The sequence below is a fragment of the Burkholderia sp. Ax-1719 genome (assembly GCF_011753055.1).
Classification (GTDB): Bacteria; Pseudomonadota; Gammaproteobacteria; order Burkholderiales; family Burkholderiaceae; genus Paraburkholderia.
Window position 1 is genome coordinate 1 of the sequence record NZ_VWWJ01000025.1, and the last position, 56,680, is coordinate 56,680.

Here is a 56,680-nt window from a genome sequence, read left to right on the forward strand (position 1 = left end):
TTCGCTGGCATGGCCGGTGCGTGGTCCGCTGCTCAATGGCTTCGACGACACCCGCAACAAGGGTGTCAATATTGGCGGTGCGCCGGGCGACCCCGTGAAGGCCGCGGGCGATGGTCGTGTGGTTTATGCCGGAAATGGGCTGCGCGGTTACGGCAATCTCATTATCATCAAGCATGACGCGACGTTTTTGACTGCGTACGCTCACAATCGAGCTTTGATGGTAAAAGAAGGAGATGCGGTTACCAAGGGCCAGAAAATCGCCGAAATGGGCAATACCGACTCAGACCGCGTGATGCTGCATTTCGAAGTACGCCGTCAGGGCAAGCCCGTCGACCCACTGAAGTACTTGCCGCCGCAATAAAGCGAGCCGACCATGCCGAAATCGAAGCGCCGCCTGCAGCAATCCGAGTCTGACAGTCAAGCCGCCCAGGTTTCGGTGGAGGAGGGCGTCGCGCCCGTCGAAGAAGACGATCTCGACGGTGCGCGCGAGCAGGACGAACGCGAGGAGCGCGACGCCGGCTCGGAAGAGAGCGGCGAGAGCGGCGAACGCGAAGGTGCCGAAGCCGCTCCGTCCGACGCGGACGACTTCCGCTCCATGCTGCAGGCCGAACTCACGGCCGACACCATCCAGCATTATCTGAACCGGATCAGTGTGAAGCCGCTGCTCACCGTCGAGGAAGAGCAGCGCTACTCGCGTCTGGCCAAGGCGGGCGAATTCGAGGCGCGTCAGGTGATGATCGAGCGCAATTTGCGCCTGGTCGTTTCCATCGCCAAGGGTTATCTGAATCGCGGCGTGCCGTTGCTCGACCTGATCGAGGAAGGCAATCTCGGTCTGATGCATGCGATCGAAAAGTTCGATCCTACGCGCGGCTTCCGTTTTTCGACGTATGCCACCTGGTGGATCCGTCAGAGCATCGAGCGCGCGATCATGAACCAGGCGCGCACGGTGCGCCTGCCGGTGCACGTGATCCGCGAGCTCAATCAGGTGCTGCGCGCCAAGCGCCATCTGGAGAAAAATTCGCTGAACGCCAATGCGGCGTCCGAGCGGCGCGACGCCAGCATCGACGACATCGCCTATCTCACGGGCAAGACCACCGAAGAAGTCACCGATATCCTCGCGCTCAACGAGCACACGGCCTCGCTCGACGCGCCGCTCGATCTCGATCCGGCGAGCAGCCTGCTCGACCTGCTGTCCGACGATCAGAGCCAGTCGCCCGATGCCGAAGTGCAGCACCGCGAGCTGGAAACGCTCACGCGCGCCTGGCTTGGCCGTCTGTCGGACAAGCATCGCCATGTCATCGAACGGCGTTTTGGCCTGAACCATATCGAACCCGCCACGCTCGAAGAACTGGCCGACGAAATGGGCCTCACCCGCGAGCGCGTGCGGCAGATCCAGCAGGAAGCGCTGGTGCGCCTCAAACGCTTTTTCGCCTCGAACGGCGTGCGCAAGGACGCCGTTCTCTAACATTGCGCCGTTCAACACGGCGCCCATCTGAATGACAGTACCCGTACTCGTATTCGACATCGAGACCATTCCCGATGTCGACGGCATTCGCCGTCTCGAAGATCTGCCCGCCTCGCTAAGCGACGCCGAAGTGGCCGAACACGCCTTCGCCGCGCGCCGCGAGAAGACCGGCAGCGATTTCCTGCCGCATCACCTGCAACGCGTCGCCGCGATTTCCTGCGTGTTCCGCGACGGTCAGGGCTTTCGCGTGCGCTCGCTCGGCACGCCGGAAGATGGCGAAGCAAAGCTGATCGATTCCTTTTATCGCACCATCGAAAAGTATACGCCGCAGCTCGTGTCCTGGAACGGCGGCGGCTTCGATCTGCCGGTGCTGCACTATCGCGCGCTGGTGCATGGCATCCGCGCGGTGCGCTACTGGGATCTGGGCGAGGAAGATCGCGAATTCAAGTGGAACAACTACATCAGCCGCTACCACTCGCGTCATACCGACCTGATGGATCTGCTGGCGATGTATCAGCCGCGCGCCAGTGCGCCGCTCGACGCGCTCGCCAAGCTGTGCGGCTTTCCGGGGAAACTCGGCATGGACGGCGGCCAGGTCTGGACGCAGTTCCAGCAGGGCCAAATCGAGGAAATCCGCAACTACTGCGAAACCGACGTGGTCAACACGTATCTGCTCTATTGCCGCTTCCAGAAGATGCGCGGCGGTTTCACCGAACGCGAATACGACGACGAAATCACTTTCGTGAAGCAGACGCTTGCGGGCGAGTCGGCGCCGCACTGGGCCGAATATCTGAAGGCGTTCGGCGACGCCGAATAGTGTCGAAGAGGCGTTGATTTCAGCCGAGTTCCAGCACGATCGGCTGATGATCCGACGCCTGGGTTGCGCCGTCGATGTCGCAGCGCTTGAGCCGGCTGCGCAGGTCCTCAGTGACGAAGACGAAATCGCAGGTCAGCGGTCCGTCAGACCATTGTGCGGTGTCATAGACGCCCGCTGTGGGCGGCGGTGTCGCGCCGGGATGCAGCGTGCTCCACGCATCGATGAAGGCGGGGCTACCCGTCAGCGGTTCGAGCATGCGCGTATAGACGGTGCTGCCCCAGGCGCTGTTGAAATCGCCGCAGACGATCGCACTGGCCGGTCGCGCTGTGCAGGCAAACGGGCCTTCGCTATTTTCGCCAGGTGCGGGTTGCGCTGCGTGCGCCGCGGCTTCCTGCTGGCAACGCCGTAGCGCATCCACCTGCGCGAGCCGCTGGCGCTCCGAATAAAATTCCAGATGGGTCACCAGCACGCGCAGCGCGCCGCCCGGCGCTTCGAGGACTGCCTCCAGCGCCACGCGCTGCATCGACGGTGCGGCGGGATCGGCGGGCCAGGGCAGCAGGTGGCGAAAGACCTGCGCCACCGGCAGGCGCGTAGCGAGCGCGTTGCCGAACTGCCGTCGTCTGGCGGTTTTTGCGCCTTTCTCGCGCCTCAGTGCAGGAGAATCGGCCGCCAGATCGGCGCCAATGGCTTCGACCACCGTAAAGCCGGGTAGCAGCGCGGCGAGTTCCGCAAACTGATCGTCGCCGGGGCCGCCGGGCAGTGCATGGAAGCCGCGTGTGATTTCCTGCAGACACAGCACATCGAAATCGGCCAGGCGCTGCGCTTCGCGCACGGTGCGTGCGAGATCGACCGTCCCGGCCGCGTCGCGGCCCCATTGAACGTTCCAGCTGACGAGTTTCAGGGGTTTCATGGCGATCGGCCTCGCGTGTCGTTGAGCCTCACACGTCGCACGGCTGACGCTGGATTTGCGTCGGCCTTCAGCGGCGTGTGGCCGCGTATTCGGAAGCCTGATAGGCGATGGCCGGGCCCGCCGTCGCGCGCGTTATCGAGAGGTTACATGACGCACGCTCGCTGGCCACGACGGCCTGACGCTGGAAGTACACCGCGAACGGCACATCGCCGTATTTACCGAGCGCATACTGGTAGCACTCGTTGCCGTTTTCGCCGCGCACGCGGTCGGGCGGCCCGACGCGGGCGATGACGTCATTTTGCGACATGCCGCGCGTAACCTTCGACATGGTCACTTCGGGAGCCGGAATGGACGAAGACACGCAGGCGCTCAGGCCGAGTGCGGCGGCGAGCGCCGCCAGGCAAACCACTTTGTTCATGCTGTTTCTCGGAATCGGAGGGAGAGGCTTACCTGTACGCGCGCGGGGGCACGATGCCAATCGGACTGTTCCCAAAAGCGGGCTGCCAGGGATTCCGAAACGTTGTAAAACATCGCGAAGCCGGGGTTGGCCGCGCTGCGCCGCTCAATCGAAAATCAGGCGCACGACGAGGTAAAGAAGTCCGATCATCAATATCGGGCTGCCGATCAGTGCGGCGGCGACGATATACGACTGCCGCCGGGCGGCGCGGTCGCGTGGCAACGCTTCGAGCAGGGGCGCCAGAAAGACGACAGCGACGCACAATGCGCCGAGCGCAATCACAAAACCGGTAGCGGAAAAAAGCGTGTCCATGATGTCGGGTCCTTGGCGACAGCCTCACGGGGCACGTCGCGAGAAACATCGTACTGACGGACGTCGGCGGAGTAGATCGGATTTATCCGAAAGCGGGACGCCGCGTACGAAGACAACCTGTGTAACGGCTTCTCCCGTGTCCGACTGAAGCGCGCATAAGGAGGCGCTCGCCGAATCGACTACAATCTCGCCTTCGTCTAAAAAATCCACCCCCACTGTCTGTCAGGAATCCGCTGGTGTCCCAAGCCGCCCCCGACCCTCAAACCGAAACCGTCCACGCCGAGGCCGCCATGCCGTTGCCTACGCCCTCGAAGAAGCGCAGCAAGCGCGAGCGTCGCGCCGAGAAGCGCGCCGCCGTCGAGGCGTCGGTTGCTCATGCCCCGATTCTTGAAATCGAATCCCTCGACATGGAGGCGCGCGGTGTAGGCCGTACTGTCACCGAAACGGGCGAACCGGGCAAGGTGATCTTTGTCGAGGGTGCGCTGCCTGGCGAGCGTGTCACTTACTTGAGCTATCGCAAGAAGCCGACTTTCGAGCAAGCCGAAGTCGTCGATGTGCTGCGCGAAAGTGCGATCCGCACGAAGCCGCAATGCGCGTTCTTCGGCAAATGCGGCGGCTGCTCGATGCAGCATCTGGACGTGCGCGCCCAGATCGCCGTCAAGCAGCGCGTGCTGGAAGACAACCTCAAGCACCTTTCGAAGATTCGCTCGGAAACGATGTTCCGGCCGATTCACGGCCCGTCCTGGGGCTACCGCTATCGCGCGCGCCTGACCGTGCGCAACGTGCCGAAGAAGGGCGGCGTGCTGGTGGGTTTCCACGAACGCAAGAGCAGCTATGTGGCCGACATGACGAGCTGCGAAGTGCTGCCGCCCAATGTTTCGGCGATGCTGGTGCCGCTGCGCCATCTGGTGGGCGCGCTGTCGATCAGCGATCGCATGCCGCAGATCGAACTGGCCGTGGGCGCGAGCGTCACGGCGCTGGTGCTGCGCATTCTCGAACCGCTGACCGCCGCCGACGAAGACTTGCTGCGCGCGTTCGCGGACGAGCACAACGTGCAGTTCTGGCTGCAGCCCAAGGGTCCGGAAACGGTGTTCCCGTTCTATCCGCTCGACAAGCCGCTCGACTACACGCTGCCGGAATTCAACATCCGCATGCCGTTCAAGCCGACCGACTTCACCCAGGTCAACCACCAGATCAACCGCGTGCTCGTGGGCCGCGCGCTGCGTCTGCTCGCGCCGGAAGCGGGCGATCGCGTACTCGATCTGTTCTGTGGCATCGGCAACTTCACGCTGCCGCTTGCGCGTCTGTCGCGCGAAGTGGTCGGGATCGAAGGCAGCGAGCAACTGACCACGCGTGCGCTCGAAAACGCGCGCGCCAACGGCGTGGACGGTCATACGTCTTTCGCCTGCCGCAATCTGTTCGAAGTGACGGCGGACGATATCCGCGCGCTCGGCCATTTCGACAAGTACCTGATCGATCCGCCGCGCGAAGGCGCGCTGGCCGTGTCGCAGGCGCTGGCTGAAATCGCGCAGAGCGGCAACGGCCCGCTGCCCAAACGCATCGTGTATGTGTCGTGCAGCCCGGGCACGCTCGCGCGCGACGCCGGCGTGCTGGTGAACGAAGCCGGTTATCGGCTCAAGGGCGCGGGCGTGGTCAATATGTTCCCGCACACCTCGCACGTCGAATCGATCGCGCTGTTCGAGCGCGATTAAGTGCACACCTGAGACCGCCTGAGTCCCGCCGCGAAGATTGTCGCGGCGGCGGGACGAAAAAAAACGCCACGGGGATACCGTGGCGTTTTGTTTTGCGGTGCTCAGGCGGCGATTACCAGATCTGCCACCAGGACTTCTGTTCCTTGCCCGGACGTGCGTGACCCGTGATGTACGGGCTGTCCGGGAAGGTTGCGGCCAACACGCGACGGGTGTCGTCGGCGAGTTGCGGCTGATCCAGCTTCTGGTACGACAGGATCATGATGTGCAGCGCGTCTTCAATGGCCGGTGCGCTCTTGTATTCCGTGATCGCCAGCTGCGCGCGGTTGATGGCCGCCACGTAGGCGCCACGACGATAGTAGTAGTCGGCGGCGTGCACTTCGTGCGAAGCCAGCGCATTGACGATGTAGCGCATGCGCTGCGCGGCGTCAGGCGCGTACTTGCTCTGCGGCGACTTGTCGACCACGACCTTGAAGGCGTCATACGACTCGCGCAGCGACTTCGGATCGCGCTCGCTCATGTCCTGGCCCGAGAAGCGGCCGAACAGACCCAGATCGTCGTTGAAGTGGATCATGCCCTTGAGGTAGTACGCGTAGGCGATGTCCGGGTGATCCGGGTGCAGCTGGATGAAGCGGTTGATCGCCTGATCGGCGGCGTCGTTCTCGTTATCCTTCCAGTCGCAGTAGGCCACGTTGATCTGTGCCTGTTGCGCGAAGTGACCAAACGGATCGCGTCCTTCGAGCTGTTCGAAGTACTTCGCGCACTTGCCCCAGTCGCCACCGGAGAGCGCGTCCTGGGCCTCCGTATATAATTTGTTGTTGTTCCACGTTGCCGTTTCGTCGGTTTTTTCCGGCAGGCCGTGGCAGGCAGCCACTACGGTGAGCGCGGCGCCGCAGGCGGCAATGCGAAAGACGTTGCCCATCTTGCCGAGCGTTTGCATGTGCTTTGCGCGCAGTGCGTTTCGGGCCGCTGCATTTTTGGCCAGTTTCGTGTTCGTGTTCAAGGCTCGCATTTATCCCAGTCCAGCTTCAGGTCCACAGGTGACCCAGACTCAATGACCCGTTCAGTTATTCCGGGGGCCGGCGCTCCCGGCGCCCAAAACAGCATCAGCGATTATAGCCTGGGCGATGTGCCCGATGCCGCAGGAGCCGATGAGGCGCTTGACGACGATATGGTCGAAGGCATTTCCGCTCCTATCCAGGGCGGTCCTTCGCGCACGCGCGTCGCCCGCGAAGATCAGGAGGCGCGCCGCGCCGAAGTGCCCGACGAGCTTGCCGGCGAGCGTCTCGACAAGGTCCTCGCCAGAGTGTTTCCGGAGTTTTCGCGCAACCGCCTTCAGGGCTGGATCGAGGCGCAGCGCGTGCACGTCGACGGCAAGCCCGCCAAGGTGCGTCAGCCGGTGCCGCTAGGCGCGGTGATCGAACTCGTGCCGGATCTGCTGCCCGAGCAGCTGGCGTTCACGCCCGAGCCGGTGCCGCTCGACGTCATCTACGAAGACGAAGCCATTCTCGTCATCAACAAGCCAGCCGGGATGGTGGTGCATCCCGCCGCAGGCAACTGGAGCGGCACGATCCTCAACGGTCTGCTGCACCGTTACGGCGAAGCCGCTGCCGGCCTGCCGCGCGCGGGCATCGTGCACCGGCTCGACAAGGAAACGTCCGGGCTGATGGTGGTGGCGCGCACGCTCGAAGCGCAAACCGACCTCGTGCGCCAGCTTCAGGCGCGTACGGTCAAGCGTCGCTATCTCGCGCTGGTGTGGGGCACTATGCCCGACGAAGGCACCATCGACGCGCCGATCGGCCGCGATCCGCGCGATCGCGTGCGCATGGCCGTGGTGAGCGGCGCATCGGGCAAACCGGCGCGCACGCACTACCGCCGCATCGACAAAACCATCTGGCACCAGCAGCCGATCAGCGCGATCCACTGCGATCTCGAAACCGGCCGAACGCACCAGATTCGCGTGCATTGCGCGCATATCCGCCATCCGCTGCTGGGCGACCCGGTTTATGGGCACGCGCGCGGCAGGCGTTCGGTGCAGGCGTTGCCGGGCGATTTCGCGCGTCAGGCGCTGCATGCGTATCGTCTGGGCCTGATCCATCCGGTCACCGGCCGCGCGATGCAATGGCGCGCCGAAGTCCCCGACGACATGGACGCGCTGATCGAAGCGCTCGGTTTCGGCGGCGAGGAGCGCGAGGAAGATAACGCCTTCGACGAGATGTTCGACAGCGCCTATACGGACGAGGGCTATGTAATCGGCAGTAACGAAGAGGATTACGCGGACGACGACGAGGACGACGACGAGGACGACGATCAGGACGAAGATCACGACCACGACGATCACGAAGGCGACGACGAGGACAAGCCCGCATGACGACCTGCCCGGAACTGACTGCCGACGATCTGCTGCACCCGTCCTGGGACGTCGCGCCGCGCGTGCGCGCGATCGTGACGACGCGCAACGGCGGCGTGAGCGTCGGGCCGTTCGGCCGCTGGCAGGCCGGCGCGCAGCCGGGCGAGGGCGTCGAATTGCCGTGCGGTCTGAATCTGGGCCGGATGTCGGGCGACGATCTTGAGCACGTCGAAGCCAATCGCGCGCGTCTGCTGGGCTACGCGGGCGTGCCCGCGGCATGGCTCAAGCAGATTCACGGCCCGATCGTGGTCGACGCTGCCGAGGCGCTTGAAGCGGCGCGCTCCGGCACGCCGCTCGAAGCCGACGCAAGCGTGACCGACCAGCCCGGCATCGCCTGCACGGTGATGGTCGCCGACTGCATGCCGGTGCTGCTGTGCGACGGCGCAGGCCGGGCGGTTGGCGCGGCTCATGCGGGCTGGCGTGGTCTCGCCGCAGGTGTCATCGAAAAGACGGCGCAGCGCGTGGCGACGCTCGCGGGCTGCGCCACCGGCGACCTGCACGCGTACCTCGGACCGGCCATCGGGCCGACGGCCTTCGAAGTAGGGGCAGACGTGCGTGACGCGTTCATGACTCACGCGGCTGCTGTCGACGGCGCACAACGCGCGCAGACCGGCGCGAGCGAGGCTACAGCCGCCGCGTTCGCGCCGCGCGCCGAAGCGCCCGGCAAGTATTTCGCCGATCTGGGCGCACTCGCGCGCCTGCGTTTGGGCGAGCTTGGCATCACGCGCGTCAGCGGTGGAGGCATGTGCACCTACACAGACCGTGAACGCTTCTATTCGTACCGACGCGAGCCCGTCACGGGCCGTATGGCGGCGCTTATCTGGCTCGAAGCTTGAGCCACGTTTGAGCCGCTTCTAACACGTGCCCCGCAGGCTTTTCGCTGCGGGGCACACTCCCTCGCACAGGCCGTTCGGCCGATTTTTGCTGCGCCGCACACTCGACCGGAAAGCACCGTCTTTCATGCGTCACGAATCGGAATGGCGCGCGTCTCATTGCACTGCAAGCACTTGCCTGCATGGCGGTTTTTCTGCCCTCTGCCGACCCCGCACGTCCGGCGCATGGGGGCGCGTTCATGCGCATCGGGAAAACGATAATTAAAAAAATATCGCAGTGCGGCAAAATCGGGCACAAGCATTGACACGCTTTGCAGTGGGGAGCAAGAATGTCCCTCACCTACGGGACAGGACGCACCGGGCGCAAGACAGTGGCGCGCCTTGCGCGTTCCACCTGCCTCTCAACCAGTCCTTTGGGACACATCGGTCAAAAGCAGGCATGACGGCATCTCAACGTTCCACGACTCACCCCGGTACGGGCGCTTCAAACGACGGTGCGCAGTCTTTCATTCCGAATTTCACGCCGGACGCCGCCGGCATGCAGCAAATGCTGGACGCCTGGACCCAGGCCTGGCGCAATGCGATGAACGCCGCGCAGCAAGCGGGCGCGCAGCAGTGGGGCGCGCCAGGGCAGCCCGGCACGTTGTGGCCCGGCGTCGCTGGCGCCATGAACGGTGCAACGAATCCCGCTCAGGCTGCTCAAGCTGCTCAAGCCGCGTTCGGTGCAGCGATGAATCCAGCCGCGATGCAATCGGCGCTGGGTCAATTCGGCAATCTTGGCAATCTGGGCGGCGCCTTCGAGGCGTTCAAACTGCCTTCGGCCTCTATCGAACCGACGCGCCTTCAACACCTTCAAGCCGACTACTCGCGCGATGCGATGGAACTGCTGCGCGAAGCCTCGGCCGCGCAACCCAAATCGCCTGAACTCAAGGATCGCCGCTTCAGCTCCGACGCGTGGAAAGCCACGCCGGCCTACGCCTTCACGGCGGCCTGGTATCTGCTGAACGCGCGCTATCTGCACGAGATGGTCGACGCCATCGACACCGATGCGAAAACGCGCGAACGCATCCGCTTTGCCGTGCAGCAGTGGACGGCCGCCGCGTCGCCCAGCAACTTCCTCGCCCTGAATCCCGACGCGCAGAGCGCCTTGCTCGAAAGCCACGGCGAAAGCCTGCGCCAGGGCGTGATGAACCTGCTCGGCGACATGTCGCGCGGCAAGATCTCGCAAACCGACGAATCGCGCTTTGTCGTGGGCCGCAATCTGGCGACCACGGAAGGCTCGGTGGTGTACGAGAACGAGCTGTTCCAGCTGATCCAGTACAAGCCGCGCACGCCCACTGTGCGCGAGCGCCCGCTGCTGGTCGTGCCGCCGTGCATCAACAAGTACTACATCCTCGACCTGCAGCCCGAAAACTCGCTCGTCGCGTACGCGCTGGAGCAGGGCCAGCAGGTGTTCCTGGTCTCCTGGCATAACGGCGATGCGTCGATTGCCGACAAGTCCTGGGACGACTACATCGAAGACGGCGTGCTGCGCGCCATCGACACCACCCGCAGCATCAGCGGACGCGAGCAGATCAACACGCTCGGCTTCTGCGTGGGCGGCACGCTGCTGGCCACGGCGCTGTCCGTGGCGGCGGCGCGCGGCGAGCATCCGGTTTCGTCGATGACGCTGCTCACGGCGATGCTCGACTTTTCCGATACGGGCGTGCTCGACGTGTTCGTCGACGAGGCGCACGTGCAGATGCGCGAGCAGAGCATCGGCGGCAAGAACGGCGGTACGCCGGGCCTGATGCGCGGCATGGAGTTCGCCAATACGTTCTCGTTCCTGCGCCCGAACGACCTGGTCTGGAACTACGTCGTCGATAACTACCTCAAGGGCCGTACGCCCGCGGCGTTCGACCTGCTCTACTGGAACAGCGATTCGACCAGCCTGCCCGGCCCGATGTACGCGTGGTATCTGCGCAATACGTATCTGGAAAACAAGCTGCGCGAACCGGGCGCGCTGACCGTGTGCGGCGAAGAAGTGGATCTTTCGCGCATCGACGTGCCGACGTTCATCTACGGCTCGCGCGAAGACCATATCGTGCCGTGGCGCACGGCGTACGCGTCGGTGCCGCTGCTTTCCGGGCCGCTCAAGTTCGTGCTGGGGGCGTCAGGTCACATCGCCGGCGTGATCAATCCGGCTTCGAAGAACAAGCGCAGTCACTGGGTGTTCGATACCGAGGCAAAGCATCTGCCCGACGAAGCCGACGACTGGTTCGACGCCGCCGAGGAAAAGCCGGGCAGCTGGTGGCCGGAGTGGGCCGGTTGGCTCGATCAGTTCGGCGGCAAGAAAGTCAAGCCGCGCGCCCAGGCCGGATCGGCGGAATTCCCCGAGATCGAGCCCGCGCCGGGGCGCTACGTCCAGCAGCGCGAGTGACGCGGCTCATATAAAAACAGCAGCAACGGTTTGACTGGGTTTGGGTTTTTAACATTGACGGGCAAGCATCTCTCGCGATTTCGCGCAGCCCTGAGGAATGGAAAATGACTGACATTGTGATCGTTTCGGCCGCACGCACGGCGGTGGGTAAATTCGGCGGCTCGCTGGCGAAAGTGGCCGCGCCCGACCTCGGCGCGCTGGTGATCAAGGCGGCGCTCGAGCGCGCGGGCGTGAAGCCCGATCAGGTGAGCGACGTGATCATGGGTCAGGTGCTCACGGCAGGTTCCGGCCAGAACGTGGCGCGTCAGGCGTCGCTGAAGGCTGGTCTGCCCACAGCCGTGCCGGCGATGACGATCAACAAGGTCTGCGGCTCGGGCCTGAAGGCCGTGATGCTGGCCGCCAACGCGATCATCGCAGGCGACTCGGACATCGTGGTGGCAGGTGGTCAGGAAAACATGAGCGCCGCGCCGCACGTGCTGCCGGGCTCGCGCGACGGCTTCCGTATGGGCGACGCCAAGCTGATCGACAGCATGATCGTCGACGGCCTGTGGGACGTGTACAACCAGTACCACATGGGCGTGACGGCGGAAAACGTCGCGAAGGAATACGGCATCACGCGTGAAGAGCAGGACGCGTTTGCGGCTGCTTCGCAGAACAAGGCTGAAGCCGCGCAAAAAGAAGGTCGTTTCGACGCGGAAATCGTGCCGGTCGAAATCCCGCAGCGCAAGGGCGAGCCGCTCAAGTTCGCCACCGACGAATTCGTGCGTCACGGCGTCACGGCCGAATCGCTCGCGGGCCTGAAGCCGGCGTTCTCGAAGGAAGGCACGGTGACGGCGGCTAACGCTTCGGGTCTCAACGACGGCGCGGCAGCAGTGGTGGTGATGTCGGCGAAGAAGGCCGAGGCGCTGGGCCTCACGCCGCTCGCGCGCATCAAGTCGTACGCCGCCGGCGGCGTCGATCCGAAGATCATGGGCATGGGCCCGGTGCCGGCTTCGAAGCGTGCGCTGGAGCGCGCGGGCTGGTCGGTGGGCGACCTCGACCTGATGGAAATCAACGAGGCGTTCGCGGCGCAGGCGCTGGCCGTAAACAAGCAGATGGGCTGGGACACGTCGAAGATCAACGTGAACGGCGGCGCGATTGCGATCGGCCATCCGATCGGCGCATCGGGCTGCCGCATTCTGGTGACGCTGCTGCACGAAATGCAGCGCCGCGACGCGAAGCGCGGCCTGGCGTCGCTGTGTATCGGCGGCGGCATGGGCGTGGCGCTGGCGCTGGAACGCATTTAAGCGGGGACCTACCCGTCCGGCATGGTTGTGATCTGGCGTTTATTTGATAGCATGCGCGCTCAGGCTGCGGATGTGCCAGGTGAGCGCCAGATGAGCACCAGGCGAGATCAGGAGCAGCAGGCGAAAGGCGAGGCCGGGGCCGTCGATTGGCGCTCCGGAAAACGATAATGGAGTGTGGTTTATGTCACAGCGTATTGCGTATGTAACGGGCGGTATGGGCGGCATCGGAACGGCTATCTGCCAGCGCCTCGAAAAGCAGGGCTTCAAGGTCGTCGCGGGCTGCGGCCCGAACTCGCCGCGCCGTGTGAAGTGGCTCGAAGAGCAGAAAGTGCTGGGCTTCGACTTCGTCGCCTCGGAAGGCAACGTGGGCGACTGGGACTCGACGTGCCAGGCGTTCGCCAAGGTTAAGGCGGAAGTAGGCGAAGTCGACGTGCTAGTCAACAACGCCGGCATCACGCGTGACGGCGTGTTCCGCAAGATGACGCACGAAGACTGGACGGCGGTGATCGACACCAACCTGACCAGCCTCTTCAACGTCACGAAGCAGGTGATTGACGGCATGGTCGAGCGTGGATTTGGTCGCGTCATCAATATTTCGTCGGTGAACGGCCAGAAAGGCCAGTTCGGCCAGACCAACTACTCGACCGCCAAAGCCGGCATCCACGGCTTCACGATGGCGCTCGCGCAGGAAGTGGCCACCAAGGGCGTGACGGTCAACACGGTGTCGCCGGGCTATATCGGCACGGACATGGTGAAGTCGATCCGCCCCGACGTACTCGAAAAGATCGTCGCGACGATTCCCGTGCGCCGCCTTGGCGCGCCGGAAGAAATCGCCTCGATCGTCGCGTGGCTCGCCTCGGAAGAGTCGGGCTTCGCAACCGGTGCTGACTTCTCGCTGAACGGCGGGTTGCACATGGGCTGATTCCGCCCGCTGCGCGCGTTGAAGGGCGCGCGGCGAAAGCGGGATCGACGGCGGTAGCGGACCTGTTTGCACGCCGGGGCAGGCCGCTTCCGGGCTAGACGACGCGCGATGGCATTGGCCTTCGCGCGTTGGCGCATACAAGGGCGACATATGACGACTACAAAGAAAACCGCCGAACGACTGATCAAGAAATATCCGAACCGTCGGCTGTACGACACGGAGACGAGCACCTACATCACGCTGACCGATGTGAAGCAACTCGTGCTCGATCAGGAAGAGTTCAAGGTCATCGACGCGAAGACCAACGAGGATCTGACGCGCAGCATCCTGCTGCAGATCATCCTTGAGGAAGAGGGCGGCGGTCTGCCGATGTTCTCGTCGTCGATGCTGTCGCAGATCATCCGTTTCTACGGCCATGCGATGCAGGGCATGATGGGCACCTACCTGGAAAAGAACATCCAGGCGTTCATCGACATCCAGAACAAGCTCGCGGACCAGTCGAAGGGGCTTTACGAAGGCAATGCGATGAACCCTGAAGTCTGGTCGCAGTTCATGAACATGCAGGCGCCGATGATGCAGGGCATGATGACCAGCTACATCGAGCAGTCGAAGAACATGTTTGTGCAGATGCAGGAGCAGATGCAGAACCAGGCGAAGAACATGTTCAGCAGCTTCCCGTTCAAGCCGGTTTCGCCGGTATCCCCGGCCGCGCCCGCAGCTTCGGCGCAGGGTGCGGACGAAAACACGAGCGGCGAAGAAGAGAAGAAGTAAGCGTCGAGCGGGTCAGGTAGTGAAAAGAAGCGGCAAAGGCGCGGCAGCCCACGCGCCGATGGCCGCTTTTTTGTTTTTTGCTTTTGTGGTGTGAGGCTGGACGACGCCTGGTGGGGTCAAGTAGCTTGCAGGTCGCGCAGCGCCTGCGGATGCATTTCCGCGACGCGCAGCAGCGTTTGCGCTGCACCCGTTGGCTGGCGACGCCCCTGTTCCCAATCCTGCAGCGTTCGCGTGGACACGCCGAGCAGTGCCGCAAAGGCGCTTTGCGAAAGCCCGACCTTGGCGCGCGCCAGGGCGGCCGGAGTGGGTTCCACGCGCGTGATGCGGCCCGCGCGCCCGCGCTTCATTTCGCCGACTGACTTCAGAAGATCGGCTTGAAACTGTTCCAGTTCTTTATCCACGTTCCACCTCGTTTTCCACGGCCGCGCGCAACTGATTGAGAAACGCTGCGGGCAGATTGTCGAATTTCGCTTTTGCGTAGACGATCAGCAACCAGATGCAGCCGTCTTCCAGCACGTTGTAGTAAATCACGCGCGCGCCGCCGCGTTTGCCGAATCCGAAGCGCCGCCAGCGCACCTTTCGCAGACCGGCTGTGCCGGGAATAACATCGCCTGCCAGCGGATTGTCTGCAAGCCAGGTGATGAATGCTTCGCGGTCGCAATCACGCCAGACTTCTGCGGCGTAGCGCTGGAATGTTTCCGTTTCGATAATTGTGAGCATGGGCGCAACGAGAATGATTATACGGCAATGCCGTATTTCGATAGAGAGAAAGTGGTCGGAAAGTTGATCTATGTCGACTTGGCTTCCGACCCCGACTTCTCTTCATGCTATCCACCCACGCCACCCCCTTCCATACGCCAAATGGGTAAAATGGCGGATTGGCTTGAATCTGCGCGGCGCAACGAACGCCTTGCGCCCCACATCCGGACGTACACGTGAAAAACCCAGTTGAATCAACGACCTCCCGCAATCCCGCCCCGCGCGTCGGGATGGTTTCCCTCGGCTGCCCCAAGGCGCTAGTCGACTCCGAGCAGATCATTACCCAGCTGCGTGCGGAAGGTTATGAAATCTCGGGTTCGTACGACGGCGCCGATCTGGTCGTGGTCAACACCTGCGGCTTTATCGACGAAGCGGTGCAGGAAAGCCTCGACGCCATCGGCGAGGCGCTCTCCGAAAACGGCAAGGTGATCGTCACCGGCTGTCTCGGCAAGAAGGCCAGCGCAAGCGGCTCGAATCTGATCGAGGAAGTGCATCCGAAGGTGCTGGCCGTGACCGGCCCGCACGCCGTGGGCGAAGTGATGCAGGCGGTGCACAGCCATCTGCCCAAGCCGCACGATCCGTTCGTCGATCTCGTGCCGCCCGCGGGCATCAAGCTCACGCCGCGCCACTACGCGTATCTGAAGATTTCGGAAGGCTGTAACCACCGCTGCACGTTCTGCATCATCCCGTCGATGCGTGGCGACCTGGTGTCGCGTCCGGTCGCGGAAGTCATGCTCGAAGCGGAAAACCTCTTCAAGTCGGGCGTGAAGGAACTGCTGGTGATCTCGCAGGACACGAGCGCCTACGGCGTGGACGTCAAATACCGCACCGGTTTCTGGAACGGCAAGCCGATCAAGACGCGCATGACGGATCTGGTCGAGGCGCTGGGCGAACTGGCCGCGCAGTACGGCGCGTGGGTGCGCCTGCATTACGTCTACCCGTACCCGAGCGTCGACGAAGTTATTCCGCTGATGGCCGAAGGTCCGTACAAGGGCCACATCCTGCCGTATCTGGACGTGCCGTTCCAGCATGCTCACCCCGAAGTGCTCAAGCGCATGAAGCGCCCCGCGAACGCGGAAAAGGTCATGGAGCGCGTGAAGGCGTGGCGCGAAATGTGCCCCGATCTGACGATCCGCAGCACGTTTATCGCCGGTTTCCCGGGCGAGACGGAAGAGCAGTTCGAAACGCTGCTCGACTTCATCCGCGAAGCCGATCTGGATCGCGTGGGCTGCTTCGCCTACTCGCCGGTCGAAGGCGCGACGGCTAACGAACTCGACGGCGCGCTGCCGGACGAAGTGCGTGAAGAGCGTCGCGCGCGCTTCATGGAAGTGGCCGAAGAAGTTTCGGCCAAGCGTATGCAGCGCAAGGTCGGCAAGACGCTCAAGGTGCTGATCGACGAGATCAATCCCGATGGCGGCATCGGCCGTACGGCGGCTGACGCGCCCGAAATCGACGGCGTGGTCTACGTCGCGCCGGCGACCAAGGCGTCGAAGCGCTACAAGGTGGGCGATTTCGTTTCCGTGAAGATCACCGGCGCCGACGGCCACGATCTCTGGGGCGAGGTCTGAGCGGCATGACGGACGCTGTGCCGGAAATCCTCGCTTACGGCGAGGCCATGGTCGAATTCAATCAGGCCGCGCCGGGCAAGCGGGAGTACCTGCAAGGCTTCGGCGGCGATACCTCCAACTTTGCGATCGCGGCGGCGCGTCAAGGCGCGCGCGCCGGCTTCGTTTCGGCGGTTGGCGACGATCAGTTCGGGCGCTTGCTGCTCGATCTGTGGACGCGCGAAGGCGTCGATACCGCGCACGTGCGCGTGAACGCCGACGCGCCGACCGGCGTGTACTTCGTCTCGCACGGCCCGCAAGGTCATGCGTTCGACTATCTGCGCAAGGGCTCGGCAGCAAGCCGCTACGCATCCGGCGATCTGCCGCGCGACGCGCTGGCTGCCGCACGTGTGCTGCATCTGTCGGGCGTCAGTGTGGCGATTGGCGACGCAGCCTGCGATGCGGCCTTCGCGGCAATCGAGCACGCGCGCGCCAACGGTGTGCAAATCAGTTTCGATACCAATCTGCGGCTGAAGCTCTGGCCGCTCGCGCGCGCGCGCGCCGTGATGACCGAAGTGCTTCGCCTGACCGACATCTGTCTGCCCAGTTGGGACGATGTGGCCGTGCTGACCGGCCTCGACGACCGCGATGCGATCGTTGACCGTCTGCTCACGCTGGGCGCGCGGGTGGTTGCGCTCAAGCTCGGCAAGGAAGGCGCGTACGTGGCGACGCCAAACGAGCGCCGGGTGGTGCCGGGGCGCGTCGTGCAGGCCGTCGATGCGACTGGCGCGGGCGATTGTTTTGGCGGCGCGTTTGTCGCGCGCCTCGTGGCCGGTGACGATCCATTCGCGGCGGCGCGCTATGCCAACGCGGCAGCGGCACTATCGACGCAAGGCTATGGTGCCGTCGCACCGATCCCGCATCGCAACGATGTCGAGCGTGTGCTGGCCGCGGGCTGATCACCGCATCGCCGCGCAGCACCCTGATCAGAGGAATCCGATGGAAGTTTCAAGCTCGAAAGCCGCGCGTCGCTTTGGCTGGCTCGCGACGGTGGCGATGGTGCTGCCGCTCGCGGCCTGCGCTGTCGACGGCAATCATTCGACCGACGCTGCGGCGGGCGCACCCGTGGTGCATTCGTCGCTGAAGCCGAATCCCGAATTCGCCAGGCTCCCGCAATACGCGGGGACGCTCGGCAAGCGCAAGATCGTGATGCGGCTGGGCGCGAAGACCGACCCTGACGATCCGGGCGGCGTGCACGGAGAGTACCAGTTCAGCGATACGGGCGAAGTGATCCTGATTGCGGGCGACCGCTCGGGCGCGACGCTGGAAGCCGAAGAATCCAACGACGGCACACGTATCACCGGAAACTGGGTGGGCACGTTCGCAGCCGACGGTTCGATCTCCGGCGACCGTATGGAAGTGGACGATTCGGATCCGGTGCCGTTCGAGCTGAAGCCGATTGCGGCTGGGGCGACTGGCATGTCCGGCGCTGCTCAGGCGCCTGCGCCTGCTGCGAAGAGCGGCAACGCCGTGGGCGGCGTCGGTAACGTTGTGACCGGCGAGTAAGCGTCCAGGCTTCAGGCGTGCAATGCGCCTGAAGCCTTCATTCTTTTTGCGCTGGCAGACCGCGCGCGCGGCTAGGCGCGGCCACTGCGACACGCTTCAATTTCGCGCGCGAGCGATTGCGTATCGCAATCAGTCTGCTCTCCAGCGATTCGCGCTCGCGCTGCCATTCGGCGCGCTCCTTTGCCACAACTTCGTTCTCCCGCTGTGCCGCGCGCAACGCGTCATCCTGACTTGTCTGTGTGACGCGCGCTGCGCCGAGTTCGCCCAGCAGCGTTTCATTGCGCTGTTGCAGCGCGGCCGCGAGCGCATCCGCGCGCCGACGCTCTTCGCGGGCCTCGCTGATCTGCTGCATCATGTGCTTCTGCACGCCTTCCATGCGCTGTGTCGCCTTGTCCAGTTCGGACTGGAAGGCCGCATCCCGTGCTTCCAGCGACGCTCGCAGCGCCGCGATGGTCTTTTCGTGTTCCGCTCTCAGCTCGCGCAGCCGTGTATCGGCGATGTCGCGCTCTGAGTCGCGCTGGGCTTCGAGCGTTTCGGCACGTGTGCGCGCATCGTCGGCGCGCGCATGGGCGGCGTCCAGTTGCTGTTTCAGCACCGCAATCTGCTCGCTCATCGCGCCCAGTTCCACCTCCCGCAAGCGCAACGTTTCTTCCGTCGCCGCACGTGCTTCCACGGCTTCAGACGCACGTGATTCGGCGTGCGCCGTGGCTTGTTCCAGTTCGACGACGCGCGCGTCATAGACTTTTTCCCCATGCTCCACGGCCACGGTCCAGATGCCGAGCATTGCGTCCGCGACGGCGGGTGGCAGTTGCGAGGCAAGGGCGTCGCTGCGCGTTTTCTCGTCTTTCCACTGTTTGAGTTCGTCGTTGATCGTCGTGCGGCTGCCCTGACGGATTTCCGCGTAAATCAGATCGACGGTCAGTTCGTGCGGCCGTTTTCCGGCGGCAACCAGCCGAGACGCGGTTTCGCGCGTTCGCAAACGGGTATCGCTGATACGAGACATGGTTTTTCGAGGCGTGGAGGAGCTAGAAGGCTTAAATCATACTGTATATCATCGTATAACGTTATAAAAGTACGTATTGAAGTCAGAAATTTACGATAACACCTATAATCGCAAGTAAAGTCAGGATACGATTCGCTCAACGCCCAAAATCGCTCCTGAATCGATGTCGGAAGACACCATTGCCTTGCTACCCGCTCTGCCGCCCGCGCTCGACGGCCGAAACGGCACCAATCGCGCGCGAAGCGGGGTAGCCCAGACCGCCGCGCGCGACGATATCGAGGCCGTGCGGCTCTGGCTCGCCGAATACGTCGATTCCCCACATACGCTGCGCAGCTACCGCAAAGAAGCGGTGCGCCTGATGCTGTGGGCGACGCGCACGCTCAATAAGCCGCTGTCGAGCCTCACGCGCGAAGATTTCGTGCTCTACGAGCAGTTCCTGGCCGCGCCCCACGGCGATTGGATCGATCCGGCGCGACCGCGCAAGGGCCGCGAGCGCAGGCTGTTCGAAGGCCCGCTTGCGCCGCGCAGCCGCCGTCAGGCGATGGGCATTCTCGGAGGGCTGTTCAGCTATCTGGTGGCGGCGGGCTATCTCGCGGGCAACCCGCTCGCGTTAAGGCGGGCTCGCGCGCCGCAGGCGCCGCGCAGCCGCCGCGTCGAGCGCTATCTCGATCAGCCGCTCTGGCAGCAGGTTCTCGATGGCGTCGATGCATTCCCGCAGGACACGCCGCGCGAGCGCCAGCATTACGAGCGCTGCCGCTGGCTGATGCGCTTCCTGTATCGCACGGCATTGCGCGCCAGCGAAGCCGCGCAGGCCCGCGCGGGCGACTTCGAGCGCCGCCGCGGCCGCTGGTGGCTGCATGTGGTGGGTAAGGGCGGCGTGGAAGGCGACGTGCCAGTGAGCGACGAATTGATGGCCGATTTCGCCCGCTATCGCGCATTTCATGGCTTGCCGGAAACGCCCGCGCCCGGCGAGGCGCGCCCGGCTGTGCTGGGCGTGGCCGGCGGCGATGCCGGACCGCTCACGTCCACTGCCGTCTATATGATCGTGAAGACGGTATTCCGCCGTATCGCCGATACGCTCGACGCGCACGATCCCGCGGGCGCGGCCACACTGCGCCGCGCCTCGACGCACTGGCTGCGCCACACCGCCGCGACCCATCAGGCCGACGCGGGCACGGACCTGCGCTATATCCAGAAGAATCTGCGCCATGCGTCGATCGAAACCACCGGCCTCTATCTGCACGCCGACGATGACGCGCGCCACGCCCAGACCGTGCGCGACACGCCGCCGGCGTGATCTACCTGAGTGATATGGCGCAGCGCCGGTGTTAATCTTCGGCATGCGGCGCGCACGGGCAGGCTGAAACCGCCCAAACCCGCGCCATGTCTCCCATCCGCGCTTTAACCGCCTGCTCCGACATGAACCAATCCGACTCCAGCCGCGCCTTGCAGACGCGCATCGTCAATCCGCAGGACGACATCACGCCCGGCTTCGAATCATTCGCCGCGCCCGTCACGCGCGCCTCGACCGTCGTGTTCCCCGACCTCGCGACCGTGCGCGGCCTCGACTGGAAAAACGACGCGCAATGGCGCTACGGCCTGCATGCCACGCCCACGTCCACGATGCTGATGCAGCGTCTGGCCGATATCGAAGGCGGCGAGCACGCGCTCCTGCAACCCTCGGGTCTGTCGTCGATCTCCAACGTCTACTTCGGTCTCCTGAAGGCTGGCGACGATGTGCTGATTCCCGACAATGTCTATTCGCCCAATCGCGATCATGGCGACTGGCTCGCGCGCGACTTCGGCATCACCGCGCGCTATTACGATCCGATGATCGGCGCGGGTATCGAGGCGCTGATCCGTCCGGAAACGAAGCTGATCTGGCTCGAAGCGCCCGGCTCGGTGACGATGGAAGTGCCCGACGTGCCCGCGATCACGGCCGTTGCGCGCAAGCACAACGTTCTGACGGCGATCGACAATACGTGGTCGGCGGGGCTCGCATTCAAGCCCTTCGATCATGGCGTCGATATCTCGGTGCAGGCGCTCACGAAGTATCAGTCGGGCGGCAGCGACGTGCTGATGGGCGCGACCATCACGCGCGACCGCGATCTCTATCTGAAGATCAAGCTTGCGCGCATGCGCATGGGTATCGGCGTCTCGTCGGACGACTGCTCGCTCGTGCTGCGTGGCCTGCCGAGCATGAAGGTGCGTTTCGATGCGCACGACCGCGCCGCGCTCTCGCTGGCGCACTGGCTCAAAACGCGCAGCGAAATCGCGGCGATGCTGCATCCGGCCTTTGAAGATTGCCCGGGCCACGCGTTCTACAAGCGCGACTTCACGGGCGCGGGCGGACTCTTTTCGGTGGTGTTCGACGAACGCTACAGCGCCGCGCAGATCGACACGTTCTGCGAATCGCTCGAACTCTTCGCGCTCGGCTGGAGCTGGGGTGGGGCGCGCAGCCTCGTGATGCCCTACGACATTGCGTCGATGCGCACGGCGGCTGGCTGGCCGCACCGCGGTACGCTGGTGCGTTTCTATATTGGCCTGGAAGACGAAGCCGATCTGCGCGCCGATATCGAACGTGCACTCGCCACGCTTGCGTAAAGCGTCGCGCTGAAAGCAAAACGGCCGCGCCCGTCGATCACGACGGCGCGGCCGTTGTCATTTCCGCTGGCGCTTTAGAACAGGCGAAGCAAACCGTCGAGGCCGACGAAGTTGAACGCGACGCTCGCCGCTTCGCGCACCACCGGCTTGGCGCGGAACGCCACCGACAAACCCGCCACGGCCATCATCTTCAGATCGTTCGAACCGTCGCCCATGGCGATCGCGCGGCGCGGATCGATGCCGATCTGCGCGCAGACTTCCTGAACCGTACGCGCCTTGACTTCGGCGTTGACGATTTCGCCGGTGACGCGGCCCGTGAGCTTGCCATCGACGATTTCAAGCGAATTTGCGCGCGTGAAGTCGAGGCCCAGACGCGCCTTGAGGCGCTCCGTGAAGAACGTGAAGCCGCCCGACACCAGCAGCGTCTTCAGGCCCGCGGCCTTGGCGCCCGCGAGCATTTTTTCCGCGCCGGGCGAAAGCTGCAGACGCTCTTCGAAAACGCGTTCCAGCGCGCTTGCGTCGAGACCCTTGAGCAGCGCGACGCGGCGCGTGAGGCTTTCGTTGAAGTCCTTGATCTCGCCGCGCATCGACGCTTCCGTGATGGCCGCGACTTCGGCTTTCAGGCCGTAGAAGTCGGCGATCTCGTCGATACATTCGATCGTGATGAGCGTCGAGTCCATGTCCATCGCGACCAGACCGAAGCTGCCAAGCGTGCGGCCCGCTTCGACGAACGCGTAATCGAGCTGATGCGTGCCGCAATACACGTCGAGGTCCGGGCGCTGCGCGGGCGCGGCATCTTCGATACGGATCGCATGCTCGTCGATCGGCACGAGGCGGCTGCCACGCGCGAGCGCGAGGAGCGGCTTGTGATGGACGGCTTGCAGCGGAGCGGGACTCTGGATGACGAGATTCATGAGGTGGGCGACGCGGGGCGAATCGAAACGGGGCGCGAACCGGACAGGGATCGGCCGCCAAAAAACGGCATCAGGGCGGCGATTCTGTCAGTACGCGCGGCGAAAACGCGAATTGTACCGTTTCGAGGCCCGTGCGAGGTCCACCAGACAGAGGCCGGACAGCTTACGGAGACGAAAGCTCGCTTTCGAGGCACAATGAATGCTCGTGCGGCGTCCGACGGGGGGCGGCCGCCGCGTGCCGACAACCATACGTGTCGCGACTCGCGTCGCGCGACGCGTCGCATGCGCCAAGCGGCGCCAGGGGAACCGGTATGCAGGACGCTCATTCCGCCCAGACAAGTCCCGGTCGAACGCCGACCGGCGCGCGCAAGCCGGTTCCGGAAACCGCGGCAAAGCCAGCGCCTGAAGCCCATCAGTCGCTTACGCTCGACGCCGCAGTCAGTCCGGTTCCGAAACCGCCGCGCGCCGCCAGAAGTGTCCAGCCAGCCGTTTCGCCCGCAGTGCCGACTGCAGTTCCGTCTGCAGTTCCGCCAGCGCCACCCGCACCATCTGCATCTCCGGCACCGCCTGCGCAATCGCGCAACGGCCGTGCCAGCACCACCGGCGAAGTCGCCGGCGTGCGCATCACCAGCGCGCGTCGCATCATCGACGTCGAGAGCGGCACCCGCAAGCTCGATGTCGTGCGCTATTACGCGCGCGTCGCGCCGTGGCTGCTGCCGCATTTGCGCGATCGTCCCGTTTCGCTATTGCGCGCGCCGCAAGGCCTCGGCGGCGAACTGCTGTTCCAGCGCCACCTCACCCGCATGCCGATTCCCGGTGTCACCCTGCACGACGAACTCGAAAGCGGCCACCCGCTTATCGGCATCGATTCGCTCGACGCGCTGATCAACGTGGCGCAGATGGATGGTGTCGAACTGCACACCTGGAACGCGCGTGCCGCCGATGTCGACGCCCCGGATCGCGTGGTGCTGGACCTCGACCCCGATCCGGCGCTCGGCTGGGACCGCGTGATCGAGGCCGCGGAACTCACGCGCGCGCTGCTCGGCGATCTGGGGCTGGAGGCGTTCTGTCAGACCAGCGGCGGCAAGGGCTTGCATATCGTCGTGCCGCTCGTGCCGTCGGCGAGCTGGGACGACGCCAAAGCCTTTGCACGCGCCGTTGCGCAGCGGCTGGCTTCCGGCTGGCCGACGCAGTTCACTGCGACGCAAAGCGCCGAGCATCACAAAAAGAAGGTCTATGTGGATTACCACCGCAATGTGCGCGGAGCGGGCACCGCAGCGGCCTATAGCGTGCGTGCGCGGCCAGGCATGGGCGTGTGCGTGCCGATCGCGTGGGATGAGCTGGCGCAGACGACGGGTGGGGCGCACTGGACGCTCGCGAATATCGATGTCCGGCTCAAGCAGCTCAACCGGCCAAAGCGACCGGCCCCGTGGGCGCGCTATGCGCAGGTGCGTCAGACCGTGAGCAGCGAATTGACGTTGCGGCTGGAGGAGGGCGGCGCGTAGAAGGCCTCAGGTGTGATGCGACGCGCGTCTGGCTTGCTTCGCTCTACAAAACGCCCGGCCTGGCAAGCGGTATAAAACCTGGGCCGGGCGATGCCATCGCGCGGCGCAAGCCTTCGCGCGGCGCGCTAGACTGACAGAAGAAAAATCCGCCCCATGTTGTCACGAGTTGCCCTGGCCGCGACTATCGCGGTTGCGGCAGCTCCCGCCAGGAGATGACGCATGCCTTGCAGCCGCACCCGCTCCCGCCGCACTCGCGCGGCGCTCGCTCATGTCGCCGTTGCCGCCGTGGCACTGAATTGCGCGTTCGCGCTGCCGGCATTCGCCTCGACGCCCATCACGGTCACCTCCCAGGCGCCCACCGACGGCCCGATCCGCTATACGGTGAAAGTCACGTCGAAGCTCTATGGCACGGCCCAGGAAACGCGCACGCTGCGCTCGGGCGACACCGACGATTTCAACTGGCGCTCCACGCCGCCAGGCGGCGCGGTGCCAGCGGCGCAGAGCTGTCCGGATTACAGTTCGCTGCCGCTGGACGCCAACGGCGCGATGGTGCGCCAGATCCAGGTGCGTCTTGCGCCTATCGTCGCGCACAACGGCACGGCGAACATCCAGGTGAGCTTCCGCGCCCAGGCGCCGCGTGGCGGCAAGGCGGCGGGCGGCACGCAATGTCCGGAAGTCGTGGCGCATAGCGAAGTGCTGCACTTCTCGATGCCGACCAACGGCACGGCTAAGACGCTCACGCTCAGCGACGGCACCCAACTGAGCGTATCGGCGCAACGCTAGGCGATCACGCCGCAATCGAGGCGCGCGCCGCTCAGGCCCGTGCCTTCGCACGCTCCTTGAGACGCGTCGCCATAAAGCAATGATCGGCGGAAAAGAGCCGCCGATACGCCAGCACCACCGCGCCCACCGTGCCAAGCGCCGACGATGCCGCGATCAGAAACATGATCACGATCTGGTAGCGCACCGCCTGCAAGGGCGATTGTCCCGCCAGCACCTGGCCCGTCATCATGCCGGGCAGGCTCACCACACCCACCACGGCCATCTGGTTGAGCGTCGGGATCATGCCCGCGCGCACCGCTTCGCGCGCGCTCGGCTGGGCGGCTTCCCAGCGCGTCGCGCCGAGCGCCAGTGCACTTTCCACGCGGTCGCGCCGTGCGGTGAGTTCCTGCATCATGCGCTCGACGCCAAGCGACACGCCCGTCAGCGTGTTGCCGAGAATCATGCCGAGGATCGGTATCGCGTATTGCGGTTCGTACCAGGGCCGGATGCGGATCACGGCGAACAGGCCGACTGCCGCCACCAGCCACGCGCTCACCCAGATCGACACGATGCTGTCGACGCGTTGGCCCGTATAAGTGCGCGCGCCGCGCTGGGCGCCCGCGATACCGGCGATCAAGGTCATCAACGCCATCAGCGGCAGCACCACGTACCAGCGATCGAAGGCGAACACCCAACCGAGCACATAGCCGATGGCAAGCAGTTGCACGACGGTGCGCACAGCGGCCCATGCGAGCTTGCGTTCGAGATCGAGCTTGAGCAGCACGGAGACCGCGCCGTTGACGAACACCAGCAGGGCCGCGATGGCGACGTCGCCGATGCTGAGGTTTTGCAGCACGCCTGGACTCATTGCGGCGCTCCGTTCGCGGGGAGGGGGGCGCTGGAGGTATCGGCGGCTTCGCTCAATACGCCGGCGCGCATCGTCAGGTGGCGCGTGCCCACGCGCTGCGCCTGCGCGGGATCGTGCGACACCCACACCGTTGCGCGCGCTGTGCGTTCGCGCTCGAACCAGTGGGCGATCAGCGTTTCGACCGTGCGCGCCGATTCGGGGTCGAGCGAGGCGGTGGGTTCGTCGAGCAGCAGCGCTTCGGGATCGAGTTGCAGCACGCGCACGAGCGCGACGATCTGCGCTTCACCGCCCGAAAGCTCGGCGGAATCGCGTGCCAGAAAATCGCTGCCGCGCCCCGCCGCTTCAAGCAGGCTCGTGACCCGCGCGGCGTCAAAGCCCGAGCCACGGTAGATGGCCAGCGACCACGGAAAGCGCAGATTGTCTTCGACCGTGCCGTCGATCAGCGCGGGCCGCTGGCGCAGGTACGCAATATGCCGCCGATAGGACGGAATCTGCGCGCGCGCGATCGGCTGACCGTGCCAGAGCAGCGTGCCGCCGTCGGCCGGGTCGAGCAGCGCCAGGGCGCGCAGGAACACGCTCTTGCCCGAGCCGGAAGGGCCGGTGAGCACCACGCGTTGTCCGGCTTCCAGCGCGAAATCGGTCGGATGTAGCAAAATCTGGCCGCGCTGGGCGTCGCGCCGCGTGAGGCCACGGGCTTCGACAAGCGGTGCAGCGTCGCCGGACCGAATGGATATGTTCTGGGGGTTTTTCATTAAATGACTGTGAACGACGCGCATGCTTCAGGGCCGGTGATCGCCTCTGCCAGTCCCAGCGGGCACGCCGACTGCTGCAAATTCGTTGGCGAAACAACAATGCAAAACCCGGAGCGCGCATGACGTCACCGCAACCCAAGCCCCGCGGCCCCGGCCGCACACTCGCCAGGATCATCGCATGGCTCGTGGCCGTTGTCGCCGTGATCGTCGCCGCGCTGATCGTTTTCATCCTCACCTTCGACTGGAATCGCGCCAAACCTTACGTGAACGAAAAGGTTTCGGAAGCGATTGGCCGGCCGTTTGCGATCGTCGGCGATCTGAAGGTGGGCTGGCGCAAGCCGCCGGGCGAGGTGGGCTGGCGCGCGTGGGTGCCCTGGCCGCGCTTTTCAGCGACGCAGATCGAAGTGGCCAACCCCGACTGGACCAAAACGCCCAAATTCGCAACGCTCGACGAGATTGACTTCGAAGTGGCGGTGCTGCCGCTGCTCGCGCACGACATCGTGATTCCGGCCATCAATCTCGTGAATCCGTCCGTTGACGTCGAAAGACTGGCCGACGGGCGCAACAACTGGACCTTCAAGCTGCCGGCGTCGAGCGGGCCGTCGACGTGGAAGCTCGATCTGCACGACATCACGTTTTCCAACGGCAATATCGCCGTGAGCGACCAGCAGACCAAAACCGAGGTGAAAGTGACCGTGAGCCTGCTGGGTCACGGTATTCCGATCGGCAAGGTGATGGAGCAGCAGGAAGCGGCATCGCGTCAGGGATCGGCGCAGGTGATCGGTCGCTCGGGGGCGAACCGGCTCGCGCAGCAGGCCGAAAAGCAGCAGGCGTCGGAAGCGGCGGCGGCCAGTGCAGCGAGTGCCGCGAGTGCAGTGAGCGAGGCCAGCGCCGCGAGTGCAGCAAGCGCAGCCAGCGCGCCCGCCGCTTCGCAAGGCATGGGCGCAAAGCTCGCTGCCATTGGCGCGAGTTCGGCCAGCAATGCCAACGCCGTATCCGGCGGCAAGACCACCGAACCGTTCTACGCAATCGGCTGGACGGTGAAGGGCACTTACAACAAGACTGCGCTTTCGGGCGAAGGCAAGCTCGGCGGCGTGCTCGCGCTGCAGGATGCGAATCGCCCGTTCCCGGTGCAGGCCGACGTGCGCGCGGGCGACATGCATATCGCGCTGGTTGGCACGGTGACGGACCCGGCGCATCTCGCCGCCGTCGATCTGCGTCTGTGGCTGCAAGGCCAGAGCATGGGCCACCTCTACAATCTGACGGGCGTGACCCTGCCGGATACGCCGCCTTACGCCACCGAAGGGCGCTTCGTCGGCCAGTTCAAGAAGGGCGCGAGCGTGTTCCGCTACGAAAACTTCACCGGGCGCGTGGGCGGCAGCGACATCAACGGCACCTTCGTCTATACGCAGCGTCCGACGCGTCCGCTGCTCTCGGGCGCGCTGGTGTCGAACCTGCTGCAGTTCTCCGACCTGGCGCCGATCATCGGTGCGGACAGCAAGGCGAGCAAGGCCAAGCGCGGCGATACAGTCAAGCAGCCGACCGACCGCGTGATTCCGGTCGAGCCGTTCAAGACCGACCGCTGGAACGCCATCGACGCCGACGTGAAGTTCACCGGCAAGCGCATCATCAAGCAGGGCAGCCTGCCGATCCAGGATCTGTACACGCACGTCATCATGACCGACGGCGTGCTCCAGCTCGATCCGCTGCAGTTCGGCGTGGCGGGCGGTACGCTGGCCACGCGCGTGAATCTCAACGGCAGCGCCACGCCGCTCAAGGCGAGCAGCACGCTGGAGGCGCGTCACCTCAAGCTCAAGCAGCTGTTCCCCAATGTGAAGTCGATGCAGTCGGCGCTGGGCGAGATCAACGGCGACGCTTCGCTGTCCGCGACCGGCAACTCGCCGGCGGCGCTGGCGTCCACGTCGAACGGCGAGGTCAAGCTGCTCGTCACGCAAGGCACGATCAGCCGTCTGCTGATGGAGGCGGCGGGCCTGAACGTGGCGAACGTAGTCTACGAAAAGCTGTTCGGGCAGCGCGACGTCAACATCAACTGCGCGGCCGCCGATTTCGTCGCAACCAACGGCGTGCTCGATCCGCGCGTGTTCGCGCTCGATACCGACGATGCCGTGATCGACATCACCGGCCCGATCGATCTGCGCGACGAATCGATGGATATGAAAGTGCATCCGCACACCAAGGGCTTCCGCATCTTCTCGTTGCGCTCGCCGCTTTATGTGAAGGGCACGTTCAAGAACCCGCACGTGGGCGTGGATGCGGCGGCGCTCGCGCTGCGCGGGGGCGCGATGGTCGGTCTTGGCCTGATCAACCCGTTCGCGGCGCTGATTCCGCTGATCGCGCCGAGCAATAACAAGCCTTTGCCGTGCGATCAGTTGTTCTCGCAGATGCATCAGCATCCGGTCGCGCCGCCGCCGGGGCAGAAGATGCGCGCGCCGGCCTCCGCGCCGGTGGCGGCGAGCGCGGCGGCGTCGCGCTCATCACGTTCGTCGCGTTCGTCACAGGCGCCAGCGAAGAATGCGAAGCCCGATGCGTCCGCGCAACCGGGCCTGTCGCAAAATCTTTATAAGGGAAGCTGACGCAAAGCCGCTGACGTTGCGCGGTAACCTCGCGCGCATGGAAAAACGCCCGACGCGGATTCGCGTCGGGCGTTGTCGTATCGATTGTGTTCAGCGCAACTGCTGTCGCGGCGCCGGATCGCCGGTCGCGTCCTGACGGCGCGCCACGCGCCGCGCGCTCAATCCCTGGCGTCCTGCGCCGAACTCGGGCAGGATGCGCGCTCTCGCACGGCTTGCGAACACCAGGAAGCCAAAGCCGTCGGCCTCGTACCAATAGCCGCCGTTTTCGAGCCCTTCGATGGGCTGTTCGAGCGCATGCGCAATGGATTCGATGCAGCGTTTGCGCAGTTCGGCCGTACCGGGATAGGGCGGATGCGCGCCGCGCACACTGCACAGCAGCACGTCCAGACCGGGCAGCACGTGGGCATACAGCACCGGCTCGTCCTGCGCGCGAGCGCGGGCGATCTTGGTGTCCAGTTGACCGAACGGTTTGAAGTGGCTCAGCACGGCGAGAAAAGACTCGTCGCCATCTGCCTTGACGCGCTTACGCTTTTTCGGGAAGGACATAAAAATTCGCCTGAAAAAGGTGGATTGCAAAACACGCAGCGTTCCCATGCGACCACTCCCGGATTGGTGCGCCGCACGTCGATCCTTCTAGCATAGGATCTGCCGGATTCGCGAGGATCCTGGCCGTGGGGACGGCGTCCAGATCCTCATTGCCTCAGGCAAAACGCCATGCCGGGCCGCACGTCGCGCTCATGTAAGTATCCCGGCGCTCTCTCGCTCTTTACTGCTCTTTCATTTTCTTTCTTCTGTCTCCGGTCTCAATAATAGTCCTGCACGCGGGCGCGGTGTGACGATTTCTCCGGAAAAAGCGGGCTTTTCTCGTGGCGTGGTGGGCGTGGCCACATACGTTGTCATCTCGCAATTTCGCGCCGATAATGTTTCGGCTCTGGTGCCAGCCGGTGAGCCGCCCACGGGGCTGCCCACGGCTGAGATCGCGCGCCGCCCAGACGCCACTGAACCAGACCGCCATGAAACTGTTCGCCAAGGGGCTGTTGCTGATCGCGATTCCGAGCGTCGTCGAGCTGGCGCTGCTCGGCGTCGTCTTCGACACGCAAGGCGAGGCCGCCCAGGCCGCCCGTCGCGCCGACGCCAGCAAACAGATCCTCTGGCAGGCTTCGAGCCTCGTCCAGCCGCTGTTGCGCGAAGCGGCGCGCGTGCGCACCGCCGTTGTGCTCGAAGATCCCTCGTTTATCGACCGGCGCGCCGTGTGGGCCGAATTCTCGGACCGCATCGCGCTGCTCGGGCACATGGTGGCCGACAACCCGGTGCAACTCGCGCGCGTGCAGCGCATCAACAACGACGCGCGGGCGTGGCGCGCGCGCTGCGCCGAAGTGGCGGACGCGCTGCGCGAAGGCCGCTCCGGCACCACCTTCGTGCAGGCGAGCCCGACGGGTCTGCCGCCCGAAATCGACGCGGTGCGCAGCGAACTCGACGCTTTTATCGCCGATCAAGCCCGCTTCGACGTCACGCGCAGCGCCTCCTTGCGCGAGACGCGCGAGCGTCAGCAGAACGCGCTGATTTTCGCCGTGGTCGGCTCGATGCTGATCTGGGGCGTGACGGCCATCGCGTTCGCACGCAACGTCGGCCAGCGCCTGGCGGCCCTTGGCGCCAATGCGCAGCGCCTGAGCGAAGGCGTCGCGCTGGCGCGCCCGCTGGACGGCGACGACGAGATTGCCGCGCTCGATGCGGTGCTCAATCAGACGAGCCGCCGCTTGCGCGACGCCGATCGCGAACAGGCCGCGCTCAAGCTGCAGTTGCAGGCGCGCGCCACCGATCTGGCCGCCGCGAATGACAAGCTGCGCCAGGAAAGCCAGGACAACGAGATGTTCATGTACAGCGTGTCGCATGACCTGCGCTCGCCGCTCGTGAATCTGCAGGGTTTCTCGAAGGAATTGCAGGTGTCGTGCGAAGACCTGCGCGTGCAGATCGACACAGCCGGCATGCCGGCCGACGAGCATCGCCGCATGAGCGAAGTGCTCGACGGCGACGTGGCCGAATCGTTGCAATTCCTGCGCCAGGCGGTGGCGCGCTCGGCCGCGATCATCGACGCGCTGCTGCGCATGTCGCGCGCGGGCCGCCTGGAATACCGCTGGCAGCGCGTCAATGTGGGACGCATCGTCGAGCGTGCGCTGGGCGGGCTCGCCGCGGGCCTCGCGCAGCGCGCACAGATTTTCGTGGGCGAACTGCCGCCCGCGTGGGGCGATCCGGCGGCGCTGGAACAGATTTTCGGCAACCTGATCGACAATGCCTTGCGCCATCTCGATCCGTCGCGGCCAGGGCTGGTGGAAATCGGCGCGGTCGCCGTTCCTGAAATCGCGGAGGAAGCCGCCGACGCGCATAAAAAGACCGCGCCCGTCCCGGTTTTCAGCATAAAAGCGCTGGAAAATGCCCAGGAAAGCCCGCGCGATGCATCACGCATGCCGGGTACCCGCACGCGGACGTATTATGTGCGCGACAATGGCATCGGGATTCCCGCCGCGTATCTGCCCAAGCTGTTTCGCGCCTTTCAGCGCCTGCACGGCGGCCAGTCGGATGGGCAGGGCACGGGCCTCGCGCTCGCGCGCCGGATCGCCGAACGCCATGGCGGACGCATGTGGGTGGAATCGACGGAAGGCGCGGGTTCGACGTTTTTTGTCGCGTTGCCCGACGCGCCGCTGCGCACCGCATCGGCTTGAGGACAGGCACCATCGAAAACGTTGCAGGGAACGTCGGGGAGCGGCAAATGACGCACGGGGAAGACACGGGGAGCCGCGCAGGCCACGCGGACGAAGCGCAACAACAGGCACACGAGCAGGCACACGAGCAGGCACAGGACGAAGCGCAGCACGGCGATTACCGCGCCGCCCTGGCCGGCGAACGCGTCAGCATCGTGCTGATCGAAGACGATGACGGCCATGCCACGCTGGTCGAGCGCAACCTGCGCCGCTCGGGCGTGTCGAATGGCTTCCTGCGGTTTCGCGACGGCCAGGAGGCGCTTGATTATTTCTTCGGCGCGCCGGGTACGCAAAACCTGGCGGGCTATCCGTCGCGCGAGGATCTGGCGAACTTCGTGGTGCTGCTCGATCTGCGTATGCCGCGCGTGGACGGCTTCGAGGTGCTGCGACGGCTGAAAGCGGAACCGGTGACGGCCTCGGTGCCCGTGATCGTGCTGACCACCACCGACGACCCGCGCGAAATCGAGCGTTGCTACGAACTGGGCTGCAACGTATACATCACGAAGCCCGTCGAATATGACGCGTTTATCGAGGCGGTGCGGCGACTCGGCTTTTTCCTGCAGGTCGTCAAGCTGCCGGCAGGGCATCGCTTCAATCGGCCATGATCGACGCCAGCCGCCCCTGAAAGAGTATGCGGAAGCGCGTGCCGGCGGCACGCAGCCATCCGCGAGAGAGATTGATTGACGCATGACCAGGATGACCCGACTGCGCATGCTCCCGAACGGGAGCGAGCTCCGAGGAACGCGACGCGCATGAACGAAGAAGCAACCCTGTTGGCGGGCGCGCATGTGCTCGTCGTCGACGATGACGAGGGCATTTTGCGGCTCGCGCGCAAATCGCTCGTGCGCGCCGGCGCACGCGTGGACACCTGCGGCAGCGTGGCCGAGGCGAGCACCGTGCTTGCCGCGCGTACGCCGGACGTGCTGGTGCTCGACTACCAGCTGGACGGCGCCGAAACCGGGCTCGACTTCTTCCGCCGTCTGCGCGCGGACAACGTGCGTGTGCCGGCGATTCTCGTCACCGGTTTCACCGACGAGTCGCGCGTGATCGCGGCCTTGCGCGCAGGCGTCTCCGACGTCGTGCCGAAATCGGGCGATTATCTCGACTATCTGCCTGAAGCCGTGGCGCGCGTGCTGTCGCAGGTCGCGCTGCAGCGCGCTTCCGATCAGGCGTTGCTGTTGCGCGATCGCGAAGAACATTACCGTACGCTCTCCGAAGCGCTGCCGCACCTCGTCTTCACCTGCGGCGCGGATGGCGACTGCGATTTTCTTTCGAAGCAGTGGCGCGATTACACGGGCCTCGACGCGGGCAAGTCGCACGGCCTGGCGTGGCTAGACGCCGTACATCCCGACGATCGCGAGGATATCCGCCACACCTGGCTCAAGGCGGTGCGCAGCGACAACAACGATTATCGGCATGAGTTGCGTATCCGCCGTCACGACGGCACGTGGCGATGGTTCGATGTGCGTATCGTGGCGATGCGCGACCCGCATGGCGGCATCAATAAATGGTTCGGCAGTTGCACGGACATCCACGCGCAGCGTGAATCGAGCGAAGAGCGCGAATTGCTGCTGGCCTCCGAGCAGGCCGCGCGTCAGGCGGCGGAAGAGGCCAATCGCGCCAAAGACCGCTTTCTCGCCATGCTCTCGCACGAATTACGCACGCCGCTCACGCCGGTTCTGGCCGGCACCCGGCTGCTGGAGCAGATCCCCGGTCTGCCCGAAGCCGCACGCGCAGGCGTGCTGATGATTCGCCGCAATATCGAACTCGAAGCGCGTCTGATCGACGATCTGCTCGATCTCACGCGTGTCGCCAACGGCAAGCTTGATCTCACACTCGACACCGTTGATGTGCACGAGGTGATCGACGCCGTGCTCGAACTCTTTCATAGCGAAATCCAGATCAAGCAACAGGACGTCCATGTCGAGCGCCGGGCGCAGCATCACTACGTGCGGGGCGATCGCGCGCGCATGCAGCAGATGTTCTGGAATCTCGTGCGCAACGCGGCGAAATTCACGCCCGACGGCGGCCACATCTACGTGCGCACGCGCGACGAGCGCATGCACGTGGTGATCGAAGTGGAGGATACGGGCATCGGCATTGCGCCCGAGCAGATCGGCAAGCTGTTCCATGCCTTCGAGCAGGGCAGCCACAACATGACGCGGCAGTTCGGCGGTCTGGGGCTGGGTCTCGCGGTTACCAAGGCGTTGACGGAGGCGCATGGCGGCACGGTCAGCGCGAAGAGTCCGGGTGCGCATTGCGGCGCGACGTTCACAATCGTGTTGCCGACCGCCACGCCAGGCGTCGGCGCCGAGCAGCCCGCCGACCGGTGCGGGCCGCATCAGGCCTGCGCGCTCGATATCCTGCTGATCGAGGATCACGAGGATACGGCCGAGGTGATGTCACAACTGATCCGCGCGCTCGGTCACGAGGTGGCGGTGGCGGCCAGCGTGGCGGGTGCGCTCGCGCTGACCGCTGCGCAGCGCTTTGATCTGGTGGTGAGCGATATTGGCTTGCCGGATGGCTCGGGCATCGACTTTATCCGCGCGTTTCGCAAGGCGTCCTCGGTGCCCGCGATTGCGCTGACGGGCTTCGGCACCGACGACGATGTGCGCCGCAGTCTCGAAGCGGGCTTCACGGCTCACCTCACCAAGCCGGTCAATTTCGAGCAGCTGGAGCATCTGATCGAAGACGCGGCGATTCTGCGCGCGCAGGCCGCCGCGCAGGATGCGCCAGATCACGCGCCCCACGCACCTCAAGCGCCGAATACGGCAACGTCCTGAATACCCGTTAGATCGACAAAAAAGCCCGCGTGCCTCGAAAGGCGACGCGGGCTTTTTCAATCTGACCGGAAAAAGCGCGTTTAGCGCGGGTTGTTCTTCAGCGAATCGCGGATCTCGCGCAGCAGCAGAACGTCTTCCGGCGTGGGCGCCGGTTCGGCGGGCGCGGGCGCTGCATCCGGCTGGCGCAGCTTGTTGATGAACTTCACCATCAGAAAGATGATGAACGCCAGAATGATGAAGTTGATCAACACCGTGATGAACGAGCCATAGCCGAACACGGCCACGCCCGCGGTCTGCAGATCCTTGTAGGAATCGGGATTGCCCTTGAACGACGGCGGAATATTGCCCAGGCGCACGAACATGTTCGAGAAGTCCAGGCCGCCCGTCACCACGCCGATCACCGGCATGATGAGGTCTTTGACGACCGAATTGACGATGCTGGAAAAGGCGCCGCCGATAATCACACCGACGGCGAGATCCATTACGTTGCCTTTGACGGCGAATTCCTTGAACTCTTTGATCATGCTCATGAGCGGGCTCTCCTTGAAGGGGGGCGGCACGGGCCTGGTTACATAACGACGCATTGGCGCAATGATAGCGAACGCACCCGTAACGCGGTAGCGATTTGACATTGGCTGACGTTTCGCCGATTGCGACGCAACGCGAAACGGACTAATGCACGTCGCGTGCCCGGGAGCGATGTGTCTTACACCTGCTGCGCAAGCGTGATCTGTTCGTTGAAGCGCTGCGGATCGGTATTGGCGCCGCAGAGCAGAACGCCCACGCGCTTGCCCTGCAAAGCATCGCGCAGCGGACCGTAGAGCGCAGCCGTAGCCGCGGCGCACGCGGGTTCGACGGCCAGCTTCAGCTCGTCGAACAGCACGCGCATGGCGCTGCGCAGTTCATCATCGGAGACTGTGACGATGCCTTCGAGATGCCGTCGGCACAACGTGTAGCTGTATTGCTCGGTGTGCGGCGACATCAGCGAATCGGCGATCGTGTGCATGTGGGTCAGGCGCACCGTGTGGTTCGCGGCGAAGCTGCGGCTCATTGCGTCCGCGCCTTCGGGTTCCACGCCGTAGATGCGCACGCGCGGATTCGCCAGACGCAGCGCCGTCGCCACGCCCGCCGCCAGTCCGCCGCCGCCGATCGGCACGATCACCGCGTCCAGATCCGGCGATTGCGTCGCCCATTCGTAGCCGAGCGTCGCCGTGCCCAGCACCGTGCGATACCCGTTAAAGGGATGCACGAAGTAGCGGCCTTCGTCGGCTTCGATGCGGCGCACGATCTCGAACGCTTCGTGACTGTTGTTCGCGCGCACGATTTCCGCGCCCAGACGGCGACACTGATCCACGCGCGCCGGGCTCGCAGTATGAAACAGCACCACTTTCGCGGCGATGCCCAGCCGTTTCGCTGCGTACGCAACGGCAATCGCATGATTGCCGCCCGACACGCAGGTCACGCCCGCGCTGCGTTGCGCGGCATCGAGCGCAAGCAGGTGTGTGAACGCGCCGCGCACCTTGAAGCTGCCGCTTGCCTGCAGCAGCTCGAACTTGAAATTGACCAGCGTATCGCCGAGAGAGGGCAGATCGTGGCGGTCGAACACCGGCGTGCGCAGCACCCACGGCGCGAGCGTGATGTGCTGAGCGGCGATCTCATCGAGCGAGGGAATCGCTTCGCCGTCGATCGTGTGATCGGTGGGCAGCGGCGTGCCGGTGGACATGGCCGGTTTATCCGGACGATCAGCGCGCGTGCGCGTCCACCGACATCCCGCGCACGAGCTTGCGCAGGAATCCTTCGCAGGCCGAAAGTTGTTCGAGCGAGACGAACTCGTTCGGCTTGTGCGCCTGCTGGATGTCGCCGGGACCGCACACCACGCTCGGAATGCCCGCACGCGCGAACAATCCTGCCTCGGTGCCATAGGCGACCTTGCGGCGCGTCTGGTCCGAGGTGAGCGCGCGCACGAGTTGCGTGATCGCCGCCTGTTCGGAATCGTCGAGGCCCGGCGCTGCGGCAACCTTCAGGAATTCGATCGCGGGCGACGCGCCGTCCACGCCTTCGCGCTGCATCTTCGGCACCAGGGTTTCGCGCGCGTATTGCTCGATGCGCGCGAAGATCGCGTCGGGGTCGAGCGTCGGCAGATTGCGGAACTCGAAGGCGAAGCGGCATTCGGCGGGCACCGTGTTGACGGCATTGCCGCCTTCGATGGTGCTGGTTTGCGCCGTGGTGAACGGCACGTCGTAAAGCTCGTCGAAGGGGCCTTGCGCGCGGAACGAATCGGCGAGATCGCGGATATAGCAGATCAGGCGCGCCGCGTATTCGATCGCGTTGACGCCACGCGGCGTGAGCGACGAATGCGCCGCGTGGCCGCGCACGCAGCATTGATAAACGTTGACGCCCTTGTGCGCCACGATCGGTCGCATGCTGGTGGGTTCGCCGACGATGCAGCCGTCCGGTTTCACGCCACGTTTCACGAGTTCCTCGATCATGAGCGGCGCGCCCACGCAGCCGATTTCCTCATCGAACGAGAGCGCGAAGTGCAGCGGCTTGGCGAGCTTGATCTGCTGGAATTCCGGCACCAGCGTGAGCGCCGCGCCGATAAAACCCTTCATGTCGCAGGTGCCGCGGCCATAGAGCAGGCCGTCGCGAATTTCCGGCTTGAACGGATCGCTGTCCCAGTTCTGGCCGTCCACCGGCACCACGTCCGTGTGGCCCGAGAGCACGATGCCGCCATCGGTCGAGCCATCGTGCGCGGGCAACGTGGCGAACAGGTTGGCCCACTTGCCGTCGCGGCCGTAGGTGAGCGTCGATTCGATGCCGCGTGCGCGCAGATCGTCGCGCACGGTTTCGATCAGGCCGAGATTCGGATTGCGGCTGACCGTGTCCATCGACACGAGACGGGTGATCCAGGGAAGTGAAGCGGGAAGATCGGAAGACTGTGCGGCGGGGGACTGCTGCGAATCTTGCTGCGAATCTTGCTGGGAAGACTGCGCTGTTTCAGCGGTGATGCTCATGGTGGGCTCCGGCTTGCTTGTCTTGTCCAATACTACCCAAAAAGGGTGGGACTCGCCAAAGCCGCAAGCCATGTTGCGGCGCGCGCGGACGTGGCGCGCTGCAACATGGCGTGGGGACGGATAACCCGACAGTTGAAACGTCAGATCATCCGTCTAAGCGCGCGACATGTTTAAGCACGCGGTGCCGAAGCCCGCGCAGGCGCACCCAGCGCACGCAGCGTTTCCTTCACCGTCGCCACACGCACCGCCAGGTCCGGACTGCGCGTTTCGATGCGCAGCTTGTCCTGGCCGGCGAGCTTCACATGCTTGTGCTTCTGCACCATTTCGATGATGCGCATGGCGTCGACCGGCGGATTCGGCACGAACTGCAGGCCGATTACGGCTTCGCCCGCGTCGATCTTGGTGATGCCGAGCGGCTTGGCGGCGAGTCGCAGACGGTGCGTTTCGATCAGCGCATGCGCCTGCGGCGGCATCTTGCCGAAGCGGTCGATCAGCTCTTCCTGGATGCCGTCGATAGAATCGTCGTGCTCGCAGTTCGCCAGGCGCTTGTAGAGCGACAGGCGCTCCTGCACGTCGCCGCAATAGTCGGCGGGCAGGATGGCGGGCGCGTGCAGATTGATCTCGGTGGTCGCAGCGAGCGGCGCGTTCAGATCGGGCTCGCGGCCGTCCTTGAGCGCCTTCACGGCGTCGTTGAGCATGTCCGTATACAGCTGGAAGCCGATTTCCTGGATTTCGCCCGATTGCTTGTCGCCGAGCACTTCGCCCGTGCCGCGAATCTCCAGATCGTGCATCGCCAGATAGAAGCCCGAACCGAGTTCCTCCATCTGCTGGATCGCTTCGAGACGGCGCTGCGCCTGTTTCGTGAGACCTTGCGGGTCGTGCACGAGCAGATACGCGTATGCCTGGTGATGCGAGCGCCCGACGCGGCCACGCAACTGGTGCAGCTGCGCGAGACCGAACTTGTCCGAGCGATGGATCAGGATGGTGTTGGCGGTCGGCACGTCGATGCCGGTTTCGATAATCGTGGTACAGAGCAGCACATTCGCGCGCTGCGCCACGAAATCGCGCATCACGGCTTCGAGTTCACGTTCGTGCATCTGGCCGTGCGCCACGGCGATGCGCGCCTCCGGCACCAGCGCTTCGAGCATGGCGCGGCGATTCTCGATGGTCTCGACTTCGTTGTGCAGGAAGTACACCTGGCCGCCGCGCTTGAGTTCGCGCAGCATCGCTTCGCGAATCACGCTGTCTTCCTCGCGGCGCACGAAGGTCTTGATGGCCAGCCGCTTCTGCGGCGCGGTGGCGATCACGGAGAAGTCGCGCAGGCCTTCCAGCGCCATGCCCAGCGTACGCGGGATCGGCGTGGCGGTGAGCGTGAGCACGTCGACTTCGGCGCGCAGGGCTTTGAGCGCTTCCTTCTGGCGCACGCCAAAACGGTGTTCCTCGTCGATGATCACGAGGCCCAGGCGCTTGAACTGCACATCGGACGACAGCAGCTTGTGCGTGCCGATCACGATATCGACGCTACCGTCGTTGATCTGCTGGATCGCGCTGTTGACCTCCTTCGTGCTCTTGAAACGCGACAGTTCCGCGATACGCACCGGCCACTCGGAAAAGCGGTCGGTGAAGGTCTGCGTGTGCTGTTCCGCGAGCAGCGTGGTGGGCGAGAGGATCGCCACCTGCTTGCCGCCCATCACCGCGATAAAGGCCGCGCGCAACGCCACTTCGGTCTTGCCGAAGCCCACGTCGCCGCACACCAGGCGGTCCATCGGTTTGCCGCTCGTCATATCGCCGATCACGGCGGCAATCGCCGCGGCCTGGTCGGGCGTTTCCTCGAAACCAAAGCTTTCCGCGAACTTCACGTAATCCTTCGGCTCCAGCGCGAACGCGTGGCCCTCGCGCGCGGCGCGGCGCGCGTAGAGATTCAACAGTTCGGCGGCCGTGTCGCGAATCTGCTGCGCGGCCTTGCGGCGCGCCTTTTCCCACTGGCCCGAGCCGAGCGCGTGGAGCGGCGCGCTGTCCGGATCGGCGCCGCTGTAGCGCGAGATCACGTGCAGCTGCGAAACCGGCACGTAGAGCTTGCTGCCGTTGGCGTATTCGAGGTGCAGGAATTCGGTGTCGCCTTCGCCCAGGTCCATCGTCACAAGGCCGTGATAGCGGCCGATGCCGTGCTGCGCGTGCACGACCGGGTCGCCCACTTTCAGCTCCGACAGATCGCGCACCATCGAATCGACGTTGCTCGCCTGTTCCTGGCGTCGGCGTCCCGCGCGGCGCGCAAGCGGACCGTACAGCTCGGTTTCGGTGATGATCGACAGCGCTTCGCCGGGCAGCGCAAAGCCGGTCGAAAGCGGCGCGACGCCCAGCACGAAGCGCTCGTCGCCGCTGAGCCAGTCCTGGAAACTGTCCGCCGAAGTGGGGCGCAGATGGTTGTCCGCGAGCAGTTGCGCGATGGTTTCGCGACGGCCCGCCGATTCCACCGCGAACAGCACGCGGTTTTTCGTGGTGTCGAGATAGCTGCGCAGCGAGGCGAGCGGATCGTCGGCGTGACGGTCGATTGCCAGCGTCGGCAGCGGCGCGGCCCAGCCGCCCGCGCTCGCCGCCGGGAGCACGAGGCGCGCGAAGGGCTTGGCGAGCGTGAAGAAGTCCTCGTCAGTCAGGAACAGGCGCGACGGTTCGAGGATCGGGCGTTCACGGTCGTGCGCGAGAAAGTTGTGGCGCTGCTTCGTATCGGCGGTGAAACGGCGGATCGACGCATCCAGATCGCCGGAAAACACCAGCTGCGCGTTTTGCGGCAGATAGTGGAACAGCGTGGCCGTCTCTTCAAAAAAGAGCGGCAGATAGTATTCGATGCCCGCCGAGGGCACGCCGTTGCCGATGTCCTTGTAGATCGTCGCGCGGCTCGGGTCGCCCTCGAAGACTTCGCGCCAGCGGCTGCGAAACGCCGTGCGCGAGGCTTCGTCGAAGGGGAATTCGCGGCCCGGCAGCAGGCGCACTTCCTTGACCGGATAGAGGCTGCGCTGGCTGTCCGGGTCGAAGGCGCGGATCGAATCGACCTGATCGTCGAACAGGTCGAGGCGATATGGCAGCGGCGAACCCATCGGGAACAGGTCGATCAGCGAGCCGCGCACGCAGTATTCGCCGGGCCGCATCACCTGGCTCACGTGCTCGTAGCCGGCCAGCGTGAGCTGCGACTTGAGCTTTTGCTCGTCCAGTCGCTCGCCTTGCGAGAACGAGAACGTGTAGGCCGCGAGGAACGAGGCGGGCGGCATCCGGTAAAGCGCCGTGGTGGCCGGCACGATCAGGATGTCGCAGCGGCCCTCGCCGAGGTCGTGCAGCGTCGCCAGACGCTCGGAGACCAGATCCTGGTGCGGCGAAAACGTGTCGTAAGGCAGCGTTTCCCAGTCGGGCAGCAGGCGCACGCGCGCTTCGGGCGCGAAAAACGGGATTTCCTGCGCGAGGCGCTGGGCATCCACGGCGCTCGCGCAGATCACCGCCAGCAGCGGCGCGGCGGCGCTGTCGCGCGCGGCTTCGCGGTAACGGGCGATCAGGAGCGCGTCGGACGAGCCGTGCGTGCCGTCGAACGCGTAGCGTTGCCCCGGCTTGACGACGGCGACCGGTGAAGCGGACGGGGACTTCGAGGATGCGGCGATTTCGGACATAGGGGCAACAGGTTGGCCTGGCTAGACGGCCTTTCGCAAGGTCGCCGGTGTGCCCGTTGCGCGCGCCATCCGGTACGACTTGTGGACGTTGGGCGTGCGGGCAAAGGACCTATTATAAAATCCGTCCTTTACTTTGACTCATCCGGCACTCATCCGGCTCGCGACACCGTGACTTCACGCCTATTTGCCCTGATTCCCTGCGCCGGTACCGGCAGCCGTTCGGGATCGTCCCTGCCCAAGCAATACCGCACGGTTGCGGGGCGCGACCTCCTGCACTATACGCTCGCGGCGTTCGACGCCTGCAGCGAATTCACCCAGACCCTCGTCGTCCTTTCTCCCGACGATAGCCACTTCGACGCGCGCCGCTTCAGCGGTCTGCGCTTTGCGGTGCGCCGCACCGGCGGGGCCTCGCGCCAGGCGTCGGTGTACAACGGACTGGTCGCGCTCGCCGAATTCGGCGCCACCGACGACGACTGGGTGCTCGTCCACGACGCCGCGCGTCCCGGCATCACGCCCGCGCTGATCCGCTCGCTGGTCGAGGCGCTCAAGGACGATCCGGTTGGCGGCATCATGGCGTTGCCGGTGGCCGACACGCTCAAGCGCGTCGCGCCCCATAACGTGCCGGGCGGCCCGCGCATCGAGCGCACCGAGTCGCGCGACGGCCTCTGGCAGGCGCAAACGCCGCAGATGTTCCGCATCGGCATGCTGCGCGGCGCGATCGAGCGCGCCCAGCAGGAAGGCCACGATCTCACCGACGAAGCCAGCGCAATCGAGTGGCTTGGCCATTCGCCGCGTCTGGTGCAGGGCAGCCTGCGCAACTTCAAGGTGACGTACCCAGAAGACTTCGCGCTTGCAGAAGCGATTCTCAGCGCCTCGAATTAATCGCCAGTTAGTTAATCGCGTCACCGCATAACCCACACGGAAACACCACACATGGACATCAGAATCGGACAAGGCTATGACGTGCACCAGCTCGTGCCGGGACGCCCGCTCGTCATCGGCGGCGTGACGGTGCCCTACGACCGCGGGCTGCTCGGCCACTCGGACGCGGACGTGCTGCTGCACGCCATCACCGACGCGTTGTTCGGCGCGGCCGCGCTCGGCGACATCGGCCGTCACTTTCCGGATACCGACAAGCAGTTCTACGGCGCGAACAGCCGCGTGCTGCTGCGCGAATGCCTGCGCCGCGTGGAAGAAGCGGGCTTCACGCTGATCAATGTCGATAGTACCGTGATCGCCCAGGCGCCCAAGCTGTCGCCGCATATCGAAGCGATGCGCGCGTGTATCGCCGAAGATCTCAAGCTGCCGCTCGATCGCGTCAACGTGAAGGCGAAGACCAACGAGAAGCTCGGCTATCTGGGCCGCAGCGAAGGCATCGAAGCGCAGGCAGCGGTGCTGCTTTCGCGCGCTTGAGATTCATTTTCAGGCCTTGAAACAAGGCCTTTTATGAATCGCTGGAAGGCGCGCGCAAACGGCGTGCCTCTAGCGTATCGAATGCAGTGAGCAGGGCGCATGCCTGCTCTCATATCAAAGGCGGTGGTTGCATCTGCAATCATCGCCTTTGCTTTTCTTGCTCATTTCTTGCCTTTTTATTTCCGTTTTTTTCGTCTTATGCTGAAGACGTAACCGGAAGCGGAAAGGGCAATGACGGGACTCGAAAGACGCGTGAAAGGCCTCGACGGTCTCCGGGCGCTGGCCGTGATGCTGGTGTTCCTCTCGCACAAGGCGCATGTCGAGGCCATCGACGCCGGCAAGATCGGCGTATGGCTATTTTTCCTGATCAGCGGCTATCTGATCATCGGCGAATTGCATCGCAATCGGCTGCGCGTGGAGCAGGGCGCTGCGCGGCGCGATGCCGTGCTCTACGTCTTCTACGTCAAGCGCGCGCTGCGCATTTTCCCGGTCTACTACCTGCTGCTGATCGCGCTGACGATCGCGCACGCGTTCTTCTATCAGCGCGATGTCGATCTGGGTCTGGCATGGCATTTCGCATTCCTTTCTAATTTCTGGATCGGCATGGTGCACGATGGCTGGCCCGGTACGGTGTCGCATTTCTGGAGTCTCGCGGTCGAACAGCAGTTCTATCTGATTGCGCCATTTGCTCTGTTGTTCGCGCCCGCCGCGCGTCATCTGGGGATTTGTATCGGCATGATCTGCGCGGCGGGATTGGCGCATCTCGCGCTCTATGCGAGCGGGGCGATCGAGCCGCTGGTCTACGCGTTCTCGCCGTGGAATTTCGCGTTGCTGGCGCTGGGTGGCGCATTGGCGATTGGCGGCGAACGCGTGAGGGTGGCGGGGCGTTTGCCCGCCGCGCTGTGGTGCGCGCTGGCGTTGGCGTGCCTCGGCGTGTTCGCCTTCGCGCGCGCCGATTGCGTGACCTGCGAGGCCGCGCAGCGCGCCGTGATACCGGGCCTGCTCGATATCGGCCTGGCGCTGTCGCTGGGTGCGCTATTCCTGTGGATCGTGCGGCGTCAGGACAGCGCGCTGGTGGCGGCGCTGGAAGTGCGGCCGCTCGCGTATCTCGGCACCATCAGCTACGGCTTTTATTTGTTCCATAACCTGGTGCCGTCGAAGCTGGGCGATGCGCCTGCGCTTTACACGCGTTTGCATGTGCCGCCGTTCGTGCAGGATTTGCTGCCGCTCGCGCTGCAGTTCACGCTGGCCGTGCTGCTCGCGCATCTGTCGTGGCAACTGCTGGAAAAGCGCGTGCTGGAGTGGAAGGCGCCGCTGGCCACGGCGATTCGCAACCGTCTGCCCGCGCGCACGGCCGCGGGCCAGATCTGAGGGCGCGCGCCGTGAGCGTCAGAAGGTGGCGCCGCCTATTTCGCGCCCGCCCGGGCAGAGCTCGCCGGTTTGCAGTCCGTCGAGCACGCGCAGCACCTCGGCTGCGCTGCGCCCTACGTTGAGGCTGTTCACGGACACGTGCTGGATGGTGTTGTCCGGATCGACGATAAACGTCGCCCGTAGCGCCACGCCCGCTTCCTTGTCGCGAATGCCGAGCTGATCGATCAATTCGCCTTTCACGTCGCCGAATGAATAGTGATTCAGGCGGTTCAGTTCCGGATTCTCGCGCCGCCAGGCGAGCTTGACGTATTCGTTGTCGCAACTGCCGCCCATCAGCACGGTGTCGCGGTCCTCGAATTCCTTGTGCAACTGCGCGAACGCAACGATCTCGGTGGGGCAGACGATCGTGAAATCCTTCGGATAGAAGTAGATCACTTTCCACTTGTCCGAGAAGGTCTGCTCGGTGATTTCGAGGAAGGCCGATTCGCCGTTTTCTTCCGGATGATTGAAGCCGGGCTTCGCGGCCGTGACGGTGAAGGCTGCGAGTTTGTCGCCGACGGTTTTCATGGCGTCGCTCCTTGAGTTCTTTCCTGCGATTGTGGCAGGGGATGGCTGAGCACGCTGCGAGCCTGCACTTGCAGCGTGGTCACTTCAAGGAGGGGTGCGGTTTTTAAGCGCCCTTGGCGAGCGGAAACTCGATGGTCACTTCGAGGCCGGGGCCAGGCGCGCGGTTGCGCAGGCGCAGCGCGCCGCGATAACGGCCTACCAGACGCTGCACGATGGCCATGCCGAGGCCCGTGCCGTTCGCCTGGGTACGCGCGCTGTCGACGCGATAGAACGGCCGTGTGACGAGCGAAAGCTGGTCTTCGGGAATGCCGGGGCCTTCGTCGACCACGGACAACTCCACGCGCGAATGCGACACGCGCGTTTCCAGCATGATGTGAGGAATGCCGTCCGCTTCGCTCGCGCCGTACTTGCGCGCGTTTTCGATCAGGTTGCCGACGATGCGGCGCACGTCGGTATCGTCCGCTTCGATCACGGCCGTGGGCGCGAGGCGCGTGATGAGACGCACGCCGTCTTCGCCCGCCATGCGCGCGGCCATTTCGCTGGCGATCACGGAGAGATCGACGCGCTCCGGCATGCGTTGCACGGGCCGCGCGTAATCCAGGAAGCGGCCGATGATCATGTCCATCTGCTCGATGTCGTCGATCATCGCGTCCTTGGTCGCCTGATCGGACGGACTCATCTCCGTTTCCAGCCGCAGCCGCGCGAGCGGCGTGCGCAGGTCGTGCGAGATGCCCGCGAGCATCAGCGCGCGGTCGGCCTCTAACTGTTCGAGGTCGCGCACCATCTGGTTGAACGAGCGATTGGTTTCGGCGGCCACGCCCATGCCGCTTTCGGGCAGTTGCGCGGGCGACTGGCCCGAGCCGACCATGCGCGCCGACATCGCCAGCCGCGCAAACGGCCGGTTCACCAGGCTCGTAATGAACGCCGCGCCGAACAGCGAGAGCGCGAGCGCGGACACGCCCCAGCCCACCCACTGCAGGCCGGTGACGTTGTCGAGCTGGTCGCGGTCGAGCGCGACCCAGTAATCGTCGTCGTCGATCTTGAAGCTGATCCACACGCCCGGAATGTCGTTCACCGACTGGGCGATGATGGTGTCGTCGCCCAGACGCCCGCGAATGTCATGCTCGATCAGACGATTGAGCGATTCGTCGGGCTGCAGTTTGTATTTGTCGGTGGTTTCGCGCGGATAGACGCGCACGCCTTCGTTGCTCTCCAGATCCTGCAGCAGCGCGCGGCGCAGATCGGGATCGGAATAGAGCAGGGCCGTGCGCGTGAGCTTGACCACGGCGACGAGCTGCAAGGCCACGCGCTGCGCGCGCGGCTCGCGCTCGATCACACGAAAGCTCTGGAACCATGCCGCGAGGCTGACCGCGATCAGCAACGCGATCAGCAGGAAGGTGCGCCAGAACAGGTCGCCGAACGCAAGCGTCAGGAGACGCCGGTCAATGCGCATGGACCCTTCCCATCAACAAAGCCAGTGCAGGCAAACAGACACCCTCAGACACGATCACAGAGACATCCAGGATCAGGCGGCGCCGTCGGGGATGAAGACGTAGCCGAGGCCCCAGACCGTCTGGATGAAGCGCGGGCTGCCCGGATCCGGCTCGATCAGCTTGCGCAGACGGGAGATCTGCACGTCGAGACTGCGGTCGAACACTTCGTATTCGCGGCCGCGTGCCAGTTCCATAAGCTTTTCGCGCGACAGCGGTTGACGCGGATGACGCGCGAACACCTTGAGCACCGAGAATTCGCCCGTGGTGAGCGGAATTTCCTGGCCGGCCTTGGTGAGCGTGCGGGTGGCGAGGTTCAGCGCGAATTCGCCGAACTCGAATACTTCGGTGGTTTCCGACGGCGCGCCCGGCAGCTCGGACGGCGCCTGGCGACGCAGCACGGCGTGAATGCGCGCGACCAGCTCGCGCGGATTGAAGGGCTTCGGGAGGTAGTCGTCGGCGCCCATTTCGAGGCCCACGATGCGATCCACGTCTTCGCCCTTGGCGGTGAGCATGATGATCGGCGTGCGGTCGTTGCTGCCGCGCAGGCGGCGGCAGATCGACAGACCGTCTTCGCCCGGCAGCATCAGGTCGAGCACCAGCAGGTCGAAGCGTTCGCGCACCCACAGCTTGTTCATGGCGGGTGCGTTTTCTGCGACGTAGACGTTAAAGCCCTGCTCGCCGAGGTAGCGGCGCAGCAGGTCGCGCAGTCGCGGGTCGTCGTCGACAACGAGAATTTTGGACGGGTTCTTGGTTTCCATGCCTGGCATCTTAGCGCGATTGAGTTACGGTGCGAGATTGCACCGATTAACAGGTTACAGTCAGTTACAAAATTTACCCGGCCTGTGCCACGGCATCAAGCACTGACAGATAGACTTCTTTACGTTTAGCGGCCATTCGGTGGATACTTCATTCGATTTTCGAACCAGTGCCCGTGTCAGAGCCGGGTCCACATGTATTCGAGGTAGCCGTTTGCCGCGTCAAGAAGGGAACAAAACGATGGGAGGGGTCGGCCCGACAATGCGCCACACCGTGATCGCACTGGCGTTGGCCAGCGGCGTCGTGGCGGCATTGGAGACGGCGCCTGTCCATGCCCAGACCTTCGCCGACGGCCCTCACGCGGGCAGCCGCTATGCGGGCAGGCCGCCGATCCGGCGCATTCGCAATGACCAGCCTCCGCGTCCTGCTTCTGACCTCAATCAACGTCCCGCCGTTCCCCCCGATCTCGACGAACGTCGCCGCGACGGTCACATGACGCCCGAAGAGCGGCGTCTGCTGCGCCAGCACATCGAAGACGCCGTGCGCGAACTCTACAAGCGCTGATGCTTTCCGCTGATCGTTGCGGCTGCAATGCTTCCGCTTGAATGTGACGTTCGATGCGCCGTGCTTCAAGACGTACTTTGCGCTGAGCTTCATTTCCCCGCCTTTCCCTAACTTTCCTGCCTGAATTCTTTTCCGGTTATTTCGCGTCGGCCTTGCCAGAGCGGCCTTCCAGCTAACGCCCGGCGACACGGAAAAATTCCGTTGCAATTGCGCGGTCAACAACCGCGCCGATCCGGCCGTTAAGCCGCTACATTCATCCTCACCGGATGCGCGATCGGCCCATGCGCTCCCTCGATCCCATGTCTGCCATGAAACGGTTGATGCGATTCATGCCTGTCTCGTCGGAGCGCCTGGCGGCGCTCGGTGCGGCTTCGTCGGCGCTGGTGTCGTTGCGCGCGTTCGCGCAGTCCGCAGCGCCTGCTTCAGTCCCCACCCACCACACGCACCATCATCGGCCAGCCAGCGAGCCAGTCGCCGCGGATCAAGCCGATACCGATCTGCTCGACGCCGACGACGCCACGCATCTGCTGATCCGCACCGGCTTCGCACCGACGAACGCCGATATTGCGCCATACGTTGGCCTGACGCGCGCGGCTGCCGTCGCGCATGTGCTCGCGACGGCGCGCACCGATGCCGTCACGCCGCTGCCCGCGTGGACCAGCGAAACGCTTTTGACTCGCGCGCAGCGCAACGCGCTCACGCAGGATCAACGCCGCGACGAACAGCGCAAGCGCAGTCAGGATTACGACGACCTGCGCGCCTGGTGGATGCGCGAAATCCTCACGACGCCTTCGCCGCTCACCGAGCGCATGACGCTCTTTTGGCACAACCACTTCACTTCAGGCCAGGACAAGGTCGGCGAGCCGCAATTGATGGCCCAGCAAAATGCGCTCCTGAGGCGTCACGCGCTCGGCAGTTTCTCGGCGATGTTGCACGATGTGGCGAAAGATCCGGCGATGCTGCTGTATCTCGACGGCGCGAGCAACCGCAAAGGCAAGCCGAACGAAAATTTCGCGCGCGAAGTGATGGAGCTTTTTACGCTCGGGGAAGGGCAATACACGCAACGCGATGTCTCCGAAGCGGCGCGCGCCTACACCGGCTGGGGCGTCGATCCCGATACTTCGCGCTTCGACTGGCGTCCCCAGCAACACGACGACGGCATCAAGACCGTGCTGGGCCACGCGGGCACGTTCGACGGCGACGCGGTGCTCGATATTCTGCTGGGCGAGACGCAGACGGCGCATTTCGTATCGGCGAAACTCTGGCGCGAGTTCGTTTCGGATACGCCGGACGCGGCGCAGCTCGATATCGTCGCTGACCGATTCCGATCGAGCGGCTACGACATCAAGGCGGCGCTAGGCGCGCTGCTCACCGCACCCGCGTTCTGGGACGAGCGAAATCGCGGCGTGCTGGTGAGCTCGCCAGTGGAGTTCATCGCGGGCACGGTGCGGCGTTTCGACGTGACTTATGCGAATACGGCGCAGTTTGCGCGCACTTCGGCGTCGCTCGGCGAGAATCTGTTTTATCCGCCCAACGTGAAGGGCTGGCCTGGCGGCGCGACGTGGATCAACAGTTCGACGCTGCTCGCACGCAAGCAGTTCGTCGAGCAGCTGTTTCGCTCGACCGGGCCGCAGCGCGCGGCGGGGCCGACGCATCCGGGCAGCAGCGCGATGACGAAGACCGCTGCGGGCATGCCGGCAAGCGGTCCAGCAAAAGCGCCGGCCAAGCCGATGCCCGCCGGCATGCATTTCGATCTCGACGGCTGGCTCGGGCGCTATGGCCTGACGGCGGGCGCGGTGCCGGGGCTTTCGGCGCAGTTGCAGATGCAGCACGCGGTCTTGCCGCTTGCGCCTGTCGATGCGATCGCGGCAGGCAGTAGCGCCGAGTCGTATCTCCAGGCACTCCTGATGGATCCGGTGTATCAGCTGAAATGAGCAGAGCGCGATGATGAACCCAAGAAACGAGCGGCCGCGCGCCGCCAGGACTGAACGAGGCATGGCATGAAGCGACGCGACTTCCTGGCCGCTGCGGCGGCGATGACGGCGGCGGGCGCGAGCTGGCTGCCCGAACCGGCCTGGGCGCAAACCGGCGTTCCCGCGCAGCCGCGCGCAAGCGGCTACGAGAATCTGCTGATCCTCGTCGAACTCAAAGGCGGCAACGACGGGCTGAACACGGTCGTGCCTTACGCGGACCCGCTTTACGCGAGCTATCGGCCGACCATCGGCGTGCATCGCGGCGACGCCATCCAGCTCGACGAACGCACGGCGCTGCATCCCGCGCTCGCGCCGCTGTTGCCGATGTGGCGCGCACACGAACTGGCGATCGTGCAGGGCGTGAGTTATGCGCAGCCTAACCTGTCGCATTTCCGCTCGATCGAGATCTGGGACACGGCTTCGCGCTCCGATCAGTATCTGCGGGAAGGCTGGCTTACGCGCGCGTTCGCCAACGCACCGGTGCCGAAGGGTTTCGCCGCCGATGGCCTCGTGCTGGGCAGCGCGGAAATGGGTCCGCTCGCGAACGGTGCGCGCGCCATCGCGCTCGTCAATCCGGCGCAGTTCGCGCGCGCCTCGCGGCTCGTCACGCCGGTCGCGCTCAAGGAGCGCAATCCGGCGCTCGCGCATATTCTCGATGTCGAAAACGACATCGTGCATGCCGCGGATCAGCTACGTCCGCGTCCGGGCGAATATGCGCTGAAGACGGCGTTTCCTGGCGGCGCGTTTGGCGCATCGATCAAGACCGCGATGCAGGCGCTGGCGTCGGGCGACACCGTGCAGGGTGCGCCGGTGGCCGGGCAGGGCGTGGCCGTGATCCGGCTCACGCTCAACGGTTTCGATACGCACCAGAACCAGCCCGAACGTCACGCGGATCTCTTGCGCCAGTTCGCGGCAGGCATGGTGGCGATGCGCGCGTCGCTCGTTGAAATGGGGCGCTGGGATCGCACGATGATCGTCACGTACGCGGAGTTCGGTCGGCGCGTGCGCGAGAACCAGAGTCGCGGCACCGATCACGGCACCTCATCCGCGCATTTCGTCGCGGGCGGCCGTGTGGCGGGTGGGCTCTACGGCGACGCGCCGCAACTCGCGCGTCTGGACGGTAACGGCAATCTGCCGGTGGCCGTCGACTTCCGGCAGATCTATGCGACGGTGCTGGAAAACTGGTGGGGACTCGACGCGCAATCGGTGCTGCAACAGCGCTTCGAGTCGTTACCTTTGCTGCGGGCCTAGCGCGTTCAGGCGCGCCGTGCCGCGCGCCACGCGATCCAGAGCTTGCGGATCGGCGTGAGCGCGATCTGCTGATGCAACACCTGGAATTGCTCGCGCTCCACTTCGTCGAGCAGGGCGAGTTCGAGTGCCGCGAGTGCGCGCAGCGTGCGTTGACGGCGGCGTTCGCTCGCGGGAATAGCCGCAAGCGCTGCGTGCACCGCCTCGCGCGCGCGGCCGATCTGGAACTGCATGAGTTCCGTAAATTCCGCGCTGTAGCGACGGTTGATCAGATCAGCGGCGGTGACGTTGTAGCGCTGCAATTCGTCGATCGGAATATAGATGCGGCCGTGGCGCGCGTCATTGCCGATCTCGGGTACGAATTGCGCGAGCATCAGCGCGTTGCCCAGCGGCGTTGCCCACTGCGCGACGGCGGCGCGTTCGTCATCCGTGCGCGCGCCAACCTGCGCGATCAGTGTGGCGAACGTGCCGCCCACGCCATCCATGTAGCGGCGCAGATTCGGCAGATCGAGATAGCGGGCCTGTTCGAAATCCATTTCGAATCCGGCCAGCAACTGCTGCAGCAGCGGATACAGACTGGCGACGTCGCCGGCGTGCTGGGCGATGGCCTTCGTGACCGGGTGCGCGGGGTTGCCCGCCGCAAGCGAGGCCAGTTCCTTCTGCCACCACGCGAGCTTGGTGCGCCCGACGGTCGGGTCGCTGGTTTCCTTGGCGGTCTCTTCGAGTTCGCGGCGCAGCGCGAAGAGGGCGGCGAGCAGCGGCTGCTGCGCGGCGCTCGCTTGGCGCAGCGCGTAGTAGGTGCTCGATCCGGGGGGCGCCGCCTTTTGCAGGCAGTATTCGTCGAAATTCACGGGATTCTGGGGCGTGGGGAAGCGCGGCGATTCTAGCACCGGCGCGGCTTTGAGGCGTCCGGGCATCGCGCTGCCTTGCGAGATGCAGACAAGCGTGAGGCAATCGGTTAGAATCTCGCGCTTGCGCTTTGAGGGCGGCCTTTCGATTGCGGATTGCTTCGCAAAAACAGGCTGCACAGTGGGGCGCGGAAGGTCTGTATCGCACGCGACTCGCTTCACCGGTTCGCAGCGCTGTTGCCGGCCAGAAAGATTCGCGTGAGTGGCGAAATTGGTAGACGCACCAGGTTTAGGTCCTGACGCCCGCAAGGGTGTGCCGGTTCGAGTCCGGCCTCACGCACCAGGCTAGTAAAGACAAAGGCCACGTACTTAACGGTACGTGGCCTTTTTGTTTTGCATCCGGCGATTGGCGCGCGCAATGGCGCGGCGCGCAATAAACCGCTGACGTTACCCCATCAGTTTCGCTTATCGCATGCGTTCAGTCAGAGTTCGTCCTGCGTCGCGGCGATGACCTTCTCCAGCGCACGGTTGAGCAGCTCGCGCTCCTTGTCGTCGAGGGCGGCGAACAGGTCCTCATTCCACTTGCGCGCGATGGGCATGACCTTGCGATAGAGGGCCCGTCCATCGGTCGTGAGCGAAACGAGCACGAGGCGTCCGTCTTCCTCGCTCGCATTGCGCTCCATCAGACCTCGCTTCATGAGCGCTTCGGCGGCGCGGCTGGCCTGGCTCTTGTCGAGATTGGCGTGGCGCGCCAGTTCCATCACCGAAAACGGACCGAACGCGCCGACGGCGGCGATGAGGCGCGCTTCGGGCAGCGTGATGCCCAGCTTCGCCTGGTAGCGCTCGCTTGCACCGCGTTCGGAGAGCTTGTTCAGGACATGGAGCCGATAGGTCAGAAATTGTTCGAGTCCGGCTTTGCTTTCCTTCATGGTCGTCCTGGTCTGGTCGCGTAAGGTATGCGCGATGGTGTCGCGCGTAACGTGATTGTTGCCGCAACCAGCGCGCGGGTCAACGCGCATGAACCCTCAAAACGCATGCTTGCGCGCGCTGCGAGAGAGCGTACGAATCTATTAATCGCTTACTGCGGAAATCGTTGCGCGCGCACCCGAAAAAGTCTGACGATTCGGGGCGGCGCACCGTGAGACGTTTTACGCGGGACGTGCGCCGTAGCGCAGGCGGGTGAGTTGTTCGGCTTCGTTGGCGAGCAGCGTGGCGGCGTCGCGGATCGCCGTTTCCAGCGTGATCGGGCCGGGGGCGGGCGAGAAGCAGCCGCTGAAATGCTCGCCAAGGCGCGGCAGCGCGGCAGCATCGACGGCGCCCGACAGCAGCGTGGCCGGCACGCCCGCAGCCTGCGCGTGGCGGCAGGCGATAAAGGGCGCCTTGCCGTGCAGCGTCTGCACGTCCGAGCGGCCTTCGCCCGTAATCAGCCAGTGCGCGCCTTCGAGCGCCGCGTCGAGCCCGATGGTGCGGGCCACGACTTCCGCGCCCGGCTCGAAGCTCGCGCCCAGCATGCGCAGCGCGAAGCCCAGGCCGCCTGCCGCGCCTGCGCCCGCTTCGTCGCGTGCGCGGCGGTTCAAGGCGGTTTCGAGCAGATCGGCGAAACGGCCCAGCGCCGCGTCGATCGATGCGACTTCGGCGGCGCTCACGCCTTTTTGCGGGCCGAATACGGCGGTGGCGCCGTGATCGCCGGTAAGCGGATTATCGACGTCCGACATGGCGATGAACGTGGTTTCTGCCAGCCGCACATCCAGACCCGACACGTCCACGCGCGCCACACTGGCGAGCGCTGCGGGCGTGGGTTCGAGCGCCGCGCCCGCCGCATCGAACAGTTGCAGGCCGAGGCCCGCGAGCAGCCCTGCGCCCGCGTCGTTCGTGCTGCTGCCGCCGAGCGCCACGTAGAAGCGGCGCACGCCTTCGTCGAGCAGGGCGCGCACCGCCTCGCCCATGCCGCGCGTGCTGCGCGCGGTGACCGCCACGCCCATGCCCACGGGATCCGTGATGCCCACGATCTCGGCGGTTTCGATCACGGCGCTGCCGTCGTACAGCAGGCCGGCGAGGGCGTCGCGGCGTGCGCCGGCGGCGCCTTCGACATTGAGCGTGCGACGCTCGCCGCCCACGCTCAACATGGCGTCGAGCGTGCCTTCGCCGCCATCGGCCATCGGGCAGATGCGGATTTCGGCATCGGGGCGGGCGCGGCGGATGCCCTCGGCGATCGCGGCGGCGACCCCATCCGCGCTGAGCGAGCCTTTGAAAGAATCGGGAGCAATGACGACGACGGGTGCGTCAGCAAACGTCTGGTTAGGCATGGTGTCTCGACTGGAAGAGTAGTGATGGCGGCTGCGGCCGGCGGGGCGTCCGGCGCGAGCGTTAGCTTACCAGCCACGAGGGACGTGCTGGATACCCGAGGCGCGATAGCGTGCATTGCTCGCCTGGGCGCGACGCGCCAGGAAAGCGGGTTCTGCAGTCGCAGAATGAGGGCGGTTTTAGCCCCAAAACGGGCCGGTTCGGACGCCTTTTGCGCCTCTTTTGCGCTCCTTTTCCGTGCCCGAATGGCAATTCCATTTGGGTCGGGCAATAGTTTGCTAAAATACCCGGCTCTTTTGACGGAACCGCACCGCAAACCGTCCATTTCGGCCTGTCGGGTCGATCGGAACGGGCGGGTCTCGCGGCTCCCGGAAAGGGCGCCGCCCAGCGGGCAGCGTCCGGGCCAGTCCGCTTCAACGCCTTTGGCGTATCGCGCGGGCAGCTTGGGCGATTGCCGCCAGAGGCGCTTGATTTGCATAGAGAGCGCAAGCCGGTTACGACCTGAGGTCGCAGCAGGCAAGCGGCGCCGACAAGGCACAAGCGAGACGCAAGCGATGCGGATCTTCCCATCGGACTGCGGCAGCAAAGATTACTGATACGCTCGAACAATTTTAGGACGATTGAAGCCATGGCTAACGTTGTTGAAAACCTCGGCAAGCTCGAACGCCGCGTGACGATTTCCCTGCCGAAGGACGCCGTGCAGAAAGAAGTCGATTCGCGCATCCGCCAACTCGCGAAGAACGTGCGCATGCCGGGTTTCCGCCCGGGCAAGGTGCCGCTCAAGATGGTCACGCAACAGTACTCGGGCCAGGTGGAAGCCGAAGTCCTGAGCGACAAGGTTGGCAAGGAATTCTTCGACATCAGCCGCGCGGAAAACCTGCGCGTTGCTGGTCAGCCGAGCTTCGCGCCGAAGGCCGAAGCCGCTGAAGGCGATTACGCTTTCGACGCGACCTTCGAGGTCTATCCGGAAGTGAAGCTGGGCGACGTCGCCAGCGCCGAAATCGAGCGCACGACCACGACCATCACCGAAGCCGAAATCGATCGCACGCTGGACATCCTTCGCAAGCAGCGCGTGCACTACCACGCACGCGGCGAAGCCGGCGAGCACGGTGACGGCGGCGCAGACACGGCAGCCAAGGAAGGCGATCGCGTGACGGTCGACTTCGTCGGCAAGATCGACGACGTCGCATTCCCGGGCGGCACGGCAGAAGGCTTCGCCTTCGTGCTGGGCGAAGGCCGCATGCTGCCGGAATTCGAAAAGGCAGCGATTGGCCTGAAGCAAGGCGAATCGCGCGAATTCGACCTCGCATTCCCCGAGGACTACCACGGCAAGGACGTCGCAGGTAAGACCGCGAAGTTCACGATCACGATGCAACTGATCGAATGGCCGCATCTGCCGGAAATCGACGGCGAATTCGCCAAGTCGCTCGGCATCGCTGACGGCGACCTCGTGAAGATGCGCGCTGAAATCAAGGACAACCTTGAGCGCGAAGCCAAGCGTCGCACGCAAGCCATCGTCAAGAACCAGGTGATGGACGCACTGCTGAAGATCGCTGAACTCGACGTGCCGAACGCACTGGTCGAGCAGGATCAACAGCGTCTGGTCGAAATGGCGCGCGCCGATCTGGAACAACGCGGCGTGCCCAACGCCAAGGACGCACCGATCCCGGCTGAAATGTTCAAGGAACAAGCTGAGCGTCGCGTCAAGCTGGGCCTCGTGCTGGCTGAACTCGTGAAGTCGAACAACCTCGAAGCGAAGCCGGAACAGATCCGCGCTGAAGTCGACGAATTCGCGAAAAGCTACGAAGACCCGAAGGAAGTCGTGCGCTGGTATTATTCGAACCAGCAGCGTCTGGCCGAAATGGAAGCGTACGTCGTCGAATCGAACGTCGTTGACTTCGTGATCGGCAAGGCCAAGGTGACGGACAAGCAAGTGAGCTTCGAAGAACTGGCAAGCGCAACGGCGCAGGCTTAAATCTGCCCGCTACGGCGTGCCGGCTGTCGGAGCGACCGACGGCCAGCACGCCGTTTTTGTATCCGCAGAATTTGGCCACACACGCGTTAGGGTTGATTTCTGCGGGGTCCGTCGCCATTCCGGTATTTCAGGTTCAATACGTTTTACCTGTGTTACCAGAACAACTCTTCCAGACAAGGATGCACCGCATGACCATTCGCGCTCAATCGCTGGACACGTTGACCTCTCACGCCTCGCGCGACCTCGAACCGCAGGCGCTCGGCCTCGTGCCGATCGTCGTCGAGACGAGCGGCCGCGGCGAGCGTTCGTACGACATCTACTCGCGTCTGCTGAAAGAGCGTGTGGTGTTCCTGGTCGGCGAAGTGAACGACCAGACCGCGAACCTCGTCGTCGCCCAGCTCCTGTTCCTCGAAAGCGAAAATCCGGACAAGGACATCAGCCTGTACATCAACAGCCCGGGCGGTTCGGTGTCGGCCGGTATGGCGATTTACGACACGATGCAGTTCATCAAGCCCAATGTTTCGACCCTTTGCATGGGCCTCGCGGCCTCGATGGGTGCGTTCCTGCTGGCAGCGGGCGAAAAGGGCAAGCGTTTCGCGCTGCCGAATTCGCGCGTGATGATTCACCAGCCGCTGGGCGGCGCGCGCGGCCAGGCATCGGACATCGAAATCCAGGCACGTGAAATCCTGTACCTGAAGGAACGTCTGAACCAGTTGCTCTCGCACCATACTGGTCAGCCGGTCGAGCGCATCGCGCGCGACACCGACCGCGACA

The 56,680-nt window shown here is 64.6% G+C and carries 50 protein-coding genes and 1 tRNA gene (1 of these 51 cut by a window edge); 30 read left to right on the plus strand and 21 right to left on the minus strand.

The window, feature by feature from the left end; translation table 11 throughout:
- The 3 genes from F3J17_RS29760 to F3J17_RS29770 all read left to right on the plus strand — a co-directional run.
- On the plus strand, positions 1-361 hold a 361-nt coding region (locus F3J17_RS29760; RefSeq protein ID WP_240161211.1), incomplete at its 5' end, for a peptidoglycan DD-metalloendopeptidase family protein.
- Positions 362-373: 12 nt separating this feature from the next.
- Positions 374-1,465: an RNA polymerase sigma factor RpoS gene (gene rpoS / locus F3J17_RS29765; protein ID WP_167067877.1), complete on the plus strand. Its 1,092-nt coding sequence runs from the start codon at positions 374-376 to the stop codon at positions 1,463-1,465.
- Positions 1,466-1,496: 31 nt separating this feature from the next.
- Complete coding sequence (locus F3J17_RS29770) at positions 1,497-2,282, plus strand: 3'-5' exonuclease (protein WP_167067880.1); 786 nt, start codon at positions 1,497-1,499, stop codon at positions 2,280-2,282.
- Between the two features lie 19 nt (positions 2,283-2,301).
- Here F3J17_RS29770 and F3J17_RS29775 read toward each other — a convergent pair whose 3' ends face one another.
- The 3 genes from F3J17_RS29775 to F3J17_RS29785 all read right to left on the minus strand — a co-directional run bounded on the left by F3J17_RS29775 (position 2,302) and on the right by F3J17_RS29785 (position 3,961).
- Complete coding sequence (locus F3J17_RS29775) at positions 2,302-3,183, minus strand: endonuclease/exonuclease/phosphatase family protein (protein ID WP_167068129.1); 882 nt, start codon at positions 3,181-3,183, stop codon at positions 2,302-2,304.
- Between the two features lie 76 nt (positions 3,184-3,259).
- Positions 3,260-3,610, minus strand: coding sequence for a hypothetical protein (locus F3J17_RS29780; protein WP_167067883.1), 351 nt, complete (start codon positions 3,608-3,610; stop codon positions 3,260-3,262).
- Positions 3,611-3,754: 144 nt separating this feature from the next.
- A complete protein-coding gene (locus F3J17_RS29785) occupies positions 3,755-3,961 on the minus strand; it encodes a hypothetical protein (protein ID WP_167067886.1) in 207 nt (68 codons plus the stop codon).
- 290 nt (positions 3,962-4,251) lie between these two features.
- On the opposite strand from F3J17_RS29785, the gene rlmD reads away from it, so the two are divergent.
- Complete coding sequence (rlmD, locus tag F3J17_RS29790) at positions 4,252-5,673, plus strand: 23S rRNA (uracil(1939)-C(5))-methyltransferase RlmD (RefSeq protein WP_167068144.1); 1,422 nt, start codon at positions 4,252-4,254, stop codon at positions 5,671-5,673.
- A gap of 112 nt (positions 5,674-5,785) precedes the next feature.
- Here the strand turns inward: rlmD and F3J17_RS29795 are convergent, their stop codons facing one another.
- Positions 5,786-6,682, minus strand: coding sequence for an outer membrane protein assembly factor BamD (locus F3J17_RS29795; RefSeq protein ID WP_156966031.1), 897 nt, complete (start codon positions 6,680-6,682; stop codon positions 5,786-5,788).
- Between the two features lie 42 nt (positions 6,683-6,724).
- On the opposite strand from F3J17_RS29795, the gene F3J17_RS29800 reads away from it, so the two are divergent.
- The 6 genes from F3J17_RS29800 to phaR all read left to right on the plus strand — a co-directional run bounded on the left by F3J17_RS29800 (position 6,725) and on the right by phaR (position 14,311).
- The gene (locus tag F3J17_RS29800) at positions 6,725-8,041 is read left to right on the plus strand and encodes an RluA family pseudouridine synthase (RefSeq protein ID WP_167067889.1); all 1,317 of its coding nucleotides are present in this window, start codon (positions 6,725-6,727) and stop codon (positions 8,039-8,041) included.
- Positions 8,038-8,916, plus strand: coding sequence for a peptidoglycan editing factor PgeF (pgeF, locus tag F3J17_RS29805; RefSeq protein WP_167067892.1), 879 nt, complete (start codon positions 8,038-8,040; stop codon positions 8,914-8,916). Before F3J17_RS29800 ends, pgeF begins: the two co-directional genes overlap by 4 nt.
- 535 nt (positions 8,917-9,451) lie before the next feature.
- Positions 9,452-11,332, plus strand: coding sequence for a class I poly(R)-hydroxyalkanoic acid synthase (gene phaC / locus F3J17_RS29810; protein ID WP_167068147.1), 1,881 nt, complete (start codon positions 9,452-9,454; stop codon positions 11,330-11,332).
- A gap of 104 nt (positions 11,333-11,436) precedes the next feature.
- Positions 11,437-12,618, plus strand: coding sequence for an acetyl-CoA C-acetyltransferase (locus tag F3J17_RS29815; protein ID WP_167067895.1), 1,182 nt, complete (start codon positions 11,437-11,439; stop codon positions 12,616-12,618).
- Between the two features lie 181 nt (positions 12,619-12,799).
- On the plus strand, positions 12,800-13,540 hold the full coding sequence (locus F3J17_RS29820; protein WP_167067898.1) for a 3-ketoacyl-ACP reductase: 741 nt from the start codon (positions 12,800-12,802) through the stop codon (positions 13,538-13,540).
- Between the two features lie 150 nt (positions 13,541-13,690).
- Entirely contained in the window at positions 13,691-14,311 is a 621-nt protein-coding gene (gene phaR, locus F3J17_RS29825) for a polyhydroxyalkanoate synthesis repressor PhaR (RefSeq protein WP_167067901.1), read from the plus strand.
- 116 nt (positions 14,312-14,427) lie between these two features.
- On the opposite strand, the gene F3J17_RS29830 is transcribed toward phaR, so the two are convergent.
- Positions 14,428-14,712 (minus strand): helix-turn-helix domain-containing protein, encoded by a 285-nt coding sequence (locus tag F3J17_RS29830; RefSeq protein WP_167067904.1) that lies wholly within the window; start codon positions 14,710-14,712, stop codon positions 14,428-14,430.
- The gene (locus tag F3J17_RS29835; protein WP_167067906.1) at positions 14,705-15,031 is read right to left on the minus strand and encodes a transcriptional regulator; all 327 of its coding nucleotides are present in this window, start codon (positions 15,029-15,031) and stop codon (positions 14,705-14,707) included. The genes F3J17_RS29830 and F3J17_RS29835 overlap by 8 nt, the downstream gene beginning before the upstream one ends.
- 269 nt (positions 15,032-15,300) lie before the next feature.
- On the opposite strand from F3J17_RS29835, the gene rimO reads away from it, so the two are divergent.
- Genes rimO through F3J17_RS29850 form a run of 3 tightly spaced genes read left to right on the plus strand, consistent with a single transcriptional unit; the run spans position 15,301 to position 18,180 of the window.
- Complete coding sequence (rimO, locus tag F3J17_RS29840; RefSeq protein WP_205195026.1) at positions 15,301-16,638, plus strand: 30S ribosomal protein S12 methylthiotransferase RimO; 1,338 nt, start codon at positions 15,301-15,303, stop codon at positions 16,636-16,638.
- A gap of 5 nt (positions 16,639-16,643) precedes the next feature.
- Positions 16,644-17,573: a sugar kinase gene (locus tag F3J17_RS29845; RefSeq protein WP_167067909.1), complete on the plus strand. Its 930-nt coding sequence runs from the start codon at positions 16,644-16,646 to the stop codon at positions 17,571-17,573.
- A 40-nt stretch (positions 17,574-17,613) separates the two neighbouring features.
- Positions 17,614-18,180 carry a hypothetical protein gene (locus tag F3J17_RS29850; RefSeq protein ID WP_167067912.1) on the plus strand — a complete coding sequence of 189 codons (567 nt, stop codon included), beginning with the start codon at positions 17,614-17,616 and terminating at the stop codon, positions 18,178-18,180.
- Positions 18,181-18,217: 37 nt separating this feature from the next.
- Here F3J17_RS29850 and F3J17_RS29855 read toward each other — a convergent pair whose 3' ends face one another.
- Complete coding sequence (locus tag F3J17_RS29855) at positions 18,218-19,183, minus strand: DNA-binding protein (RefSeq protein WP_167067915.1); 966 nt, start codon at positions 19,181-19,183, stop codon at positions 18,218-18,220.
- A 163-nt stretch (positions 19,184-19,346) separates the two neighbouring features.
- Between F3J17_RS29855 and F3J17_RS29860 the strand changes: the two genes are divergently transcribed.
- Both F3J17_RS29860 and F3J17_RS29865 read left to right on the plus strand, forming a co-directional pair.
- A complete protein-coding gene (locus F3J17_RS29860) occupies positions 19,347-20,480 on the plus strand; it encodes a tyrosine-type recombinase/integrase (protein WP_167067918.1) in 1,134 nt (377 codons plus the stop codon).
- A 122-nt stretch (positions 20,481-20,602) separates the two neighbouring features.
- A complete protein-coding gene (locus F3J17_RS29865; RefSeq protein ID WP_167067921.1) occupies positions 20,603-21,787 on the plus strand; it encodes a cystathionine beta-lyase in 1,185 nt (394 codons plus the stop codon).
- A gap of 74 nt (positions 21,788-21,861) precedes the next feature.
- Here the strand turns inward: F3J17_RS29865 and serB are convergent, their stop codons facing one another.
- Complete coding sequence (serB, locus tag F3J17_RS29870; protein WP_167067924.1) at positions 21,862-22,701, minus strand: phosphoserine phosphatase SerB; 840 nt, start codon at positions 22,699-22,701, stop codon at positions 21,862-21,864.
- 617 nt (positions 22,702-23,318) lie between these two features.
- Here serB and ligD point away from each other — a divergent pair.
- Positions 23,319-24,206: a non-homologous end-joining DNA ligase gene (gene ligD / locus F3J17_RS29875; RefSeq protein ID WP_167067927.1), complete on the plus strand. Its 888-nt coding sequence runs from the start codon at positions 23,319-23,321 to the stop codon at positions 24,204-24,206.
- 219 nt (positions 24,207-24,425) lie between these two features.
- Positions 24,426-24,989, plus strand: a complete 564-nt coding sequence (locus tag F3J17_RS29880; protein ID WP_167067930.1) for a DUF6013 family protein — start codon at positions 24,426-24,428, stop codon at positions 24,987-24,989.
- 31 nt (positions 24,990-25,020) lie between these two features.
- On the opposite strand, the gene fetB is transcribed toward F3J17_RS29880, so the two are convergent.
- Entirely contained in the window at positions 25,021-25,836 is an 816-nt protein-coding gene (fetB, locus tag F3J17_RS29885) for an iron export ABC transporter permease subunit FetB (RefSeq protein WP_167067933.1), read from the minus strand.
- A complete protein-coding gene (locus tag F3J17_RS29890) occupies positions 25,833-26,588 on the minus strand; it encodes an ATP-binding cassette domain-containing protein (protein WP_167067936.1) in 756 nt (251 codons plus the stop codon). Before F3J17_RS29890 ends, fetB begins: the two co-directional genes overlap by 4 nt.
- Positions 26,589-26,707: 119 nt before the next feature.
- On the opposite strand from F3J17_RS29890, the gene F3J17_RS29895 reads away from it, so the two are divergent.
- Positions 26,708-29,182 (plus strand): AsmA family protein, encoded by a 2,475-nt coding sequence (locus tag F3J17_RS29895; protein ID WP_167067939.1) that lies wholly within the window; start codon positions 26,708-26,710, stop codon positions 29,180-29,182.
- A 90-nt stretch (positions 29,183-29,272) separates the two neighbouring features.
- Here F3J17_RS29895 and F3J17_RS29900 read toward each other — a convergent pair whose 3' ends face one another.
- Positions 29,273-29,776 carry a hypothetical protein gene (locus F3J17_RS29900; protein ID WP_167067942.1) on the minus strand — a complete coding sequence of 168 codons (504 nt, stop codon included), beginning with the start codon at positions 29,774-29,776 and terminating at the stop codon, positions 29,273-29,275.
- Between the two features lie 419 nt (positions 29,777-30,195).
- On the opposite strand from F3J17_RS29900, the gene F3J17_RS29905 reads away from it, so the two are divergent.
- The 3 genes from F3J17_RS29905 (at position 30,196) to F3J17_RS29915 (ending at position 34,724) form a co-directional block, all read left to right on the plus strand.
- The gene (locus F3J17_RS29905; protein ID WP_167067944.1) at positions 30,196-31,902 is read left to right on the plus strand and encodes an ATP-binding protein; all 1,707 of its coding nucleotides are present in this window, start codon (positions 30,196-30,198) and stop codon (positions 31,900-31,902) included.
- A gap of 47 nt (positions 31,903-31,949) precedes the next feature.
- Positions 31,950-32,546: a response regulator gene (locus tag F3J17_RS29910; RefSeq protein ID WP_167067947.1), complete on the plus strand. Its 597-nt coding sequence runs from the start codon at positions 31,950-31,952 to the stop codon at positions 32,544-32,546.
- A gap of 147 nt (positions 32,547-32,693) precedes the next feature.
- Positions 32,694-34,724: a response regulator gene (locus tag F3J17_RS29915; RefSeq protein ID WP_167067950.1), complete on the plus strand. Its 2,031-nt coding sequence runs from the start codon at positions 32,694-32,696 to the stop codon at positions 34,722-34,724.
- Between the two features lie 80 nt (positions 34,725-34,804).
- On the opposite strand, the gene mscL is transcribed toward F3J17_RS29915, so the two are convergent.
- From mscL to mfd, 4 genes are all read right to left on the minus strand, one after another.
- A complete protein-coding gene (mscL, locus tag F3J17_RS29920) occupies positions 34,805-35,254 on the minus strand; it encodes a large conductance mechanosensitive channel protein MscL (protein ID WP_167067953.1) in 450 nt (149 codons plus the stop codon).
- A gap of 176 nt (positions 35,255-35,430) precedes the next feature.
- Positions 35,431-36,447: a threonine/serine dehydratase gene (locus tag F3J17_RS29925; protein WP_167067956.1), complete on the minus strand. Its 1,017-nt coding sequence runs from the start codon at positions 36,445-36,447 to the stop codon at positions 35,431-35,433.
- 19 nt (positions 36,448-36,466) lie between these two features.
- The gene (gene argE, locus F3J17_RS29930) at positions 36,467-37,738 is read right to left on the minus strand and encodes an acetylornithine deacetylase (protein ID WP_167067959.1); all 1,272 of its coding nucleotides are present in this window, start codon (positions 37,736-37,738) and stop codon (positions 36,467-36,469) included.
- Between the two features lie 170 nt (positions 37,739-37,908).
- The gene (mfd, locus tag F3J17_RS29935; RefSeq protein WP_167067962.1) at positions 37,909-41,394 is read right to left on the minus strand and encodes a transcription-repair coupling factor; all 3,486 of its coding nucleotides are present in this window, start codon (positions 41,392-41,394) and stop codon (positions 37,909-37,911) included.
- Positions 41,395-41,562: 168 nt separating this feature from the next.
- Between mfd and ispD the strand changes: the two genes are divergently transcribed.
- The 3 genes from ispD (at position 41,563) to F3J17_RS29950 (ending at position 44,178) form a co-directional block, all read left to right on the plus strand.
- Positions 41,563-42,276: a 2-C-methyl-D-erythritol 4-phosphate cytidylyltransferase gene (ispD, locus tag F3J17_RS29940; protein ID WP_167067965.1), complete on the plus strand. Its 714-nt coding sequence runs from the start codon at positions 41,563-41,565 to the stop codon at positions 42,274-42,276.
- 51 nt (positions 42,277-42,327) lie between these two features.
- Positions 42,328-42,807 carry a 2-C-methyl-D-erythritol 2,4-cyclodiphosphate synthase gene (gene ispF, locus F3J17_RS29945; RefSeq protein ID WP_167067968.1) on the plus strand — a complete coding sequence of 160 codons (480 nt, stop codon included), beginning with the start codon at positions 42,328-42,330 and terminating at the stop codon, positions 42,805-42,807.
- 231 nt (positions 42,808-43,038) lie between these two features.
- Entirely contained in the window at positions 43,039-44,178 is a 1,140-nt protein-coding gene (locus F3J17_RS29950) for an acyltransferase (RefSeq protein WP_167067971.1), read from the plus strand.
- Between the two features lie 18 nt (positions 44,179-44,196).
- Here the strand turns inward: F3J17_RS29950 and F3J17_RS29955 are convergent, their stop codons facing one another.
- From F3J17_RS29955 to ompR, 3 genes are all read right to left on the minus strand, one after another.
- Entirely contained in the window at positions 44,197-44,745 is a 549-nt protein-coding gene (locus F3J17_RS29955) for a peroxiredoxin (protein ID WP_167067974.1), read from the minus strand.
- 103 nt (positions 44,746-44,848) lie between these two features.
- Positions 44,849-46,198, minus strand: coding sequence for an ATP-binding protein (locus F3J17_RS29960; protein ID WP_167067977.1), 1,350 nt, complete (start codon positions 46,196-46,198; stop codon positions 44,849-44,851).
- 72 nt (positions 46,199-46,270) lie between these two features.
- Positions 46,271-46,996: a two-component system response regulator OmpR gene (gene ompR / locus F3J17_RS29965; protein ID WP_035514479.1), complete on the minus strand. Its 726-nt coding sequence runs from the start codon at positions 46,994-46,996 to the stop codon at positions 46,271-46,273.
- Positions 46,997-47,234: 238 nt separating this feature from the next.
- Here ompR and F3J17_RS29970 point away from each other — a divergent pair, with 238 nt between their 5' ends.
- The 3 genes from F3J17_RS29970 to F3J17_RS29980 all read left to right on the plus strand — a co-directional run bounded on the left by F3J17_RS29970 (position 47,235) and on the right by F3J17_RS29980 (position 50,782).
- Entirely contained in the window at positions 47,235-47,558 is a 324-nt protein-coding gene (locus F3J17_RS29970) for a hypothetical protein (protein ID WP_240161212.1), read from the plus strand.
- A gap of 320 nt (positions 47,559-47,878) precedes the next feature.
- Positions 47,879-49,492, plus strand: coding sequence for a DUF1800 domain-containing protein (locus F3J17_RS29975; protein ID WP_240161213.1), 1,614 nt, complete (start codon positions 47,879-47,881; stop codon positions 49,490-49,492).
- Positions 49,493-49,558: 66 nt separating this feature from the next.
- Positions 49,559-50,782 carry a DUF1501 domain-containing protein gene (locus F3J17_RS29980; RefSeq protein ID WP_167067986.1) on the plus strand — a complete coding sequence of 408 codons (1,224 nt, stop codon included), beginning with the start codon at positions 49,559-49,561 and terminating at the stop codon, positions 50,780-50,782.
- A 5-nt stretch (positions 50,783-50,787) separates the two neighbouring features.
- Here F3J17_RS29980 and F3J17_RS29985 read toward each other — a convergent pair whose 3' ends face one another.
- The gene (locus F3J17_RS29985; RefSeq protein WP_167068153.1) at positions 50,788-51,630 is read right to left on the minus strand and encodes a squalene/phytoene synthase family protein; all 843 of its coding nucleotides are present in this window, start codon (positions 51,628-51,630) and stop codon (positions 50,788-50,790) included.
- Positions 51,631-51,883: 253 nt separating this feature from the next.
- On the opposite strand from F3J17_RS29985, the gene F3J17_RS29990 reads away from it, so the two are divergent.
- Positions 51,884-51,970: transfer RNA gene (locus F3J17_RS29990), tRNA-Leu, on the plus strand.
- 139 nt (positions 51,971-52,109) lie between these two features.
- Here F3J17_RS29990 and F3J17_RS29995 read toward each other — a convergent pair.
- Both F3J17_RS29995 and F3J17_RS30000 read right to left on the minus strand, forming a co-directional pair.
- Positions 52,110-52,556 carry a MarR family transcriptional regulator gene (locus F3J17_RS29995; protein ID WP_167067989.1) on the minus strand — a complete coding sequence of 149 codons (447 nt, stop codon included), beginning with the start codon at positions 52,554-52,556 and terminating at the stop codon, positions 52,110-52,112.
- 219 nt (positions 52,557-52,775) lie between these two features.
- Positions 52,776-53,933: a glycerate kinase gene (locus F3J17_RS30000; RefSeq protein WP_167067992.1), complete on the minus strand. Its 1,158-nt coding sequence runs from the start codon at positions 53,931-53,933 to the stop codon at positions 52,776-52,778.
- 626 nt (positions 53,934-54,559) lie between these two features.
- On the opposite strand from F3J17_RS30000, the gene tig reads away from it, so the two are divergent.
- Positions 54,560-55,906, plus strand: coding sequence for a trigger factor (gene tig / locus F3J17_RS30005; protein WP_167067995.1), 1,347 nt, complete (start codon positions 54,560-54,562; stop codon positions 55,904-55,906).
- Between the two features lie 188 nt (positions 55,907-56,094).
- Positions 56,095-56,680: the 5' portion of an ATP-dependent Clp endopeptidase proteolytic subunit ClpP gene (gene clpP / locus F3J17_RS30010; RefSeq protein WP_027814661.1), read on the plus strand. Its footprint extends 68 nt past the window's final position; the window shows 586 of its 654 coding nt (coding positions 1-586); its start codon is at positions 56,095-56,097; its stop codon lies beyond the right edge, outside the window.

Coding starts and splice junctions, on each gene's coding strand:
- rpoS (WP_167067877.1), top strand. CDS start 374: ATGCCGAAATCGAAGCGCCGCCTGCAGCAATCCGAGTCTGACAGTCAA.
- F3J17_RS29770 (WP_167067880.1), top strand. CDS start 1,497: ATGACAGTACCCGTACTCGTATTCGACATCGAGACCATTCCCGATGTC.
- F3J17_RS29780 (WP_167067883.1), bottom strand. CDS start 3,610: ATGAACAAAGTGGTTTGCCTGGCGGCGCTCGCCGCCGCACTCGGCCTG.
- F3J17_RS29785 (WP_167067886.1), bottom strand. CDS start 3,961: ATGGACACGCTTTTTTCCGCTACCGGTTTTGTGATTGCGCTCGGCGCA.
- rlmD (WP_167068144.1), top strand. CDS start 4,252: ATGCCGTTGCCTACGCCCTCGAAGAAGCGCAGCAAGCGCGAGCGTCGC.
- F3J17_RS29795 (WP_156966031.1), bottom strand. CDS start 6,682: ATGCGAGCCTTGAACACGAACACGAAACTGGCCAAAAATGCAGCGGCC.
- F3J17_RS29800 (WP_167067889.1), top strand. CDS start 6,725: ATGACCCGTTCAGTTATTCCGGGGGCCGGCGCTCCCGGCGCCCAAAAC.
- pgeF (WP_167067892.1), top strand. CDS start 8,038: ATGACGACCTGCCCGGAACTGACTGCCGACGATCTGCTGCACCCGTCC.
- phaC (WP_167068147.1), top strand. CDS start 9,452: ATGCAGCAAATGCTGGACGCCTGGACCCAGGCCTGGCGCAATGCGATG.
- F3J17_RS29815 (WP_167067895.1), top strand. CDS start 11,437: ATGACTGACATTGTGATCGTTTCGGCCGCACGCACGGCGGTGGGTAAA.
- F3J17_RS29820 (WP_167067898.1), top strand. CDS start 12,800: ATGTCACAGCGTATTGCGTATGTAACGGGCGGTATGGGCGGCATCGGA.
- phaR (WP_167067901.1), top strand. CDS start 13,691: ATGACGACTACAAAGAAAACCGCCGAACGACTGATCAAGAAATATCCG.
- F3J17_RS29835 (WP_167067906.1), bottom strand. CDS start 15,031: ATGCTCACAATTATCGAAACGGAAACATTCCAGCGCTACGCCGCAGAA.
- rimO (WP_205195026.1), top strand. CDS start 15,301: ATGGTTTCCCTCGGCTGCCCCAAGGCGCTAGTCGACTCCGAGCAGATC.
- F3J17_RS29845 (WP_167067909.1), top strand. CDS start 16,644: ATGACGGACGCTGTGCCGGAAATCCTCGCTTACGGCGAGGCCATGGTC.
- F3J17_RS29850 (WP_167067912.1), top strand. CDS start 17,614: ATGGAAGTTTCAAGCTCGAAAGCCGCGCGTCGCTTTGGCTGGCTCGCG.
- F3J17_RS29855 (WP_167067915.1), bottom strand. CDS start 19,183: ATGTCTCGTATCAGCGATACCCGTTTGCGAACGCGCGAAACCGCGTCT.
- F3J17_RS29860 (WP_167067918.1), top strand. CDS start 19,347: ATGTCGGAAGACACCATTGCCTTGCTACCCGCTCTGCCGCCCGCGCTC.
- F3J17_RS29865 (WP_167067921.1), top strand. CDS start 20,603: ATGAACCAATCCGACTCCAGCCGCGCCTTGCAGACGCGCATCGTCAAT.
- serB (WP_167067924.1), bottom strand. CDS start 22,701: ATGAATCTCGTCATCCAGAGTCCCGCTCCGCTGCAAGCCGTCCATCAC.
- F3J17_RS29880 (WP_167067930.1), top strand. CDS start 24,426: ATGCCTTGCAGCCGCACCCGCTCCCGCCGCACTCGCGCGGCGCTCGCT.
- fetB (WP_167067933.1), bottom strand. CDS start 25,836: ATGAGTCCAGGCGTGCTGCAAAACCTCAGCATCGGCGACGTCGCCATC.
- F3J17_RS29890 (WP_167067936.1), bottom strand. CDS start 26,588: ATGAAAAACCCCCAGAACATATCCATTCGGTCCGGCGACGCTGCACCG.
- F3J17_RS29895 (WP_167067939.1), top strand. CDS start 26,708: ATGACGTCACCGCAACCCAAGCCCCGCGGCCCCGGCCGCACACTCGCC.
- F3J17_RS29900 (WP_167067942.1), bottom strand. CDS start 29,776: ATGGGAACGCTGCGTGTTTTGCAATCCACCTTTTTCAGGCGAATTTTT.
- F3J17_RS29905 (WP_167067944.1), top strand. CDS start 30,196: ATGAAACTGTTCGCCAAGGGGCTGTTGCTGATCGCGATTCCGAGCGTC.
- F3J17_RS29910 (WP_167067947.1), top strand. CDS start 31,950: ATGACGCACGGGGAAGACACGGGGAGCCGCGCAGGCCACGCGGACGAA.
- F3J17_RS29915 (WP_167067950.1), top strand. CDS start 32,694: ATGAACGAAGAAGCAACCCTGTTGGCGGGCGCGCATGTGCTCGTCGTC.
- mscL (WP_167067953.1), bottom strand. CDS start 35,254: ATGAGCATGATCAAAGAGTTCAAGGAATTCGCCGTCAAAGGCAACGTA.
- F3J17_RS29925 (WP_167067956.1), bottom strand. CDS start 36,447: ATGTCCACCGGCACGCCGCTGCCCACCGATCACACGATCGACGGCGAA.
- argE (WP_167067959.1), bottom strand. CDS start 37,738: ATGAGCATCACCGCTGAAACAGCGCAGTCTTCCCAGCAAGATTCGCAG.
- mfd (WP_167067962.1), bottom strand. CDS start 41,394: ATGTCCGAAATCGCCGCATCCTCGAAGTCCCCGTCCGCTTCACCGGTC.
- ispF (WP_167067968.1), top strand. CDS start 42,328: ATGGACATCAGAATCGGACAAGGCTATGACGTGCACCAGCTCGTGCCG.
- F3J17_RS29950 (WP_167067971.1), top strand. CDS start 43,039: ATGACGGGACTCGAAAGACGCGTGAAAGGCCTCGACGGTCTCCGGGCG.
- F3J17_RS29955 (WP_167067974.1), bottom strand. CDS start 44,745: ATGAAAACCGTCGGCGACAAACTCGCAGCCTTCACCGTCACGGCCGCG.
- F3J17_RS29960 (WP_167067977.1), bottom strand. CDS start 46,198: ATGCGCATTGACCGGCGTCTCCTGACGCTTGCGTTCGGCGACCTGTTC.
- ompR (WP_035514479.1), bottom strand. CDS start 46,996: ATGGAAACCAAGAACCCGTCCAAAATTCTCGTTGTCGACGACGACCCG.
- F3J17_RS29970 (WP_240161212.1), top strand. CDS start 47,235: ATGGGAGGGGTCGGCCCGACAATGCGCCACACCGTGATCGCACTGGCG.
- F3J17_RS29975 (WP_240161213.1), top strand. CDS start 47,879: ATGCGATTCATGCCTGTCTCGTCGGAGCGCCTGGCGGCGCTCGGTGCG.
- F3J17_RS29980 (WP_167067986.1), top strand. CDS start 49,559: ATGAAGCGACGCGACTTCCTGGCCGCTGCGGCGGCGATGACGGCGGCG.
- F3J17_RS29995 (WP_167067989.1), bottom strand. CDS start 52,556: ATGAAGGAAAGCAAAGCCGGACTCGAACAATTTCTGACCTATCGGCTC.
- F3J17_RS30000 (WP_167067992.1), bottom strand. CDS start 53,933: ATGCCTAACCAGACGTTTGCTGACGCACCCGTCGTCGTCATTGCTCCC.
- tig (WP_167067995.1), top strand. CDS start 54,560: ATGGCTAACGTTGTTGAAAACCTCGGCAAGCTCGAACGCCGCGTGACG.